This window comes from Coprococcus sp. RTP21281st1_F1_RTP21281_210402, assembly GCF_040915325.1.
GTDB lineage: Bacteria > Bacillota > Clostridia > Lachnospirales > Lachnospiraceae > Coprococcus > Coprococcus aceti.
This window is the reverse complement of sequence record NZ_JBCPDQ010000002.1, coordinates 148,960-206,630: the sequence shown is the minus strand read 5'-3', so window position 1 is coordinate 206,630 and position 57,671 is coordinate 148,960. Positions and strand designations below refer to the sequence as shown.

At 42.9% G+C, this 57,671-nt stretch carries 50 protein-coding genes (1 of these 50 running past the window's edge); 44 read left to right on the top strand and 6 right to left on the bottom strand.

Annotated elements, in window-relative coordinates:
* The 10 genes from AB5150_RS02920 to AB5150_RS02875 form a co-directional block, all read left to right on the top strand.
* On the top strand, positions 1-386 hold the 3' end of the coding sequence (locus AB5150_RS02920) for an ABC transporter substrate-binding protein (RefSeq protein ID WP_368291169.1). The gene continues 1,054 nt to the left of window position 1, outside the view; the window shows 386 of its 1,440 coding nt (coding positions 1,055-1,440); its start codon lies off the left edge, out of view; it ends in the stop codon at positions 384-386.
* A 145-nt stretch (positions 387-531) separates the two neighbouring features.
* Complete coding sequence (locus tag AB5150_RS02915; protein ID WP_368291168.1) at positions 532-2,676, top strand: ATP-binding protein; 2,145 nt, start codon at positions 532-534, stop codon at positions 2,674-2,676.
* 790 nt (positions 2,677-3,466) lie between these two features.
* A complete protein-coding gene (locus AB5150_RS02910) occupies positions 3,467-3,652 on the top strand; it encodes a hypothetical protein (protein WP_199414464.1) in 186 nt (61 codons plus the stop codon).
* Positions 3,653-4,043: 391 nt separating this feature from the next.
* Positions 4,044-5,090 carry a virulence RhuM family protein gene (locus tag AB5150_RS02905; protein ID WP_055224462.1) on the top strand — a complete coding sequence of 349 codons (1,047 nt, stop codon included), beginning with the start codon at positions 4,044-4,046 and terminating at the stop codon, positions 5,088-5,090.
* 219 nt (positions 5,091-5,309) lie between these two features.
* The gene (locus AB5150_RS02900) at positions 5,310-6,218 is read left to right on the top strand and encodes a hypothetical protein (protein WP_368291167.1); all 909 of its coding nucleotides are present in this window, start codon (positions 5,310-5,312) and stop codon (positions 6,216-6,218) included.
* Between the two features lie 212 nt (positions 6,219-6,430).
* Entirely contained in the window at positions 6,431-6,925 is a 495-nt protein-coding gene (locus tag AB5150_RS02895; protein WP_021984481.1) for a hypothetical protein, read from the top strand.
* 528 nt (positions 6,926-7,453) lie between these two features.
* Positions 7,454-8,263 carry a hypothetical protein gene (locus tag AB5150_RS02890; RefSeq protein ID WP_368291166.1) on the top strand — a complete coding sequence of 270 codons (810 nt, stop codon included), beginning with the start codon at positions 7,454-7,456 and terminating at the stop codon, positions 8,261-8,263.
* 368 nt (positions 8,264-8,631) lie between these two features.
* On the top strand, positions 8,632-8,982 hold the full coding sequence (locus tag AB5150_RS02885; protein WP_055145229.1) for an arsenate reductase family protein: 351 nt from the start codon (positions 8,632-8,634) through the stop codon (positions 8,980-8,982).
* A 24-nt stretch (positions 8,983-9,006) separates the two neighbouring features.
* On the top strand, positions 9,007-11,484 hold the full coding sequence (locus AB5150_RS02880; RefSeq protein WP_368291165.1) for a glycoside hydrolase family 2 protein: 2,478 nt from the start codon (positions 9,007-9,009) through the stop codon (positions 11,482-11,484).
* 79 nt (positions 11,485-11,563) lie between these two features.
* On the top strand, positions 11,564-12,031 hold the full coding sequence (locus tag AB5150_RS02875; protein WP_055145235.1) for an HAD domain-containing protein: 468 nt from the start codon (positions 11,564-11,566) through the stop codon (positions 12,029-12,031).
* Here the strand turns inward: AB5150_RS02875 and AB5150_RS02870 are convergent.
* Positions 12,021-13,166 (bottom strand): hypothetical protein, encoded by a 1,146-nt coding sequence (locus AB5150_RS02870; RefSeq protein ID WP_349818967.1) that lies wholly within the window; start codon positions 13,164-13,166, stop codon positions 12,021-12,023. The two genes, AB5150_RS02875 and AB5150_RS02870, sit on opposite strands and share 11 nt — an antisense overlap.
* A gap of 30 nt (positions 13,167-13,196) precedes the next feature.
* Positions 13,197-14,225: an iron-containing alcohol dehydrogenase family protein gene (locus AB5150_RS02865; protein WP_334296676.1), complete on the bottom strand. Its 1,029-nt coding sequence runs from the start codon at positions 14,223-14,225 to the stop codon at positions 13,197-13,199.
* Between the two features lie 76 nt (positions 14,226-14,301).
* Between AB5150_RS02865 and AB5150_RS02860 the strand changes: the two genes are divergently transcribed.
* The 11 genes from AB5150_RS02860 to AB5150_RS02810 all read left to right on the top strand — a co-directional run bounded on the left by AB5150_RS02860 (position 14,302) and on the right by AB5150_RS02810 (position 26,955).
* Positions 14,302-15,180, top strand: coding sequence for a helix-turn-helix transcriptional regulator (locus AB5150_RS02860; protein ID WP_349818966.1), 879 nt, complete (start codon positions 14,302-14,304; stop codon positions 15,178-15,180).
* A gap of 77 nt (positions 15,181-15,257) precedes the next feature.
* Positions 15,258-17,294 carry a RecQ family ATP-dependent DNA helicase gene (locus tag AB5150_RS02855; protein WP_349818965.1) on the top strand — a complete coding sequence of 679 codons (2,037 nt, stop codon included), beginning with the start codon at positions 15,258-15,260 and terminating at the stop codon, positions 17,292-17,294.
* Between the two features lie 98 nt (positions 17,295-17,392).
* Positions 17,393-17,827: a hypothetical protein gene (locus AB5150_RS02850; RefSeq protein WP_133300880.1), complete on the top strand. Its 435-nt coding sequence runs from the start codon at positions 17,393-17,395 to the stop codon at positions 17,825-17,827.
* A 26-nt stretch (positions 17,828-17,853) separates the two neighbouring features.
* Positions 17,854-18,333 carry an N-acetyltransferase gene (locus tag AB5150_RS02845; protein ID WP_004851846.1) on the top strand — a complete coding sequence of 160 codons (480 nt, stop codon included), beginning with the start codon at positions 17,854-17,856 and terminating at the stop codon, positions 18,331-18,333.
* 129 nt (positions 18,334-18,462) lie between these two features.
* Positions 18,463-19,032 carry an AAA family ATPase gene (locus AB5150_RS02840; RefSeq protein WP_022216825.1) on the top strand — a complete coding sequence of 190 codons (570 nt, stop codon included), beginning with the start codon at positions 18,463-18,465 and terminating at the stop codon, positions 19,030-19,032.
* 73 nt (positions 19,033-19,105) lie between these two features.
* Positions 19,106-20,872 (top strand): DNA mismatch repair protein, encoded by a 1,767-nt coding sequence (locus AB5150_RS02835; RefSeq protein WP_368291164.1) that lies wholly within the window; start codon positions 19,106-19,108, stop codon positions 20,870-20,872.
* Between the two features lie 103 nt (positions 20,873-20,975).
* Positions 20,976-21,695: a response regulator transcription factor gene (locus AB5150_RS02830; RefSeq protein ID WP_368291163.1), complete on the top strand. Its 720-nt coding sequence runs from the start codon at positions 20,976-20,978 to the stop codon at positions 21,693-21,695.
* Positions 21,696-21,762: 67 nt separating this feature from the next.
* The gene (locus AB5150_RS02825; RefSeq protein WP_368291162.1) at positions 21,763-22,980 is read left to right on the top strand and encodes a sensor histidine kinase; all 1,218 of its coding nucleotides are present in this window, start codon (positions 21,763-21,765) and stop codon (positions 22,978-22,980) included.
* Between the two features lie 107 nt (positions 22,981-23,087).
* The gene (locus AB5150_RS02820; protein WP_015534679.1) at positions 23,088-23,849 is read left to right on the top strand and encodes an ABC transporter ATP-binding protein; all 762 of its coding nucleotides are present in this window, start codon (positions 23,088-23,090) and stop codon (positions 23,847-23,849) included.
* 11 nt (positions 23,850-23,860) lie between these two features.
* Positions 23,861-26,317, top strand: coding sequence for an FtsX-like permease family protein (locus AB5150_RS02815; RefSeq protein ID WP_368291161.1), 2,457 nt, complete (start codon positions 23,861-23,863; stop codon positions 26,315-26,317).
* A gap of 59 nt (positions 26,318-26,376) precedes the next feature.
* A complete protein-coding gene (locus AB5150_RS02810; RefSeq protein ID WP_368291160.1) occupies positions 26,377-26,955 on the top strand; it encodes a DUF1294 domain-containing protein in 579 nt (192 codons plus the stop codon).
* On the opposite strand, the gene AB5150_RS02805 is transcribed toward AB5150_RS02810, so the two are convergent.
* A complete protein-coding gene (locus tag AB5150_RS02805; RefSeq protein WP_368291159.1) occupies positions 26,942-27,460 on the bottom strand; it encodes a DUF6512 family protein in 519 nt (172 codons plus the stop codon). The two genes, AB5150_RS02810 and AB5150_RS02805, sit on opposite strands and share 14 nt — an antisense overlap.
* A gap of 171 nt (positions 27,461-27,631) precedes the next feature.
* Between AB5150_RS02805 and AB5150_RS02800 the strand changes: the two genes are divergently transcribed.
* Together AB5150_RS02800 and AB5150_RS02795 are read left to right on the top strand one after the other, a co-directional pair.
* On the top strand, positions 27,632-28,804 hold the full coding sequence (locus AB5150_RS02800; RefSeq protein WP_368291158.1) for an exonuclease SbcCD subunit D: 1,173 nt from the start codon (positions 27,632-27,634) through the stop codon (positions 28,802-28,804).
* Between the two features lie 87 nt (positions 28,805-28,891).
* Entirely contained in the window at positions 28,892-31,663 is a 2,772-nt protein-coding gene (locus AB5150_RS02795; protein WP_368291157.1) for an AAA family ATPase, read from the top strand.
* Positions 31,664-31,668: 5 nt separating this feature from the next.
* Here AB5150_RS02795 and AB5150_RS02790 read toward each other — a convergent pair whose 3' ends face one another.
* Complete coding sequence (locus AB5150_RS02790; RefSeq protein WP_368291156.1) at positions 31,669-32,214, bottom strand: type III toxin-antitoxin system ToxN/AbiQ family toxin; 546 nt, start codon at positions 32,212-32,214, stop codon at positions 31,669-31,671.
* A 445-nt stretch (positions 32,215-32,659) separates the two neighbouring features.
* Between AB5150_RS02790 and AB5150_RS02785 the strand changes: the two genes are divergently transcribed.
* The 11 genes from AB5150_RS02785 (at position 32,660) to AB5150_RS02735 (ending at position 42,099) form a co-directional block, all read left to right on the top strand.
* The gene (locus tag AB5150_RS02785; protein ID WP_368291155.1) at positions 32,660-33,217 is read left to right on the top strand and encodes an NUDIX domain-containing protein; all 558 of its coding nucleotides are present in this window, start codon (positions 32,660-32,662) and stop codon (positions 33,215-33,217) included.
* A gap of 121 nt (positions 33,218-33,338) precedes the next feature.
* Complete coding sequence (locus AB5150_RS02780; protein WP_368291154.1) at positions 33,339-33,938, top strand: TetR family transcriptional regulator; 600 nt, start codon at positions 33,339-33,341, stop codon at positions 33,936-33,938.
* Positions 33,939-34,055: 117 nt separating this feature from the next.
* Positions 34,056-34,877, top strand: coding sequence for a class I SAM-dependent methyltransferase (locus AB5150_RS02775; RefSeq protein ID WP_368291153.1), 822 nt, complete (start codon positions 34,056-34,058; stop codon positions 34,875-34,877).
* Positions 34,878-34,961: 84 nt separating this feature from the next.
* A complete protein-coding gene (locus AB5150_RS02770) occupies positions 34,962-35,387 on the top strand; it encodes a Fur family transcriptional regulator (RefSeq protein WP_015534691.1) in 426 nt (141 codons plus the stop codon).
* Between the two features lie 95 nt (positions 35,388-35,482).
* Positions 35,483-35,776 (top strand): hypothetical protein, encoded by a 294-nt coding sequence (locus tag AB5150_RS02765; protein ID WP_368291152.1) that lies wholly within the window; start codon positions 35,483-35,485, stop codon positions 35,774-35,776.
* 174 nt (positions 35,777-35,950) lie between these two features.
* Positions 35,951-36,967, top strand: a complete 1,017-nt coding sequence (locus AB5150_RS02760; protein ID WP_368291151.1) for a metal ABC transporter substrate-binding protein — start codon at positions 35,951-35,953, stop codon at positions 36,965-36,967.
* Between the two features lie 43 nt (positions 36,968-37,010).
* A complete protein-coding gene (locus tag AB5150_RS02755; RefSeq protein ID WP_055145288.1) occupies positions 37,011-37,736 on the top strand; it encodes a metal ABC transporter ATP-binding protein in 726 nt (241 codons plus the stop codon).
* Positions 37,702-38,565, top strand: a complete 864-nt coding sequence (locus tag AB5150_RS02750; protein ID WP_368291150.1) for a metal ABC transporter permease — start codon at positions 37,702-37,704, stop codon at positions 38,563-38,565. Before AB5150_RS02755 ends, AB5150_RS02750 begins: the two co-directional genes overlap by 35 nt.
* Positions 38,566-38,575: 10 nt before the next feature.
* Positions 38,576-39,298: a hypothetical protein gene (locus AB5150_RS02745; protein ID WP_368291149.1), complete on the top strand. Its 723-nt coding sequence runs from the start codon at positions 38,576-38,578 to the stop codon at positions 39,296-39,298.
* 368 nt (positions 39,299-39,666) lie between these two features.
* On the top strand, positions 39,667-40,278 hold the full coding sequence (locus tag AB5150_RS02740) for an NUDIX hydrolase (protein WP_055280265.1): 612 nt from the start codon (positions 39,667-39,669) through the stop codon (positions 40,276-40,278).
* Positions 40,279-40,362: 84 nt separating this feature from the next.
* Entirely contained in the window at positions 40,363-42,099 is a 1,737-nt protein-coding gene (locus tag AB5150_RS02735; protein ID WP_015534696.1) for a phospho-sugar mutase, read from the top strand.
* A gap of 71 nt (positions 42,100-42,170) precedes the next feature.
* On the opposite strand, the gene AB5150_RS02730 is transcribed toward AB5150_RS02735, so the two are convergent.
* Complete coding sequence (locus AB5150_RS02730) at positions 42,171-42,671, bottom strand: sensor histidine kinase (RefSeq protein ID WP_243440889.1); 501 nt, start codon at positions 42,669-42,671, stop codon at positions 42,171-42,173.
* Between the two features lie 240 nt (positions 42,672-42,911).
* Between AB5150_RS02730 and AB5150_RS02725 the strand changes: the two genes are divergently transcribed.
* The 5 genes from AB5150_RS02725 to AB5150_RS02705 all read left to right on the top strand — a co-directional run bounded on the left by AB5150_RS02725 (position 42,912) and on the right by AB5150_RS02705 (position 50,900).
* Positions 42,912-44,636, top strand: a complete 1,725-nt coding sequence (locus AB5150_RS02725; protein ID WP_368291148.1) for a phospho-sugar mutase — start codon at positions 42,912-42,914, stop codon at positions 44,634-44,636.
* Between the two features lie 110 nt (positions 44,637-44,746).
* On the top strand, positions 44,747-46,510 hold the full coding sequence (locus tag AB5150_RS02720; RefSeq protein ID WP_055272313.1) for a phospho-sugar mutase: 1,764 nt from the start codon (positions 44,747-44,749) through the stop codon (positions 46,508-46,510).
* 263 nt (positions 46,511-46,773) lie between these two features.
* Entirely contained in the window at positions 46,774-47,577 is an 804-nt protein-coding gene (locus AB5150_RS02715) for a hypothetical protein (RefSeq protein WP_055224499.1), read from the top strand.
* 35 nt (positions 47,578-47,612) lie between these two features.
* Complete coding sequence (locus tag AB5150_RS02710) at positions 47,613-49,814, top strand: alpha-galactosidase (RefSeq protein WP_173795904.1); 2,202 nt, start codon at positions 47,613-47,615, stop codon at positions 49,812-49,814.
* A 60-nt stretch (positions 49,815-49,874) separates the two neighbouring features.
* Positions 49,875-50,900 carry a LacI family DNA-binding transcriptional regulator gene (locus AB5150_RS02705; protein ID WP_022216158.1) on the top strand — a complete coding sequence of 342 codons (1,026 nt, stop codon included), beginning with the start codon at positions 49,875-49,877 and terminating at the stop codon, positions 50,898-50,900.
* Positions 50,901-50,912: 12 nt separating this feature from the next.
* Here AB5150_RS02705 and AB5150_RS02700 read toward each other — a convergent pair whose 3' ends face one another.
* Entirely contained in the window at positions 50,913-51,833 is a 921-nt protein-coding gene (locus AB5150_RS02700) for a helix-turn-helix domain-containing protein (protein ID WP_368291147.1), read from the bottom strand.
* Positions 51,834-52,123: 290 nt separating this feature from the next.
* Here AB5150_RS02700 and AB5150_RS02695 point away from each other — a divergent pair, with 290 nt between their 5' ends.
* The 5 genes from AB5150_RS02695 to AB5150_RS02675 all read left to right on the top strand — a co-directional run.
* The gene (locus AB5150_RS02695; RefSeq protein WP_022216160.1) at positions 52,124-53,569 is read left to right on the top strand and encodes an ABC transporter substrate-binding protein; all 1,446 of its coding nucleotides are present in this window, start codon (positions 52,124-52,126) and stop codon (positions 53,567-53,569) included.
* A 148-nt stretch (positions 53,570-53,717) separates the two neighbouring features.
* The gene (locus tag AB5150_RS02690; RefSeq protein ID WP_055145382.1) at positions 53,718-54,749 is read left to right on the top strand and encodes a carbohydrate ABC transporter permease; all 1,032 of its coding nucleotides are present in this window, start codon (positions 53,718-53,720) and stop codon (positions 54,747-54,749) included.
* A 1-nt stretch (position 54,750) separates the two neighbouring features.
* A complete protein-coding gene (locus AB5150_RS02685) occupies positions 54,751-55,635 on the top strand; it encodes a carbohydrate ABC transporter permease (RefSeq protein ID WP_022216162.1) in 885 nt (294 codons plus the stop codon).
* A gap of 24 nt (positions 55,636-55,659) precedes the next feature.
* Entirely contained in the window at positions 55,660-56,835 is a 1,176-nt protein-coding gene (locus tag AB5150_RS02680; RefSeq protein WP_055145385.1) for an AGE family epimerase/isomerase, read from the top strand.
* Between the two features lie 41 nt (positions 56,836-56,876).
* Positions 56,877-57,671: glycosidase (locus tag AB5150_RS02675; protein ID WP_368291146.1), on the top strand; the 795-nt coding region annotated here is incomplete at its 3' end.

Below are 57,671 nucleotides of genomic sequence, written 5' to 3'. Positions count from 1 at the left end.
CATCAATGATGCAGAATGTATCAGGCTTGGAAGAAGAAATTAAAGATACTTCTATTTATATCCGATATTCTGCTCAAAAATCATTCGATGCCAGTCTTGAAGCTGTTCACGGAATATTATCAGGAAAAATGGATGAAATGCAGGCTTATAATGCTTTTCGTAGTGCAATGAATAGTAAAGATTCAAAAGAAAAAAGTACAGTGAATTTTGAAAACGAGTATTCCATTCTTCTTACGGATACGACAAAATCTATTTTGAAAAAAATTAATCCAAAATGTGCTGTTGAGCAAATAGGGGATACAACATTATCTAGTGCATGGATTGCGGCCATGTCAAATGGGCAGCAACCGTCAGCACCAGAAGACTATATAGAGGTTGAAAAATAAAGTGCAAATAGAACAAGAGATAATTAAGAGAAAAAAAATAATAATGCCATTGTTTGTCATAATTTTCATTCTTTCAAGTTTTGTTTTTGTAAAGTTTCTGTTGAATAGGATGAATACATATATTGAGGTAAATGGAGAAATCAGTATGGAAGCTGTTGTCGAACAGATTCAACAGACCTATGATATGCAAGTGAGTGGATACTATAGACAGTTACATTTTGTTGAGGGCTATCTGTGTAAAGAGAAGAAAATATCCCTTGAAACAGAAAATAACCGAATCTTTTTTAATGCATGGGAAAAAGAATCTGAGAGTACACTTTTATTTCTACAGGAAAATGGAAAAGCTATAACCTCAGATGGAACAAAACTGAAAGTTGATATGCCTAGTAAGCTTTTGCTGGATTTGAGAAATGGATCTAATATTGGGAAATTGGTCGCTTTGGAATTTGAACAAGTGAAAAAAGACGGTTATTTGGTAGCAATTCCATGTCAAGAATATATGATTAATGGGGAAACTTATACAGCGATTGGAACAGTGTATGATCATTCGAAATTAGACTCCATGTTAAATCTTGGAGGATATGATGGAAGTGCATATCTCTTCATGTTGGATGATGATGGAAATATTACTTATACGAACCAGAAGGATGACATTTTTTTTCGAAATTATTCATTACTGAAACATTTGAAAAGTGATCATGCTATAACAGAAAAAGAGTTTGATTCTCTGAATAAAAAGATTGCGGGGGGAAAAAAGGGAGTAGAACTTTTGGGGAAAGATGAGCCTTATTATTTGGGATATTGTCCGATAGAAAGCAACAATACGATGTTGATTTGTATTGTAAAAAAAGCGACAGTAGATAATGTGTTGAAAGAATACCAGAAAACGATTGGGCTTACTACAATGCTCATGACAGGATTTATACTCTTGCTTTTTGCTGGATTATTCTACAGTATTTCCAGATTCAGTATTGCAAATCAAAAAGTTAAATTTGAAAAAAGAAACAATGAGCTTCAGGCAATGGCTATAAGCGAAATGGAAGAAGCTAATAAAAATCTGAAAAAGGCTAAGAACATTGCTATTGAGGCTCTACAAACCGCTGAAAATGCAAATAAGGCAAAAACAGATTTTTTGTCCAATATGTCGCATGATATTCGCACACCTATGAACGCAATCATTGGTATTATATCATTAATCAGACATAATGCCGGCGACAAAGAAAAAGTTATAGAGTATGCAGATAAAATAGCTATTTCTTCTCAGCATCTATTAGGAATTATTAATGATGTTTTGGATATGAGCAAGATTGAAGCAGGAAAAACAGTTTTCAAATATTCTGATTTTTCTATTCTGGATTCTATAGAAGAACTCAATACAATATTTCATTCACAGGCAAACGAAAAAAATCAGAGTTTTATAATCACAAAAGAAAACCTTAAACATGAGTGGGTAAATGGCGACAAGGTTCATCTGATGCAGATTTTCAGTAATCTGTTGTCTAATGCAATAAAGTACACACAGGAAGGTGGAATAATCCAGTTTATAGCAGAAGAAAGTGAGACAAACTCTTCTACATATGGAAAATATCATTTTATAGTCAGTGACAATGGTATGGGAATGTCTGCTGATTTTAAAGAAACTATCTTTGACGCGTTTACTCGTGCAGAAAGTTCCGTAACAAACAAAATACAGGGAACTGGTTTGGGAATGGCAATCACTAAAAATCTGGTTGAATCGATGGGGGGAACGATTGAGGTTGAAAGCGAACCAAATCGCGGAAGTAGTTTTGAAGTAATCTTAAATCTAAAAATTGTGGAGAGCAGAGTAGTTTCTTCGACAGAACAGATAGAAATGAATGAGACGGATAGTGATATTCTGGATGGAATGCGCATCCTTTGTGCAGAGGATAATGAGTTGAATGCAGAAATCCTAATGGAATTATTAAAGCTTGAAGGTGCAGAGTGTACTATTTGTGAAAATGGCAAAAGGATTTTGGAAGCATTTGAACAGTCCGTGCCCGGTGAGTATGATATGATCTTGATGGATGTACAAATGCCTGTTATGAATGGTTATGAGGCAACGGAGGCAATCCGTAGAAGTTCACATGAACAGGCAAAGACGATCCCGATTATTGCCATGACTGCCAATGCATTTTCAGAGGATGTGCAGCACTCTCTCGCTGCTGGAATGAATGCTCATATTTCAAAACCAGTTGATATGAAGTTGCTGAAGAAAACCATAAGAAATATAAAACTTGGGATGGAGGAAGCCCAATTTATTGATCAATAATCACTAAAGAGAAATAAGAAGGACAAGAAACAAAAAATACTCATTGTAGATGATTCAAAATTTAACACTTTTGGCTATCAATACTCTGTGCAGATAAAAGCGAAGGTGGAAAATGGTAGCCAGATGTATAGTCTGAAACTGCATACATTGTGGTCTCCTATGAAGAAAGACGGATATATAGGAATCATTGGATATTTTGATGCTGTAAATTAAATATGTAGATTATTAATCATAGAGTGTATGGATTCAATCAATTCCATATATGCATTTTATAGGTGAAAGAGATTATTATACAAACATACTTGAACGTTTTAAAAATTGTTTTCGATAAGTCGGATTGTAAATTTTTGTGTTAATAAATTATGTGGAAAAGATACTCCGAGAATGACGTTTGGTAAATTGGTTTAACATGGTGGGATAAAGTAAAATATAATAATACATCTTTTGTTTACGTTTGAATGTATTGACAACACCCTATAGTGGATATAAAAAGGCATGTAGTCTTATTTAGCATTATAAGGATAATGAAAAGTGTCAACACTGTTGACATAATTATGATGGATGAACTATCTTAGAATTGTTTCCGCATGTACTATAATTAAGATGTCTTTAAAGATGAAGTCACAAGGGGGTAGGTGCATCTAGTACCGTGTTAATGTGCGCCTGATACTTTGAACTTGCAGAAAATACTTGGTCACTCCCAAATTGACACTACCATGCAGTACGCAATGGTGAATCAGGGTAATGTAAAAATGTCACATCAAAAGTATATGATTCAGAAAGGAATTTTATGACTGATTTTGATAAACAAATGGAAATGGTGTTATATCATTCAGATGAAGGTGATGTATCAGTTGATGCATATATAGCGGATGAAAGCATTTGGGTATCTCAGAAAGGTATGTCTGAGATATTTGGGGTGGATAAGTCCGGAATAAGCAGACATTTGAAAAAATATTTGAAACAGGTAAATTAGATGAAAAAGTGGTTGTTGCAAAAATTGCAACAACCACGAGGCATGGAGCAATAGAAGGAAAGCGGACGTTGGATTATAGTTGATGAGAATAAGAAGAAAGATTACTAATGAGACCAAGTGGACAGAAAAACCGAAGTCCTAAACTACCTGAAACAATACCCCAAGATGGCGAAATGGATGAATATATGCATTTGCTGTGGCACAATGGGCTATAACCCTGATATGCCAGAAAAGATTATTTCGAGAGATGGCAATGGAGAATATAACACTGTATTTTCAAGAAACATAAAGAAGTATTTTTCTCCACTGAGAGTAAATGACATGGGGATGTGCGCCATTTGTCAGAAATATTGGAGAAATAAATAAGTATTTGCAAAAGGAGACCTCTTATTTGAAAAAGAAAAAGGATGAAATAACCATCCGTTCCAGTGCAGCAGAATATTTAACCTATGTTGCCTCTATCGGTGGTCAGCAGGACAGTATTGAGATGCGCTATGAGGATGAGAATATATGGCTGACACAGAAGATGATGGCCACATTGTATGATGTGGATGTTCGTACAATCAATGAGCATATTAAGAAGATTTATTCCGACTCAGAGCTTGAGGAAGATTCAACTATCCGGAATTTCCGGATAGTTCAAACGGAAGGTTCCCGTCAGGTGACTCGTGATACAAAGCATTATAATCTTCAAATGATTATTGCGGTCGGATTCAAGGTTAATAATGAGCGAGCGGTGCAGTTCCGCAAGTGGGCCAATGGTATCGTGAAAGACTACACTATTAAAGGCTGGGTCATGGATGACGAACGTCTGAAAAATGGTGGCTCTGTGCTTACAGTAGAATACTTTGACCGCCTGCTTGAGCAGATTCGTGAGATCCGTCTCTCTGAGCGGAGATTTTATCAGAAAATAACGGACATCTATGCTACAGCTCTTGATTATGACCGAACAGCAAAAACAACAAAGCAGTTCTTTGCAAAGGTTCAAAACAAGATGCATTATGCAGTTCACGGACATACAGCAGCAGAGTTGATTTATGAGCGGGCTGATGCAGATAAGCCACACATGGGATTAACTACTTGGGCAGCAGCGCCGGAAGGCAAGATTGTAAAAAGTGATGTGAGTGTTGCGAAGAATTATCTTTCAGAGAAGGAAATGCGTTCATTAGAGCGTATTGTATCTGCTTATCTGGATTTGGCAGAGGATCGGGCGGAACGTCATATTCCAATGACGATGGAGGATTGGGCAAAGCGTTTGGATTTATTCTTGATGGCCGACGACAGAGATGTTCTTCAGGATGCAGGCAAAATCACTGCTGAGATTGCCAAGGCAAAAGCTGAAACTGAATTTGAAAAATATCGTGTTATTCAGGATAGGCTGTTCATGTCTGATTTTGATAAGTACATGTTGGAATTGGAAGAGAATGCGAAGAAGTAGCATGAAACCAGTGATGATGTGGATGGGTTCGGATGAGTAACTTCCAGACACAAATCGGTAATTCATAGAGTGCTGTCTTTTCATGTGAAGACCGTCTGCTTGCTAAGCAAGAAACCTTGAGTTTATGCGGTATTTAGGTGGTTCTGACGGATAATGTGTACGCGAATAGTTGTACCTATTGTTGTGAAATGAGTTCGTAGTTGGAGAAAATAGAATTATATGAGAAAAAATGACAAATTTCCATTCGCTATGACAAAGAAATCATTGGTTGTGTATATTGTTTTTACAGTTCTTATGGGACTATTTCTGTTTTTTGTCATAGGAGATATGGCTGGAAAATGTGCGGCATGCATTGTTTGTCCGATGCTCATTGCATATTTGCTCTATGCGTATTGCAAGGAAAGTAAAGCAGATACGAAAGCTCGTGAGATGAAAGCACAATATATGAATGGCAGTTATTTTGAAAGCCCTGAGTGGCATGAGAAATATGTAGCCTATCTCAATGAGCACCCTTTTGAGAAACCTAAATATCAAAGCATGAAACTGGATTTATTAAAAAGATTTCAAAGACGGGAATATCTTGTTAATATGATATTGCCATTGTTCCTGATGTTTTGTACCTTGTGTCTTATTCCTTTAGGGCGTTATTATATGGCCATCATAGGATTTTGCCTATTCGGATTCTTTTTTTGGCTAGAGTTTTCACTGTATATAGGAATGCCGGTACGGAAGTGGTTGAAGGGCGATATTGATTATGAGGAGCTTGAAGCGTCATATTTAAAAAGTAAGATGCTTTTCTATAAAACAAATGCATTAGCATTTGGAACTACACATTTACATGGATTTACAGAGAAAAAAATATATGCAATAGATTATCGGTTGGTGGAAGGAATATCAAGAAAAATAGTACGTCTTAAGAAGTATGAGGATGGAATTTATAATACGGAGGAGTATCAGCATTTTGCAGTTATTCATGTCAGACTGCCAAGAAGCGGAAACATTTACGATGTTGAGATCGAACTAAATGAGTTTCAGGTTCAAATGGCAATTGATAAGTTATCCACTTGCAAAATTGGTGAAGATTTGATAGGAAATCTTTCTGTAAACGAGCATAAAGAAAATGAATAAAAAAAGAAACGAGTGAGCCGCTTGAGTAAAAACTGTACGGTTGTAAAACTCATTTTCTAGATACATTTTATAACAGAATTAGATGATTTGTCAATCCGAGTATTTGAAAACTTGTCCGCCGGAATATCGGATGTTCCGCGCAAATGCACAGATGGAAGAGAAATCCGCAGACTACCAACAAAAGAAGATTTGGAATAATTAGGAACAAAGTTATGACGAAATATTATTTGACAAAAATTATTTATAATGGATTAACTTATTTTTTTATATGGTATAGCAACGATGAAGATGGTTTCTTGCTTTTTAATCAACGGCTGTTAGTTTTTTCTAGTGTCGAAGAAGCAAATATATTTGCGGATAAGGAACATATTATTTTTGAAAAAGGAATAACAGTCTTTTATCTATCTAAAATTACCGAGTTAATAGATAATGTAGAAATATCGCAAAATTGTCAAAGTTTAATAGATACATGGCATTTATTTAGTGATTTATCAAAATCACTAAATGAAGAATTTGTAGGAGATTATAATGATGAAGAAATTGTTGATATTTATAATAAGTTATTCTATGGAAGTAATTTGAAACTTCTAAAAAATGAAGAATATCATCCTAGTTTTAATGTTGATGAAAAAAATAAATGTTTGGAGATTTTTCAAAGTGGGTTATCAATACTAAACAAATATCTTAATTATGATTTTCGTAAATAAAGATATTATTTTGTTAAATAAAGAATATTGTGGTGACGTAGCTTTTGTCATGAAGAAGAGTCCCTCTGAAAATGAGAGATACGTTACAACCTGTACCTGTGGCACACCGAGACGCAAGCGGATGTATCAAGTGGAGAAAATCGCGCTTGTGGATTTATTTCCGTGGACGGAACACACAGAAATGGTCTGCTTACTGTCGCGTAAAGTCCTAGTTTAAGTGGACTAGAGGGCTTTTTTGAAGATTATGTAACTGTGTTTTTGGCAGGAAAAAATGTTTATAGAATAAAGAAATTAAAGAAGGGGCAAAAATTTGTAGATGCAGCGATTGTCTGTTGGAATAGTATCGGTGATATTTGGTTGTCTGCGAACAGATGGACTCTTTGTTGGAAATGAGTTTGTAGTTGGAGGAAATAGAATTATATGGGGAGAAATGACAAATTTCCGTTTGCCATGACCAAGAAATCATTGGTTGTGTATATTGCTTCTATAGTGCTTATAGGACCGCTCCTGTTTTTTGTCAGAGGAGATATGGCTGGAAAATATGCGGCATGTATTGCTTGTCCGATGATCATTGTATATTTAATCTATGCCTATTGCAAGGAAAGCAAAGCAGATATGAAAGCCCAGGAGACGAAAGTGCAATATATGGATGGCAGCTATTTTGAAAGCTCTGAGTGGCATGAGAAATATGTGATCTATCTCAATGAGCACCATTTTGAGAAACCTAAATATCAAAGCATGGAAATGGATTTATTAAAAAGATTTCAAAGACGGGAATATCTTGTCAAAATGATATTGCCATTGTTTCTAATGTTTTGTACCTTGTGCCTTATTCCTTTAGGGCGTTATTATATGGCTATTATAGGACTTTGCCTGTTCGGATTCCTGTTTTGGCTGGAGTTTTCACTGTATATAGGAATGCCGGTACGGAAGTGGTTGAAGGGTGATATTGATTATGAAGAGCTTGAAGCGTCATATTTAAAAAGTCAGATGCTTTTCTATAAAACAAATGCATTAGCATTTGAAACTACACATTTACACGGGTTCACAGAGAAAAAAATATATGCAATAGATTATCGGTTGGTCGAGGGAATATCAAGAAAAATAGTACGCCTTAAGAAGTACGAGGAGGGAATTTATAATACGGAGGAGTATCAGCATTTTGCAGTTATTCATGTCAGACTGCCAAGAAGCGGAAATATTTACGATGTTGAGATCGAATTAAATGAGTTTCAGGTTCAAATGGCAATCGATAAGTTATCCACTTACAAGATTGGTGAGGACTTGACAGGAAATATTTCTGTAAATGAGCACAAAGAAAATGAGGCTGTAATATAGCCAATGCAGTATTTAGCATTGCCTAAAAAGGATAAAGAAGATAAGGAGACTCCCTGGACAGAAAAACCGAAGCCCTAAACTACCTGAAACAATACCCCAAGATGGCAAAATGGATGAATACCTGCATTTGCTGTGGCTCAATGGGTTATAACCCGGATATGCCGGACAAGATTACTTCGAGAGATGGCAATGGAGAATATAACACTGTATTTTCAATAAACATAAAGAAGTATTTTTCTCCACTGAGAGTAAATGACATGGGAATGTGCGCCATTTGTCAGAAATATTGGAGAGAAAATCATTAAGCAACTTGATATGATGAAATTGAGGCTTGTAGCAATAAGCCAAATAGAAAAGGAGAAAAGACGATGGAATTTATATGTTACCCAAAGTGTTCAACCTGCCAGAAGGCAAAGAAATGGCTTGACGAGAATAGGATAGAATACACGGAGCGTCACATTGTGGATGATAATCCTACATATGAGGAGCTTAAGAAATGGTATGAGAAGAGTGGACTTCCGCTCAAGAGATTCTTCAATACGAGCGGCATGCTGTATAAGGAGATGAAACTGAAGGACAAGCTTCCGGACATGAGCGAGGATGAGCAGTTGCAGCTTCTTGCGACAAATGGCATGTTGGTGAAGAGACCGCTTGTCGTTGCTGAAGGTTTCGTGCTGACTGGATTTAAAGAGAAAGAGTGGACAGAGATGATGCTGTAGTAGGAACGTCCCCGTGGAGAAAAAATGAAAAAAATTGATGTAAACAACAGTTGGGAAATGCATCGCGTAGGTGATGACGATTGGATCACGGCGACAGTGCCGGGATCGGTGTATGGGGATCTGCTGCAGGCGGGCAAGATGGAAGATCCATTCTGGAAGGACAATGAGATAGAATCACTGAAGCTGATGGATTACGATTATGAGTACCGCACCAGCTTTTCGTGTGATGATGAGCTGCTGGAATCGGATGAAGTTATCCTTCGATTTGAAGGGCTGGACACCATTGCGGATATCACGCTCAATGGTGTGAAGCTTGGACACGCCGACAATATGCACAGGACATGGGAGTATTCGGTAAAGGATATCCTGAAGCAGTCGGATAATATATTAAGTGTATATTTTTATTCGCCGACAAAGTTCATCGCAGATGCATTTGCGAAGGCTCCAACACGGGGAATCGAGGATGCCATGAATGGATTTGTACATATCAGAAAGGCTCACTGCATGTTTGGCTGGGACTGGGGCGCTCACCTTCCTGATGCAGGAATATGGAGACCGGTCAGCCTGCTTGGAATTGATACTGCACGGATAGATTATGTTGAAATCCTGCAGCATCATGGTCAGGACACAGTGGAACTTGATATAAAGCCGGAGATAGAATTTGCCCGGAAGCATATCGGTTCTGGATCAGAGACGGGACAGCTGGGTGTGAGGGTGCGAGTAATTGATCCGGCTGGAAACGAAATTATAAACAAGATACTGAATGAAGATAACACGAAGAATATACATATAGACAACCCACAGCTCTGGTGGCCGCGTGGGTATGGTGAGCAGAACCTTTACAATGTTTCCGTTGACCTTGTGAAAGATGATGGTACGGTGGTTGACAACTGGACGAGAAAGATCGGCCTGCGGACAATAACCATGGACCGTACAAAGGACAAATGGGGAGAGAGGTTTGCCACCTGCGTAAACGGTGTAAATATATTTGCCATGGGTGCGGATTACATTCCGGAGGACCATCTTCTTGGACGTGTGACACCTGAGACCACAAGAGCTCTGCTTGAGAAGGCGGTATTTGCGAATTTCAATTCTATACGTGTGTGGGGCGGTGGATATTATCCTGACGACTGGTTCTATGATATGTGCGATGAGATGGGACTTGTGGTGTGGCAGGATTTCATGTTTGCGTGTGCTGTCTACGATCTCACACCAGAATTTGAGGCAAATATCACCGCGGAATTTATTGACAACTTAAAGAGGATCCGCCATCATGCGTCACTTGGGCTTATGTGTGGCAATAATGAGATGGAGCAGTTTGTTAAGGAGAGAAAATGGGTGAGCAAGGACAGCGAGGTGCGGGACTATATTATTATGTACGAGCGAATTCTCCCTAAGATCATGAAGCAGTATGCTCCACAGGTATTCTACTGGCCAGCGAGCCCGTCCTCAGGTGGTTCATTTGATGATCCGAGAGACGAGAACCGTGGTGATGTGCATTATTGGGCTGTGTGGCATGGTGATAAGCCATTTTCTGAGTACAGAAAGTTTTACTTCAGATATATTTCCGAATTCGGTTTCCAGTCATTTCCTTCAAAGAAGACTGTTGAGACATTTACGGATGATGAGCGTGATATGAATATCTTTTCATACATTATGGAGCGGCATCAGAGAAATGGCTCGGCAAATGGAAAGATAATGAATTATATGCAACAGACATATAGATATCCATCTGATTTCGAGACGGTTATCTACGCATCGCAACTTCTGCAGGCGGATGCTATCAGGTATGGCGTCGAGCATTTTCGAAGAAACAGAAATGATGACAGGTGCATGGGAGCAGTGTACTGGCAGTTCAACGACTGCTGGCCGGTTGCATCCTGGTCCAGTGTGGATTACTGCCAGCGCTTAAAGGCGCTGCACTACTATGCAAGACGTTTCTTTGCTCCGATCATGATCTCCTGTGAAGAGGAGGGCATGCTTGGAAGCGGACAGGAGCTGGTGAGACTCCCATTTGAATTCCCGAAGTCCATACGCCTCTGTGTGGCAAATGAAACCATGAACACAGAGAAAATACTTGTGTCCTGGCAGTTGAGGGATGCGTCAGCTCGTGTTCTTGAATCCCACGAGGAGGAGATCACTGCGCCAGCGCTGACGAGCGTGTGGCTTGACAAGGTTGAACTTCCTGGTATCGACATTTACCATCAGTATGTGAGCTATCAGGCAAGCATGAAAGGACAGGTAATATCAGAGGGGACTGTCATATTCTCATATCCGAAGTATTTCTGCTACGAGGAGCCTCATTTGCAGGCGACAGTGGATGGCGACTATATCACAGTCAGTGCGGATGCTTATGCGAAGAGTGTGGAGATCCTGAACCAGAATGAGGATCTGATCCTGTCGGATAATTATTTTGACCTGAATGCAGATTCAAAGACTGTAAAGGTTATAAGTGGAAGTGTGGATAAGCTGAGGCTTAGAAGTGTATATGATATAAGTTGATCTTGATAAGAGAGAGTTATAAATGGTAAATGCCAGCGCATTATATATGTGCTGGCATTCACAAGAAAGGAGAAGCCATATGAGTTTTGCATTGTTTCTGGACATAGATGGTGTATTGAATACCCGGACGACAGTTGTGGGGGCGCCCAGTGGGAGAACAGGGATCGATGAGTCCAGAGTGAGGCTGCTGAAAAAGGCGTTAAAACAGTTTGGCGATGCAGCAATCGTTCTGACTTCTGATTGGAAGCTTATGAGAGAAGACGGGGATGACTTCTCATATCTTGTATCTATGCTGGGAAAATTTGGACTAAGCCTGTCTGGAAAGACAACCGATGTCTGGGTTGGCAGAGGAGAGGGCATTCAGAGCTATCTGGCGGAACATCCCGAGATAGATGAATACGTGATACTGGATGACAATACATTTGATTTCGCAAATTATCCTAAGCTTTGGGAACGGCTGTTGCTTACCAATGGCATAGAAAATACCGAATATGCTTCAAAGACACCGGCGATTGAGGCAATGCTTTTTCTGGAGGCTATTTCTTAGTCCTTTCCCATATCATCCTGACTACATAAGGAATCAGAATAACAGGAATTGCCAGATAGGCTAGGAAACTGTAAGCCTTCTGGATGAGTGTCAGCAGGCCGAACTGCGCAATTCCAAAGTCGGCAAGGCAGCAGATCAGCGCAGCTATGATCTCTTTGCGGGTTATTCGGGCTGAGCCTGCAGCAGGACTGATGGCAGGTTTAGCAGGTTTTTTATTGCAAATTCTTGCGACCATTGCGGCTACCATATTCACCGCAGTGGACACGGCACCTAGTATTATAAGAACGGAGATGAGCGGTGTCAGGAATCGACTGCCCACGCCGCTTTGAACCATGAACAGAGTAGGCACACTCTGTTTTGCCATGTCAGGATTTGATGCCACAGTCATTATTCCAAGAACGACAACGGTCATCATGATTATATTTATCACGCATCCTATTCCCATGCTTTTTACCGCGTCCTTCGGTTTGTCAAATGATCTGGCATGCTGCACGAATACAGCTACATTTGCAAGCTGGAAAGTCCCGTACAGGAATGCGGAGTAAAGTGCCTTGCCAAGAGGAAATGCGTCGGAGTTCATGGTCGATGCGGTCTGGCTGATCTCATGTGAGCTCGCGATGATATTCGGAATGTACACGATGAGCAGTCCGACGATGATGCATATGGATAAAACGGATGCAACTCTGCGCACCAGGTCAGTTCCGAATATGGCAACTATGAATATAAATACGCCTATGACGAGTGTACAGACAAGATATGGCAGACCTGTCAGAGTGCTCAAGGTCGCGCCGCCTGTAGCAAATGCCACTGCAGGTGCGACACACATGACACAGATGTACAGCACTTCGAAGAGATTTGAGAATACAGGGGCAAATCTGCCATAGAGGGCATTGTTGTATGAACGGTAGTCATAGACTTCGTGTTTTCTTGCAAAATACAGGCAGTATGCGAAGAATACCGCATTGTAGATCATGGCGATGGCTGGCGTGATGAGACACCAGACTCCATAGCGTACATAGTAGCTGTATATCTGGGCGCCTGATGCGAAGCCGCCGCCAAAGTGGGTGGTGAACCACACAAAGGCAACTCCTAATATTATGGAATATTTACTTTTCGACTGCGTTGATTTCTCCATTATGTGATTCTCCTGTCATTGAATATCAGCTTATTCTTTGTTCCTCATATCAAGTTCGTTCATAGCCTTGACCAGCATATCTCTTGTCACCTTGTATGGATAATGTGCCACATCGGACATATCCGGTATGCGATTCATGGTTTCTTCCCACTCTTCTTCCGTGATCTCTATGTCATTCAGGCATACCGGGAGATGTATGGCTTTGTTGAGCTCGTATACTTTCTCGAATTCATCCATTTGTCCATCAACAATAAGTGCGATCAGGACGCCAAATCCTACAACTTCACCGTGAAGATGATTTTTCTCTATGACAGGGTAATTGGTCAGCGCATAGAATATGGCGTGGGCCAGACCGCTGTTGTAGTCCGGGGTGCAGTCCTTTGTGAGGAAGATAGAGGCAATGCCGGTGGTCACCACTATGGAGAGGATGACCTGTTCAACGTCATACGTGCACAGCCCTTTCTGATGATCGGCAAATGCTTTGGGCCCGTAGGACAGCAGTGGATCCCGGCACATACGGCTTACGGCAACTCCAATCGATGTGAAATGTTCCAGGCGTTCATCCCTGGAGGATATGGTCGATTCGTAGTATTTCGCATAGGTGTCACCTATGCCGGCCCACATATAGCAGCTTGGCGCCTTGGCGATTATCTCGGTGTCTATGAACGCATGCATGGCCGGTCTTATAAAGAAGTGCGGCTTCAAAAATGTGCCATCCGGATTGTACATGATGGATACCGATGTACAGGCAGAGCAGTTGGATGCGATGGTTGGAAATGTAAATACGGGTTTGTCGTCAGTTATGCACAGGCATTTGACTGTGTCCAGTGCCTTGCCGCCACCGACTCCAAATACCATGTCGGCCTGCTGATAGACAGGGAGTGCGCGAAGACGCTCCACATTGTCGTAGGTACAGTCTGCTCCGAACAGTTCCTTTCCAATTATAGTAAGTTTCGTCTTGGCGACAGCCGCAGCTATCTTTTGGTAGGCGGCAGCTAGAGCTTTTTCCCCGCCGATTACCAGCACGGTGCGACCGTAAGATTCACATACAGGTCCGATCTTGCTGTAGATATTGCAGCAAGGGTGAATATATGATACAATGTCCGAAAAGTCGGAAGAAGCAGGGGGACATATTTTGAAGGTATATGAGAAGATATTTGCAAGGCTTGACGAACTGAGTATGAGCCAGTCAGAGCTTTCGAGGCGAACGGGGATTTCAACCAGCACGATAAATGACTGGAAAAAGAAGAAGATCAATCCACAGGCGGACAAGCTGGTTGTTATCTGTAAGGCACTTGACATGTCATTGGCAGAGCTTCTTGGAGAAGACGGGGCTGAGAACAGCAGCGTCGATTATAGTGCTGATGAGAAATATCTCATTGAGTGTTATCGCAGATCGGATAATTATGTGAGAAAGCATATGCTCAGATATATGGAGCTTATTGACAAGACAGAGAGAAAAGCGACCGGGACACCACAGAGAAATGTTGCCGTTATACAGGATGTGGATGGGAATAATATTGTGTTTATCAATGATATTATTTTTATGGGTAAGCAATCAATAAAGTGGAACGATGTGGAAGCATATTTAAAAAGATTTGTTGGAGAATTTTATTGGATTTCAGATACGGAAGATGAGATTTATATAGGGGCTGATTTGCCTGATGAGTATGCACATTCAGAATATACCAGAGTATTGAAAGGGGCAAATGCTAAGGCAAAAGCGAACGCTGCCCAGGGAATACCAGAGCTTATTGAAATTGCAACAGAAAAACGGCATACAAAAAATTCAAAGAAAAAGCATGAAAAGGATGCAAAATATGGCTGGTATAGGTATGAATCCCGCTTTGCTTTGCCTGTGTACAGTGAGCGTAGAGAAGTAATAAGATATAATGTTTATCATGTGGCAATGATTATAAGGCATAGTGAGGATGGAAAAAAATATTTATACGATATTATGAATATAAAAAAAGAAACGGGCAACCTTTTCCAGTCAGATGACCTTACTCAGTAGAAAACCCATTTCTTAATGGAATAAGAATAAAACATGCTACAGGAAAAGTCAACAGTTATATTGAGGAAGGATATAGATTGAATTTACAGGAGACATTAAAACACTATTTTGGATATGACAGTCTGAGATCAGGACAGCAGGAGCTTATAGATGGAATACTTGCAGGAAGGGATGTGCTTGGAATTATGCCAACCGGAGCAGGTAAGTCGCTTTGTTATCAATTGCCGGCTTTGATGATGGAATCCGCCGGGAGGGGAGTGACGATAGTTATCTCACCGCTAATATCACTTATGGTAGATCAGGTTAAGGCACTGAACCAGGCGGGAGTTCACGCTGCGTATATCAATAGTACATTGACAGAAGGACAGATCAGAAAAGCTTTGGAATATGCCGGACAGGGCAGATATACACTCATGTATGTTACCCCGGAGAGACTTGGCACTGCGCAGTTTCTGGATTTTGCCGGCAAGGCAAGTCTTGCAATGGTGACAGTTGATGAGGCTCATTGCATATCCCAGTGGGGACAGGATTTCAGACCAAGCTATCTGGAAATAGCGGATTTTATAGATAAGCTGCCAGTGCGCCCTGTTGTGAGTGCGTTTACCGCTACAGCAACAGATATAGTAAGGCGGGATATCGTCCAGAATCTTAGACTTGAATCTCCTGTCACGATTGTCACAGGATTTGACAGACCGAATCTGTTCTTCAAGGTTGTGAACAGGAAAGGCGGACGTGATACGGACAACAGTGTATTGAACTATGTCAAGAGACATGAGGGAGAGAGCGGGATCATATATTGTGCTACCAAGAAGAATGTGGAGAAGGTACACGAATTGTTGGTGGCACATGGAATATCTGCAGGTCGGTATCATGCCGGATTATCGATGGAGGAGCGCAAGAGGAGTCAGGAGGATTTTACATATGACAGGCTCAGTGTGATGGTGGCGACAAATGCATTTGGCATGGGTATTGATAAGTCAAATGTGAGGTATGTGCTTCATTATAATATGCCGCAGAGCCTTGAGTATTACTATCAGGAGGCTGGAAGAGCCGGACGTGATGGTGAGGAAGCGGAGTGCGTACTGTTCTTCTCAAAGCAGGATATCATGATAAACAAGCGTTTGCTGGAACATAAGGTCAGTTCTGCAAATGCAGGCATAGACGATGATGAACTGCGGGCAAATGACCAGCGGAAGCTGAATCAAATGATACGTTATTGTGAAACGGATCAGTGCCTGAGACAGTATATACTGAGGTATTTTGGAGATGAAAGCCCTTGCACATGTGACAAATGCAGTAATTGTGTTGTGACGGAGGAAGAGACTGAGCAGTCATACATAACAGACAAACGTGCTGTGAAAAAGATGGCGGTGATGGCTGATCTGACAGATGAGGGAATGGAACTGTTTGAACTTCTCCGGGCTGGACGCCTGGAGCTCGCAAGGAAGCAGAATGTGCCGCCATTTATCATTTGTTCGGATAAGACTCTCAAGGATATGTGCATTAAGTTGCCGAGAAACAGTGAGGATATGAAGAACGTATATGGTATGGGAGTGCAGAAGACGGAGAGTTATGGAGAGACATTTGCAGAGATTATAGACGAATTCTGCCTTGCACATACGGAATATGTGGAGAGCATGAAAGCGGAAGCTTTGGATTCTGACAATTCTGGTGACTTAGGGACACAAGGTGTGGAATCGGAAAAGCAGCGCAGAAAAGAGAAAACAGTCAGGAAGAAAGAGTTCTATATTGATCCGAACATGCTTGATGATGTGGAGATCGTCGATGAATGTATTGTTTCTGAGCTGGCGAATCGTATAAATGAACTGAATCAGAAACAGGGAATCACAGGCATGAAAAAGCTGACAGCGGCATTTATCAATGGTCTGCTACAGCAAAATGGCTACATTGAAGAACTGGACATGGATGATGGCAGCAAGACGAAGCGGGTTACCTCAAAAGGGGCGGAGATTGGAATTCGTGAGGAAGAGCGGAAAGCGAAGTTTGGCAGAAGATACTATGCAATCACACATAGCAGGGAGAGCCAGAAGGTGATAATAACTCTGCTTAAGGAGTATTTTTTCACAGGATACGGTGAGGGAATAGTGGAGTGAGAAAAATATTATTCATCTTAAAGGGACCGAAATCGATACGTTTAAAAAGAAAGTGATAGATTACTTTATGATTAACAATAGATTGACAATAATGAGGTATGAAGATAATGGTATTTGAAACTATATACAGTTTGTATGAAAAAGAAGTAGTAAACGAGATTAAGAAATTAAAAACGGATGAAGAAATAAAATTTATTGAAAGAAAAGGAATTATACGAGATATTGTGTTGAAAAGGTTGGCAAAAGCATTAAGTGTGGCTGTATACAGAAATGGAAAGATAGAGGATGTACATGCGGGGGAATGCGAAGGGGAAGACTATTTTAGAGGTATACCGGATAGTTGTATGAAAGCAATTAATATTGATGTTTGTAATAAAATATATACGATGTTAAAACTATTGCTTAGTACAGATGAGGATGATTTTAAGATAGCTAATGCAGTTCTAAGATTCTCAGAGATGTGTGCGTCAGATTGGAATGAACCAGAACTGGATGATAGTATATACAATAAAGAACTGCTTGATTTGTTGTAATCATTTTTAGAAAGAGGATCAGACATATGAAGATAATAAATGCAACACCAAAAGACAAAGAAGAACTGCTCTCACTCTATCACGCCATGATAGGCGGACCATGTGAGTGGAGCGAGAATTATCCTGACGAGAATACCATAGCATTTGACCTGAAGAATGAGGATCTGTTTGTTATGAAGAATGACAAAGAAGAGATTGTGGCCACAATATCCATAGATCACGACGATGCTGTTGAGGCACTTACGTGCTGGAGAGCAGATCTGGCTCCATCGGGAGAACTTTCAAGGCTGTGCGTCAGGAAGGATATGCAGGGACAGGGAATTGCGAAGACTATGATGAACTATGCCTGTGATGTCCTGAAAAGCAGAGGCATGAAGGGCGTTCATATACTTGTCAGAGAAGGACATGTGGTGGCGCTTTCGACATACGCCAAGATTGGTTTTGAAACGGTTGGAGAGTGTGATCTTTTTGATAAGCATTTCGTATGTATGGAACGGGGATTCTAAAGAGGTAGATATTGCAAGTTATAGGATGCAGCTGCAGCTATATTGTAATATAATGGGGGTGTATTGTTTGATGAGTTATAGAGATGAGACATTTCTATTATATAAGAATGACGAGTGGAGGTGCACAGAATGATAATTACAATAGGCAGAGAGTGTGGATGTGACGGCGATGAGGTGGCAGCAAGACTTGCCTCAAAATATGGTATAGCCTGTTACACAAAGAAAGAGATAATAAGGCTGGCAAAGGAGAAGGGTGTGTATGACAAATATCCGTTTTTCTTTGGAGAGAAGGCTATAGATTCTATGATGCAGTCGGTGTCAGATGACTTTGTCGTGAAGAGAAGAAAGACCCCGGAGGAGGTACTTGAGAGATTGCTTGACGGACAGGATGGCGTTGTAGTGGGAAGAGCCTCGGACTTTGCATTCAAGAACAGGAACGATGCAGTGAGAATATTCCTGTGCGGAGATAAAGACAGCAGAATAAAGAGGATAATGGACAAGCATGGCATATCAGAATCAAAGGCAAAGAGTATTGTGGAGGAGACTGATGCCAAGCGAAGAAGCTATCATGACTATTACTCAGGAGAGAACTGGGGATATTCAGGACATTATGACCTGTGCCTTGATGAGGCGAAGCTCGGCGTGGACGGTGTCGTGGAGATGGTTTCAGCGTATATGAAGGTGATAGGCAGAAATTAGAATTGAGCTTGGCGGAAGATATATGGTATGAGCTGGATTGACAGGCTTTAGGCATTACTTGAAAGGTGTAGATATGGGGAAAAATACAACAGGAAAATACAGTCTTCTGGTACCGGATGGTGAGTATTCATTTAGGGTACTGAGCCCTGTGGTCATGCATGACCTTGGGCTTGATATGATATGCAGACAACTGTCGGCAAATGAGTCTGAACAGAATTATATAATGGGAGTTATGTCACGGATATATGCAGATCCATCTGTTACAAAGTACAGAGGTGGTGTGTTTGACGACATAATTGGAAATAAAAAACTCAGAGACGACATGATGGAGATTCTTGGGAAGATAAGCTTTCTCAAGGATTACGGCAGCTTTAAACGCGATTATGATGAGAATTCAGGTATATGGGATCTTATGCACAGACTTGATGAGATAGGCGATTACATAGAATGCGTAGATTCGTTATATTCCTGCCTGAAGGATAAAAACTTGCATTCCGAGGGATTTACAGGTCTTAAGGAGTATGTTCAGAATATATATGAGGACAACGGTTTCAGTGAGCTGAAGAAGGACATATCAGAGCTGAAAAAGGTGAGTGGTGAGGTTCGAAGTATAACTATAGGAGTTAATCTGAACAGCAGATATGAGGCTGATGGCGTTGGCTTGATATCTGTAAATAGTAAACAATTTACGAGGGGCGGTGTGCTGAGCAATTTCTACGGTCATTTGATGTCCAGAGATAAGATAAGTGACAACCTCGACGCTAAGAGTGACTTCAGATTTCAGCCGTTAGATGCGGTAAATGAAGCATTATCCAAATTTCAGCAGGAACTTCAGGGAAGAGTGGTAACTGGAGGTGCAAATAACTTGGCGGCAGGAATGGTTGGTATTCCTGATTCTGACAAATCCAAAGATATTACGCGGTATACAGACAGGGTAGTCACCAAGCTCATAACAAGAATTGTCAAGAGGATGAGGGAGACGTTAAATAAGTATGTGTCGATTACCATAACTGATATGACGGATCTCATACCTGAGCTCACTTACTATATAAGATGGGCTGAGTACATAGAAAAACTGCAGAAACGCGGCGCAGCATTTTCCAAGGCAAAGGTTGTGAACTCTGCATATCAGCCGAACGCAGATATTTCCGAGGAGGACGATTCAAAGAGCAGATATTATATGAAGGCTCGTGGCATATACAATATCAAGCTTGCGGCATTTGACACGGAGGAGTCGGAGCACATAGTGACCAATGATCTGGACTTTGACAGCGAGCACAGAGTGTATATTCTGACAGGAGCAAATAGGGGTGGAAAGACGACCATAACCCAGACGATAGGTCAGCTTTTTGTACTGGCTCAGGGTGGTATATATATCCCAGGTGATGAATTTGAATTTGCTCCAGTGGACTGCGTATTTACACATTTCCCTGCTGACGAAGACAAGACCCTGGATCTTGGAAGACTTGGTGAGGAGTGCAAGAGATTCAGGGAGATATTTGACGGTGCGAATGATCGCAGTCTCATACTTCTCAATGAGACGTTTTCAACTACGTCATTTGAGGAGGGCTATTATATAGCCAGAGATTCCGTGAGAGCGATTCTGACAAAGGGAACGAGAACGATATACAACACCCATATGCATAAGCTGGGCTTTGATGTGGATGAGATGAATGAAGGGTGTACAGAGGGCAAGGTATATTCGCTGATCGTACACAACGAGGGCTCACAAAGATCATACAAGATAGAGATAGCGCCACCTGCTGGTAAATCATATGCCAGTGACATAGCGGAGAAATATGGTGTTACATATGACATGCTGGTGAATAAAGAAAAATAGTTGGCTGTATGCACTGCTTGCGGATGATATTACAGACGATATGTGGGCAGTTTAGAGTCATATAATATGAATTGTCTACAGTGAAGATATTGGAGGGTATAGGATGACAGAAAAGCATACAGACAAGAGAACAGTACTTATAGTGGATGATGACGCTGATCTGTCTATGCTGATACAGGATATGCTGGAGGACAACGGCTATGCTTTTCTGTACGCAGCCAGCATAGACGATGCATATGAAGTGCTGACAGATAACAAATGTGATCTCATACTTCTGGATATCAATCTTCCCGATGGTACAGGTTTCTCATTCTGTAAAGAACTCAGGCATACTTCGCAGGTGCCAATCATATTTGCAAGTGCAAGGACGAGTGAGAATGACAAGGTGAATGGCCTTGATATGGGTGGAGATGACTATATCGCAAAGCCGTATTCACTGAAAGAGCTTATGTCTCGTATCCGTTCGATACTCAGGAGAACTTATGGTGTTGATGACAATAAGTCTGAGATGTTGACCCTGAACACAGACGGGAACGAGATAGAGATCAACAGGCACGCACGGACTGTGAGCAGAAACAAAAGTAATGTGGATATGAAGCCGAAGGAATTTGACCTGCTTGTATACATGGCGGAGAACAGAGGCATGGTATTGACCAAGGAACAGATCATGAGTGCCGTGTGGGGGGTGTACAGCGATGTGGAGCCATCCACGGTTGCGGTGCATGTAAGGTGGCTCAGGGAAAAGCTTGAGACGGATCCTTCACATCCGCAGCTTATCCGTACGGTATGGGGAACGGGATATGTGCTGGGAGATAGTGAATAGACAAAGACAGTGAGAATAATATGAGCTTGTAAGGTGGATGTCCACTTGGCAGCTATAGGGAGTTTATATGAAGCGACATTCAGTAAGAAGCAATATAATAAAAATGCTGATCGTGTTCATGTGCGCTATAACCATAGTTTTTGGTTGGCTGTTCTACAGGGAGAAGCAGGACGAGACACGGCGGATAAAAGATGATGAATATGGGCAGTATATAGTGGAACTGAATGAAGTGAAACAACTGTATGATTCGGGATCCACAGATGCTGACGAAAAGCTTGACGCTGTAATGAATGAACTCAGGGAACAAAAGATAGATACCGGCAAGTCAGGACTTAGGAATATAGTGATCATGTATATCGTTGTCTTGTGTGTTGTGATTGTATTATTCCTGTACATATACGTGTGTGTTCTCAGGCCATTTGACGAGCTGGAGGATTATGCATCACATCTGGCAGCAGGGGATATGGACACCGAACTTAAGTACAGACGGGTAAATATGTTCGGAAGCTTCACGTGGGCATTTGACCATATGAGAACGGAGATAGTGCATGCAAGGCGTAGAGAGCAGGAAGCGATAGAGAACAACAAGACAGTTATAGCCACGCTGTCACATGATATAAAGACTCCGATCGCATCCATAAGAGGATATGCGGAGGCATTGGTCATGAATATGGATGCCACCCAGGAGCGCAGGGAGAGGTATGCGTCGGTCATCATGAAGAAATGTGATGAGGTTACGTCCATAACGAATGACATGTTTATTCATTCCTTGCATGATCTGGACAGACTGGTGGTAAAGAGTGATGAGGTTGAGATAAAACCTCTGATGGAACAGATCCTGTCAGATATAGGACTTGGTATGAATATCGTGGTGAATGGAGATATAACCGAGGCAGTGCTTGAGCATTCAGATTCGGGAAGAGTGGTTCAGGTGATAGAAAATATACTGTCAAATGCCTCTAAGTATGCCAGAGACACAGAGATAAGTATTGTTACGGAATGTATATCGCCCGAAAAACTTCCAAGGAATGTCCATGTGAGCGGCGCTGATATGGTATACAGGCTGTCCATAAAGGATCATGGAACAGGAATCCCGGATAAGGACATGCCGTTCATATATGAGAAGTTTTATCGAGGGGAAAACTCCGGTGATGAACCTGGAGCGGGCCTTGGACTATTTATTGTCCATTATCTCATGGACAGAATGGGCGGAGATGTGGAACTTGTAAATCATGCTGATGGCCTGGAGGCAGTGTTATATTTTGCAGCAAGAAAGGTTTGTTAAGGACTTGTTAATAAATAGGGTGATATGGTTGTAGCACGGTGGCGAGGTGAAGATCTGTAGAGGATGTCTGAATGCCCCCGTGCTACAACTATAAAAAGGAGAGAAAAATGGCAGATATAATTCTTCAGGCAAGAGACCTTTGCAAAAGCTTTTCCAGTGAGGGCGTGCAGAATCATGTGCTCAACAACATGGATCTGGATATCTATAAGGGAGATTTTACAGTCATCATGGGAGCGTCAGGCTCGGGAAAATCCACACTGCTTTACAGTCTGTCCGGGATGGACAGACCGACTTCGGGAAAGGTCATATATGATGGCGAGGATATAACAGAATACAATGAGAAGCGCATGGCAGAACTCAGAGTGTATGAGTTTGGATTTGTGTTTCAGCAGATACATCTTGTTAGTAACCTCAGCATTAGAGAGAACATACTTGTGCCGGGTTATATGAATAAGGATACGAGAACAAAAGAGACTGAAAACAGGGCTGATGAACTCATAAAAAAGATGAATATAGAAAGTGCTGCTGACCGACTTCCTGCACAGGTGTCCGGCGGAGAGGCACAGAGGGGCGCTATTGCCAGAGCGGTCATCAACAGTCCGGGTATCCTTTTCGCGGATGAGCCGACAGGCGCATTAAACCGCAGAAATACCCAGGATGTGCTGGACCTTCTCACCGAGCTCAACGTGGAGGGACAGAGCATACTCATGGTTACCCACGATGTGAGGGCTGCTATCAGGGCGAACAGGATCATCTACATAGAGGATGGAAGGATCATAGGTGAGCTGAAGCTGTCACAATATATTGAAGAAGATCGCAAGAGCCGTGAGAGCCAGATAGATGCATGGCTTGGTTCCATGCAGTGGTAGGAGGTGCCGGGATGAGATATATCATGATGGTGCTTCGAGGAAATATGAGAAGAAACAAGGGCGTGCATATAAGTGTGTTCGTGCTTATGCTTATCATTTCTCTGGCATTCTGTTCAGTGCTTTCTTACTACACGAATTCCATAAGGCATGATTCGGAAGCTATGGAAGAGGTTGGTTATGGAGGTATGCTTGCCGCACTTTATGGGGAGAACAGGCTGGATGCCTATGGAACAAGTGCAGACAAGATAATAAAGAATATTGGCAAATGTGATGCGGTGCAGGAAGTGAAAGCAGCAGATGTTGTATATCTGCTGCTTAAGGACTGCAATGGAAAAGGCGGAAACAGCAGCTTCGTTTTGAATGATACAGACAGCGTGCTCACATATGATCAGTATGATGTGGATAACAAAATGACAGATCGCCGGCTTGAAAAAGGTGAGGTAAGTGTGCCGTTCAGTTTCATAGGTATGTATGACTGCAAGATTGGTGATACAGTCGAGCTGGGCAATGATAACGGTTCTTATACCTTCAAAGTTGCGTCATTTTTCGAGGATCCATATATGGGATCTTCGGTCATGGGAATAAAGACGATATTGATCTCAGATGAGGATTTTGCGGATCTCAAGGCAAAGGCTGCGGAAGATCATAGAAGCGGACTGGAAGATGACGAGAGATCCTTTGAATTGTCAAAGCTTATCATAATAGATAAAAAGCCGGGCCTGGACCTCACGGAGATGGAGTTTGAGAGAGAACTGAATAATGTGAGTGATTTCGCGTCATATTGCTGGATAACTTTATCAAAGGAGCAGGCGGGAAGTTACATGCTTCTTATGACAAAGGTATTCTCCGCGGTGCTGCTTATATTTGTTGTGCTGCTTCTGGTGGCGGCTATGATAGTTCTAGGACACAACATCGGCAGCAGCATAGAGATGGATTTTGTTAACATAGGAATACTCAAAGCGGTCGGAATGACAAATGCATCGGTGAAGCTGGCGTTGCTTGCCGGGTATATGTGCACTGTGGCGGCTGGACTGTTTGCTGGAATACCACTGGCCATTCCGATACTAAAAATTATAAATAGTGCCACAAGATCTTCTTCAGGACTTGAAGTTCCGTTTGATATTAATGTAGGACTTGTGCTGTGTGTCATATTGGCGATACTGCTTCTGGTAGCAGCATTTATCATGTTGAAGACAAGGAGAATATCCGAGGCCACACCTATAAAGGCGATAAGAGGTGGACGGGACAGTGTGCATTTCTCAAGCGTTCTGAAGCTTCCGGTCTCAGGCAAGAAACTTGGTGTGAGTCTTGCATACAGACAGTTTATATCTGAGAAGAAACAGTATGCCGCAGCCATCATAGTGACTGCTATACTTGCCATGTTCATGATACTTATGAACGATATGATGCGCTGGTTTAATTCACAGAATATGCTGGTGGATATGTTTTCAGTCACGAAGTATGACCTGACTGCTTCGTTTGTCGATGAGGATACGCAGAAGGATATAGAGAATGTTATATCAGAACACACAGCGTATAGAAAATATCAAATGTCCAGCGAGTACCTTCTGTTCGATGATGTGCAGATGTATTGTTATATAGTGGAGGACCCTGATATGATCAACACGATAAGAAAGGGAAGAACCTGCACATATGACAATGAAGTGCTGATAACCCAGTATGTGGCTGATGGATTTCACATGAACGTAGGTGACACAGTCACAGTCAAGCGCGGCGGCGTGGCAAGGAAGATGGTGATCTCCGGCATATACGATTCGGCAAATGATATGGGCAAGAACTTTGCAATTAGTAAGGCTGCATATAGTAAGTTTGCCAGCGAAGAGACCGTAAGTGAGTCTGGTGTCAGTGGAGCTGCCAAAAGCAGTTCAGATGAAGAGGAATGGAGCGGCAAAGGAATATGTTATGATCTTGACAATACTGATGAATGTGATGCGATAATCCAGGAGATAGATAAGAGATATGGCGATAATCAGGGCATCACGTATTCAATACATTCAGCAAAGGATGATTTTGAAGAAGTGGCGGGTACAGTCAACATTGCAATACAGGGACTCACATTGCTCACATATATGTTGGGGGCTGTATTCGTGATAGTCACGGTCATAATCGTGTGTGGCAAGGTTCTCATGCGTGAGCAGAAGGATATCGGAATATACAAGGCACTTGGATTTACGTCCTTCAGACTCAGATGCCAGCTTGCGGTCCGCTTTATCGTGACGGCAGTTGTGGGTTCGCTGCTTGGTATAGTTCTGGCACTTATCGTCAGCAAGCCATTCTTCAAGGCAGGATTTGAATCATTTGGAATATACAGTTTTAATTTAAGTACAAGCGTGATATCACTGGTTATACCATTGGTATTTATGAGCGTGTTATTCTCTGTGGTAGCATTTATCAGAGCGGGGAACATCAGAAAGGTTCAGCCGCAGGTGCTCATCGCAGATCAGTAGAAGTATATAGGAGAGTGGAACTATGTATACAATGTCAGTAGACAAGGTGGGTATATATAATGGATAAGTTGATCATATATCTGATATGTATAAATATACTAGGAGCTGTTCTTGATGGAGTGACGGCTGCGAGACGCAGGAGAACAAGCCATAAGGCACTCAGTGTTCTGCTGGGGGTCATAGCCATTGCCGGTGGTGCCCCTGGCATGATAATAGCATTTGCGTTGTGTGACAGGACTGCATCCAAGACGAATATGATGCTGAGAGTGTTCACAGTGTGCGTGTGTGTGATAGAACTTGCAGTGTTCATGACTTGGAAGCTCAGACCTGTGGGCAAATTGAACTTTGCATTCTGGGATGTGTTTGTGGAATACAGGTGGACGTTGTGGTTCGTTGCGGCAGTGAGTGTTGTAACATTTGTCATGTTCGGAATTGACAAATACAGAGCGGTCAAGGGAGGATACAGGATCCCCATAGCGGTCCTTCTCGGTATGGCATTTGCCGGGGGAAGTATTGGTGCTCTGCTTGGAATGGTGGTGTTCAGGCATAAGATAAGGAAGAATTATTTCTCGGTTGGAGTACCACTTATACTTGTAATGCAGGTGGTGCTTTTGATGTGTGTGGTTAATCTGCTGTAGGATCCGCAAATATCCCCAGTTCAGGCGGGTAGTTGGTAAATGCAAAGAATGCAACCGCGAGAATAGCCAGGATGGTCATGGCAACGTAGTCGTTTGTGCACATTTGCCTGGATTCTAATCTGTTTTCGGTGCGCAATGCATATACAACCCCGGCGAAATAAAGTGCGATATTCAGAAACTCATAATTCCTGCCCAGTACACCATTTAGAGTGTAGAAACAGACCACAATGAATGCCATACCTGACAGGATACCGACAGTCCTTGCTGGAAGATAATGTTCCGGCAGGGGCTTATCTTTTATATGCGCCCAGAGAAATTCGATTAGCGTAAGCAGGAGCATAGGGAAAAATATGAGTTTTAGATGCTCCCAAGTCGACTCGTTCACTGCCGAGAATAGTCCGACAGCGGGATTGTCATTTGACCACTCGTATGTGAAATGCAGCAGCACTCCGAGGATCGATATGAAGAAAAAACGAAAAAAATTGAGTTTGTTAGTAGTTGCCATAGAGCGTTCTCCGATGAAAACTAGTGCTATATTACATAGTATATGACGAATATGGTATTTCATGTAGCGGAGAAACCGAAATCACCGAAATTAAGATAAACATAATTGGGATATATTGTCGGTGATGTTATAATTATTTCAACGAATGTTTTGTTTAAAGGGGAAGTGTATATGCGTTTGATCCATTTATCTGATCTTCACATAGGAAAGCGTGTAAATGAATTTTCTATGTTGGAGGATCAGGAGTATATATTAAAAGAAATACTGGGCATCATCGATGATGAGCAGCCGGATGGAGTCATCATAGCCGGGGATGTATATGATAAGTCTGTGCCGAGCGAGGAGGCGGTGAAACTGCTGGACAGCTTCCTGACTTCGCTTGCAAAGAGAAAGCTGCAAGTATATATCATCAGCGGCAACCATGATTCGGCGGCCAAGCTGGCATTTGCATCAAGTCTGATTGATCTCAGTGGAATCCATATATCGCCGGTATATGATTCGGCACAGATAGCCATGATGGGAGATGGGCTGGTCAGACCATATAAGCTGGAGGATGGAAAAGGACAGATGGCGAACATATACATGCTGCCATTTGTGAAGCCGGCAATGGTCAGAGCGGTATTCCCTGATGAGGCGGATTATATAAAGGATTACACGGATGCCTGCCGTGTGGCGGTGGAGCACATGGATGTTGATGAGAAGGTTACAAATATCCTTGTGGCCCACCAGTTCGTGACCGGGGCTGTGCGCTCGGAGTCGGAGGAGAATGTGGGCGGTCTGGACAATGTGGATGTGTCGGTATTTGACTCATTTGACTATGTGGCGCTGGGGCATATACATGGACCGCAGAAGGTGGGCAGGGAGACTGTCAGATACTGTGGAACACCGCTTAAGTATTCTCTTTCGGAGGCTAACCACACCAAATCGGTGACAGTTGTTGACATCCCTGAGAACAAGAAAATAGAGATAAGGACTGTTCCGCTTGTTCCGATGCATGAGCTGCGCGAGGTAAAGGGAACATTTGACGAGCTGATGGACAGGCGAAACTATGAGGGGACGGCTGTGGATGATTATCTGTATGTGGTTCTCACGGACGAGGATGACGTGCCGGATGCTTTGGGAAAACTCAGAACGGTCTATCCAAATGTGATGAAGCTTGGATACGACAACACCAGAACCCGTGTGACACAGACGATAGACGATGGCGCTGTGCTTGAAGGGAAAAAGCCTATAGATCTGTTTGGAGAGTTGTATGAGAAGCAGAACAACAAGGAAATGAGCGATGAACAGAGGAGTTTTGTTCAGGATATTATAGACGTTATATGGAAGGAGGAGCGCTTATGAGCGAAGCGAATAACTCAAATGCGCTCCGACGACCTGCCCCGCTCGCGGAGGCGAGAGGGGCGATACATTGTGAAAGGAGGCCTGGTGATGAGACCCATAAATCTTACGATGTCGGCATTTGGACCATATGCGGGAGTCCAGATGCTTGACATGGCCCAGCTTGGGGCTGAGGGCTTGTATCTTGTGACTGGGGATACAGGTGCGGGAAAGACCACGATATTCGATGCCATCTGTTATGCGCTGTATGATGAGCCGAGCGGGGCGAGCCGTGATGCGAGGATGATGAGATCAACGTATGCCGATGTGGACACAGATACCTACGTTGAGCTGACATTTGATCATATGGGGAAGACTTACAGAGTTAAAAGAAATCCTTCCTATGAGAGACGTAAGAAAAAAGGTGAGGGAACTACCCTGCAGGATGCGGCTGCAGAATTGTATCTGCCGGATGACTCGGTCATTGCCAACAGAACGAAGGTAAATTCATATCTTCAGGAATTGTTGGGTGTGGACAGAGAGCAGTTTTCGCAGATATCTATGCTTGCCCAGGGTGAGTTCAAGGAACTGTTGGTGGCGGAGTCCGGGGACAGACAGAAGATATTCAGCAAGCTTTTTCACACATCAAGGTATTTTGTTCTGCAGAAACGTCTTCAGGATGAGACGAGAAAGCTTCAGAGTGAACGGGACGATATGAAGAAGAGTATAGAGCAGTATATATCCGGGATAGTCTTCGGAGAGGATGATCCTCTGGGGCTCAGTGTCCAGAAGGCAAAGGACGGCCAGATGCCAATTGATGAGGTGATCACACTCATCGGAAAGCTTATTGTAACGGAGAAGGCAAGAACGGATTCATATGAGAAGCAGATCAGTACACTTGAGACCCGGGTTGGGGAACTTGACACGCTGATAGGCAAGGCACAGCAGACAGAGAAAGCCAGAGTGCAGCTTGAAAAGGCACATTTGGAGCTTGCAAATGTACAGAATGACAGAATTGCTGCTGAGGCAGAGCTAAACAGGACAAAGGAAGCGTTCCCAGAGACAGAAGAGCTCCAAAGGCAGGCAGCAGTTATAAATAACGAGCTTCCAAACTATGAAAAACTGGACGAGAAGCGAAAAAATATTGCAGACGAGGAACAGCTCCTGCAAAGGCAAAATGAACAGGCAGAGAAGGGCAGAATGCTTGTGACAGACAAACAGAAGAGCATAGAAAAGCTGAGACTGGAACAGACACAGCTTGCGGATGCGGGGGAGAAAATAGTTGCAATCACGGCATCGAGGGAGAAGATGGCTGACGCTGTTGACTATCTGAATGGCATAAGCAGACTGCTCATGGAATACAGCAGAAGAAAGCAGGCGGTGGACAAAGCACAGAAGCAGTATCTGTTTGATAATGAGATGTATACCAGAAAGCAGGATATGTATGAGCATATGAGCACGCTCTACAGGAATGCCCAGGCGGGAATCCTTGCAAAGGATCTGAAGGAGGGACAGGCGTGCCCTGTGTGTGGTGCGACGGAGCACAAACTCCTTGCATCGCTGCCAAAGGAGGCTCCGACAGATGCGCAGTTAGAGGACGCGAAGAAGGATGCGGACAGAGCACGCGACAGGGCAAATGCTAGCGCTACGGATGCAAAGGTAAAGCTTGCCAGTGTCACTGAGATCAGAAACAGCATCATTGAGCAGGCCAGGAAGAAATTTGACACCCCGGAGGATATAGACGGTCTGCCGGAAAAGGTTGAGAAGAATATAGAATATTACGATGAGAAGATTGCCGATACTGACAGACAGATCGAGGCTGAACGCAAAAGGGTCAGCAGAAGGGATGAGATTGCTGCAAAACTTCCTCAGGAGGAAGAAGCATTTGCCGGGATGCAGGTGAAGCTGGCGGAGCTTGAGAGAAATATATCGGCGCTCACGGCAAAGGTTGTCTCAGACAGAGAACAGGCGACAGAACTGGCCGCGGGGCTCAGATTCAGAAATCGGAGTGAGGCGGAAACGAAGATGAATGAGATTCTTGGCAGAGCAAAGAAACTGCAGGATTCATTTGACGCCGCTGAGAAGAGATATAATGCTGTGATCCAGGATATTAAGACACTGGAGGGGCAGATAAAGGCTCTGACAGACACGCTGGAATCAGCAGAGAAGCTCGAACTTGCTAAGCTTGAGGAAGATAAAACCGCAGTGAGAGATGAGCTGGGAAGGATCAGACTTCTCATGCAGGATGGGAACAGCCGCATCCGTGCAAATGAAACGGCGATGGCGAATATCGGCAGAAAGTCCAATGAGCTTTTGGCAAAAGAAAAGGAATACGTCAGTGTGAAGTCGCTCTATGACACTGCCTCAGGGAATGTATCCGGCAAGAATAAGATAAACCTAGAGGCATACATACAGATGTCGTATTTTGACAGGATAATTCAGCGTGCAAATCTGAGATTCCTGAAGATGTCAGACGGTCAGTATGAACTGGGGCGTGTGACGGACAGCAGTGACAGGCGAAGCCAGATCGGCCTTGATCTCTGTGTTGTGGATCATTACAACGGCAGCAGACGAGACGTTAAGTCTCTTTCTGGGGGCGAGTCATTCATGGCATCACTCTCCCTTGCACTTGGACTCTCCGATGAGGTGCAGGCTTCGGCTGGCGGAATTCAGATAGATACGATGTTTGTGGATGAGGGCTTTGGCTCACTGGACACAGAAAAGACTCTGCCACAGGCATACAAAGCGTTGGTCAGCGTGACCGAGGGACGCAAGCTGGTGGGAATAATATCGCACGTGACTGAACTCAAGGAGAAGATTGACAAGCAGATCGTGGTGGAAAAGGACAGAACCGGCAGGGCGAAGGCCCGGCTGGTGGTGTAGGAATTTTAGTCATCCGAGTATTGGGCTAAAATGTGCTCAAGTTTATTAAAGTCTACACATCTTTTGGTAAGGTTACGATTTTTGTCGGAAAAATCAGTTATGAGAGAGTAGACTTTATTGGCTTTGTTGATTATAGTATCGGAATGATCCCGACACCAGGATAATTGTTTCTGAATAAGAATCTTTCGTTTTGTTTTATCTGGGGTATCGTGAGGGTTTAATTTCAGATTGACTTTAGATATAACTGAGTTGTTAACTGGAATCATATTGTTTAGATTGAGAATTCCTATGATTTTAGAAGAATACTCAGGATGCCTGCTGTTGTGGTCAAATATTTTGATGAAATCAATCTGGCTTTTCATATTTTCAAATTTCTTTTTTGGTGAGGTAAGGGGGATGCAATATTTCTGACCACCTATAAGAATGATTATTCCAAGAAATGGTCGATTCTCCTTACCTACCTGAGGGGAGACTGACATTACGTTGTCATCTGCACGAGACAGATTTCTTATGTATTTTAAATCAATATAGTAAAAATTTAGGATATCCATTATCGCCTTTCTGAGAATATAAAAGAGCTGTGCTAAAATGCACAGCTCTTAAAAACCTTTTTGCATGGTAGGGCTCCCATAAAATTGTTCCATTTTGTATGGTAGAACATCCATATTAAAATTGTTCATTTGTTTTATATGGTAGAACACCCATCTCTTAAAGTTCCCATTTCGCATGGTAAGGTTACCATAATCATATCATACAAGAATTCTAACATTCAATAATGTTAGTGTCAATTAGAGCTGACTTATTCAGTAACTTATTGTGGTCTGAGGATATCCTAAAAAGTGGTCAATATCAAGTGCAATTACTGATATTTTATAAAACGTTTATAAAAGTATACAAAGTGTAGAATAGTAGAAAAATGTTAGCTGTTTGCTTTACAAATCGGAGTTGATAAACAATAATGGTTCATGTATGAATGAATAAGGACGGTACACTATAATGGAACTTTTTGATATATGCGACGAACAGGGCAACCCTACCGGAGACACAGTGGAGAGGAGCGAGGCACATGCAAAAGGCATATGTCACAGGACTGCCCATATCTGGATAGCGAAGCAAGAGAATGGAAGGTATAAGGTCCTTCTGCAGAAGAGGTCGATGGATAAGGATTCTTTTCCCGGAAGGTATGACACTTCCTCTGCCGGACATATACAGGCGGGCGATGAACCGATGGAGTCGGCACTCAGGGAACTCGGAGAGGAGCTTGGCATCAAAGCTGAGGCCGCAGATCTTGATTTCGCGGGAACATTCAGGATCCGGTATGAGAAGGAATTTCATGGCAGAATGTTCAGGGACAACGAGGTGGCATTTGTGTTCGTGTATCAGAAACAGGTGGACATAGCAGATCTGACAATACAGAAGGAAGAGCTTGACGGTGTGTGCTGGTTTGATCTTGAGGACACTTATGAGGCATGTAAGAATCATGACCAGAAGTTCTGCGTGCCGATTGGAGGGCTTGAGACGGTAAGGAAATACCTGAACGAAAGAATACGTTAAAGTTACTGAAAGAATGTTGTGTGTAGTGGATAGTAGGAAAAATGCCAGGGCGTAAAGAAAAGCATTACATATAAAAAATAGGTTGCCAGACTAGTTAGTTTGTGCTAACATAACATATGTTATGGAAAACGACAAGCGCAGTGAAACGATAGAAAAACTGAAAAAAGCAGGTAAAGGGGAATTCCTTAAAAATGGCTACCAGAGGGCAAGTCTTAGAATGATATGCAAGAGTGCGGGAGTTACCACCGGAGCCTTCTACTTTTCATTTGAGAGTAAGGAGGCATTGTTCAAGGCGATACTTGAACCGCTTGTGAACCAATATGAAGCCATGCTTGGAGAACTTATGAAGGGGGAGATTGAGAACCCCGCCACGGGCGTAGATGCAGATAAGATCATGATGCAATTCCTTCTGGCACACAGGGAAGAGGTAATGATCATCATGTATGGCGCTGATGGCAGCTGCTATGAGAATTATCACCTAAAGGTTGAAGAGTTCATGAGACATTCATTTGCGGCATATTACAGGTCGCAGCTTGGATGCGAGCCGGATGAGACTTTGGTTCGCGTGCTGGCGAAGATGCGGCTTGAAGGGGCCATGGCGATACTGAACGAGGATGTAGATGTGGAGAAGAAAATGTATCTGACAGAAAAGATTGGCATTCATGCCACAGGCGGTACAGAAAAGTTGATAGAGAGTTTAAAGAAAGAGGTTCATCGATGATGAACCTCTTATTTTTATGAACATAACAAAACATGACAAATGTTATATTTTATGTAAACGCCGCGCGCAGCGCCTCTCATGCGTTTGCACAATTAAAAAGCAGGAGGAAATGAGAAAATGGTTAGCACACAGAACAGCACAGCAGACAGGTCAAAGGTGGACATAACCGGAGTTCCAGAGACGATGCTCCAGACACTCTATGCCAGGGCGAAAGAATCAAGAAAGCCGGATCATGCCATATATGACGGCAAGGCTATAGAGATAGTGGACAGTCTGGATTATGACTTTTCACTGGCGGACAAGGATCTGGCGATGGGAAGCGGAGTTATAGCGAGAACCATAGTGCTTGATAAGCTTGTATCAGAATTCCTGAAGAAGCACAAGGGTGCTGTGGTTGTGAATATCGCCTGTGGTCTTGACACCCGTTGCTATAGAAATGAGGGTAAATATAAAGGCTGGTACAACATTGATCTCCCGGAGACCATGACTGTAAGGGCAAAGTTCCTGCAGGAGGACGAACCGGTGTACCAGATAGCGGAATCCGCCATGGACGGCAAATGGGCTGACATGGTAGAGTATGCAGGTGAACCTGTGCTGGTCATCATAGAGGGGCTTACGATGTATCTCACAGAAGCTGATGTGAAGAAAATATTCGACATAATAGACAGGAAATTTACTCATGCTACGGTGTTCGTAGAGACTATGGCTCCGTTCATGGCAAAGCATATCAAGGAGAAATCCATCCATGGAAGCCATGCCAGGTTCTCCTGGGGCGTGTCAAATGGAAAGAAGCTGGCGGAGATCATACCGAAATACAGATATATAGAACAGCACAGTCTTGTAGAAGGAATGGCTGAGTTCATACCGGTATATAAAGTCATTGGCAAAATACCATTTGTCAGCAATATATCAAACAAGATAGTAGTGATGGAAAAGTGATGAAAAAGTGTTGACATAAAGTTAAAAGCCCTTTATGATACAGTAAAATGCAAATGACTTGCAAATTTAAAAAAGAGGAATATTATGGCGAGGGAGTATAAAACGAGAATAAGTCAGGCTATAGAGGCATTTGCTGCAGAGAGGCAGGACAGAGGGTTTTGCGCGGCTGATGTAAGTGTGTATTTGGATGAGAATGGCATAGATGCGAATACAACAACTGTATATCGCAACCTTGACCGCATGGTTACCCAGGACAAATTGATAAAGTATCAGAGTGCTGATGGTGGTTCAAGTATGTATAGAATGGAAAAGGCTGATCATAGTTGTCACGAACACCTTCATATGCAGTGTGTTAAGTGCGGAAGAGTCATACATATTGACCGCGATACCATGAATCACATAGCTAAAGGAGTTCAGGAGAGGTATGGATTTATGATCGACTGTGACAGATCGTCGATATGTGGTATTTGCAAAGATTGTCAGAGGCGTTGTGGAGTCGCTGTAGTCTAAACTAAACGTGATTGTTACAGATGGGATTGCATCGTTACGGTCACAACGAAAACTATATATCCCCAAATTCCTACAATGAAAAGGAGGTGTGCAGAATGAGTAAAAAGAGAATAATGTCATGGATTCTTATAGTGTTCTTTGTATCGGGAGTACTTTTCTCTTACGGCTATATTGCGCGCAATGTGGAGCATGACTGTACGGGGCAGGAATGTCCTATATGTATGCATTTGCAACAGGCTGCACAGTTCCTTTCAAATATAAAGACAATGTCAACTACGCCAGTGTTCCTGGCGTTCTTAAGTGTGTTCACACTTGGAGTTGTATTGGTGTATACCCACGAGTATTGTACCTATACGCTCGTTTCCCTGAAGGTGGAATTGCTGAATTGATTTAAAGTACGGATATTGACTGAGAATTGCGTCTGGAAATACATCTAAAGATAAGGGCGAATACTTATTATTGGTGTTTTTTGATCTAGAGGCAGTTTATTAAATTTACCCAATTATAGGCATCAAAATATGCCTGTCAATTTTATTAATCAATTCGGAGGTTTATTGATCATTATGAAAAATAGAATATTTGGCCTTGTTATGGCATCGGTACTTACTGTTTCAGCATTTTGTGGCTGCGGAGCATCAATGACGGCAGCAGATTCTGATCAGAAAGGGGGCAGTGTGCCTGAAAATACGGCAAATGCTGCGGCGTACAGCATTGTATGTACGACTTTTCCTCAGTATGACTGGATCCGCAATATTATAGGCGGTGATTCCGACAAGTTTCAGCTTACTATGCTGCTCGATCAGGGGATGGATCTTCACAGTTATCAGCCAACTGCAGAGGATATAGCAAAGATAGCTGACGCAGATATGTTTGTGTATGTTGGCGGTGAGTCTGATGGCTGGGTGGATAGTGCCCTGAAAGAAGCGACTAATAAGGATATGAAGGTTGTAAATATGCTTGACGCTTTGGGAACTGCAGTCAAAGAGGAAGAGGTAGTTCCAGGCATGCAGACAGAGGAAGAAGAGGGAGGAGAGGAAGGCCCGGAGTATGATGAACATGTATGGCTTTCACTCAAGAACGCAGTGGCGTTGACGAATGTGTTGGCGGATAATATCCAGGCGCTTGATCCAGATAATAAATCTGATTACATGGAGAATGCAGGCAAGTACGTTGATGAACTCAATGATCTTGATGGAAGGTACGAACTAACAGTTTCTAAGGGAAAACGTCAGGCAATTCTGTTTGGTGACAGATTCCCTTTCCGATATATGGCGGATGATTATGGCCTTACTTACTATGCTGCATTTGTGGGATGCAGTGCTGAGTCGGAGGCAAGTTTTGAGACAATAACATTTCTTGCGCAGAAGGTGGATGAGTTAAAGCTTCCGGTTATTCTGACGATAGAGGGTGCAGATCACAGTATAGCAGAGTCGATAAAGAAGACAACAGATTCGAAAAATCAGGAGATCCTGACGATGAATTCCATGCAGTCTGTGACTGCAAAGACTGTAGCTGATGGTGAGACGTATCTGAACGTGATGGAAGATAACTTGAACGTACTTTCTCAGGCATTGAATTAATTGCTGAACAATAAAACAAATTTAGATTTATAGGAGAAAACAAATGTCATATATAACGTGCAAAGACCTGGCAGTGGGATATGATGGACGTGCAGTTGCGTCAGGCCTTAATTTCAGTATAGACAAGGGAGACTATCTCTGTATAGTTGGAGAGAACGGAGCGGGAAAGAGTACCTTGGTAAAAACTCTGCTTGGCCTGTTGAAACCGGTTTCAGGAGAGATAAAGTTTGGCGATGATCTGACATCGCGTGATATAGGCTATCTGCCGCAGCAGACACCTGTGCAGAAGGATTTCCCTGCGACTGTATGGGAGGTGGCTTTGTCGGGAACGCTGCCTAAGTGCGGAGCACGTCCTTTTTATGGCAGAAAGGAAAAGCAGCTTGCACAATCTCAACTTGAACGACTTGGAATATGGGATATACGCAGGAAATGTTACAGGCATTTGTCGGGAGGACAGCAGCAGCGCGTCCTTCTGGCGAGAGCCCTGTGTGCAACTGAGAATCTTCTTCTGCTTGACGAACCGGTAACTGGCCTTGATCCTGTTGCAACGGCACAGTTCTATCAGATGATACAGCAGTTAAATGAAAATGGTGTGGCAGTGATCATGATATCACATGATCTGAGGGCAATAGATTGCGCCGGACATGTGCTTCATATGAATCATGGGGGCTCGTTCTGGGGCAGCAGAGAGGAATATAAGAACAGCAGATTTTGGAACATCATTTCGGTAGAATATGAGAAAGGTGGTGGACAGAGTGCAGCTTGTTGATAAGTTAATTTACTATATGCAGTATCCATTTGTTAAGTATGCTCTTGTGGTTGGTATTCTTATAGCATTGTGTTCGTCACTTTTCGGTGCAACATTGGTTCTGAAAAGATTTTCATTTATTGGTGATGGTCTTTCTCATGTGGCATTTGGTGCAATGGCTATAGGCTCAGTCCTGAAACTGACAAATAACACGGTCATAGTCATGCCGGTGACTGTGGCTGCTGCAATTCTCATACTTATGTCAGGGCAAAATGCAAAGCTTAAGGGAGATGCCGCGATAGCTATGATGTCTGTCGGTGCTTTAGCCGTAGGTTATCTGATAATGAATGTATTTTCCACGTCGGCAAATGTATCTGGCGACGTGTGCTCAACGTTGTTTGGTTCAACCTCAATACTTACATTGACAATGGGAGAAGTGTGGCTGTGTATAGTTATGTCAATATGTGTAATAGCGTTTTTTTGTTTATTCTACAACAGGATATTTGCAGTCACATTTGACGAGAGTTTTACCAGGGCAATCGGGAAAAATGCAGGGGCATATAATCTGGCGCTGGCGGTGATAATCGCTGTGATAATAGTGCTTGCAATGAATCTGGTGGGCTCCCTGCTCATCACGGCGCTTCTGGTATTCCCTGCACTTTCAGCAATGCGAGTTATGTATAGCTTCAGGTCGGTGGTATTATATTCGGCTGTATTGTCAGTTGTGGGAACTTTGGCTGGAATGTTGGTATCCATATTATTTTCAACACCGGTGGGTTCTACGATAGTTGCGTGTGATATGGTTATATTTGCTTTTAACAGTATAGCAGGGAAAGTGATGAGGAGATAAGAATATGTATATGAATAGAAATAGAAGAATGCATGGATGCAGACACAGATTTAAGCGATTGATTATGTCAATATTGGTGCTTAGTATGCTGCTGACTGTCACAGGCTGTGGTGGAGCATCTCAGACTGCGGGCAGTCGTTTGAACACACAGAATGCAGTGGATAAGGTGCTTAATCAGAAAACAGGCGATGGTGATGTGGAAAGTAAGTCGTCAGTGGGAGCCACAACAGAGACGACGATCACAACAGAGATGCAAACCACGACAGAGACAGAATCCGCATCTGTAACTGAGGCGACATCAGAACCAACATATGGGCAGGTTGTGAATGGAGACAGCTCAGTTATAGCGCAATACAAGTCTGAGGGTGTGGATGTGGATCTCACACTTATGGGAAGCGATCTTGTATATGCGACGGTATATCAGATGATGTCAAAACCTGAGGAATATGAGGGCAAGACGATAAGGATAGAAGGAAAGTATTATGCATCCTATTATCCAATAACCGACAAATATTATAATTATTGTCTCATAGCTGACGCTCTGGCATGCTGCAGTCAGGGACTTGAATTTGAACTTGGTGGAGGTGCAGTATATCCAGGCGATTACCCGGCGGACCAGAGTGAGGTGATCGTTACGGGAGTATTTGAAACCTACACAGAGGAGGCTGGACAGACATTTTATTACTGCAGGTTGAGAGATGCAGAATATCAACTGGTATCGACAGAGAATTAGGAGGCACATAGTTGCATCAAAACCAGGAATCACATAGAAAAATATGGCAAAATGACGCAAATATACTAAAAAGCATTAAAAATAGCTAAAAAATGATAAAATTACTTAAAAAAGAATTTGATATATTGTAAAAACTATGCTAATTTTGAATAAAGGTAAATATTCAGCCGTGCAGGATAAGAACAGCGGATTCGACATGCTTGCATGTAAGAATCAGGTGTTCTTATCCTGTGGTGACTCGAATAGAGTCACCGCCCCATACAATGAGCAAAATAGCTGCGCAGCAGCGAAAGAACACGGGAACCGTGCGGTTTTGCGAATGTATGGTCGGCTGAATACATTAAAATACACAGAAGGGATGTGATGAAGTGAAAGAGAAATACAAAGGCGTACAAAAACTCACAGACAATCCGTTCCTCAACCTCTATCATATAGATGCGGTTGACACGGCTGGAAAAGACTTCAATTATTACTTTGCTTCAAGGAATAAAGAGAACGACATCAAGATAAAGACCCACGATATAAAACCGGAAGGAATAGTTATATATGGAGTTAAGCTGGAAGATGAGCCGAAGCTGGTGCTCATAAGGCAGTACAGATACCCACTCGATGCATATATATATGAACTTCCTGCAGGACTGGTGGACGGAGATGAGACTCCGGCGCAGGCAGCAGTCAGGGAGATGAAGGAAGAGACAGGGCTTACCCTTGATGTATATGAGGGCGGAGAAGAACTCTACAGAAGGCCATTCTATATGGGCCCGGGATTTACGGATGAGATGAGCAGTGCTGTATTTGGAACGGTTACAGGAACACCAAATCTCGACAGCAAGGAGAGCACAGAGGACATACAGGTCATACTCGCAGACCGAGGTGAGGTCAGAAGAATCCTGTCAGAGGAACAGGTGTCGCTCAGAGGAGCATACCTCATGACACATTTTCTGGCTGAGGGAGATCCACTAGAATTCCTGAGAAAATAGGAAGCGCTGAGCAGTGATTGCTCAAACAGCAGAACGTTCATAAAAGGGCATACTAAATGAGAAAAAAGAAGGAGAAGTAGAAAGATGAGTTACAGAGACACATATGATTTTTGGATGACAGATGATTATTTCGATGAGGACACCAAGAAGGAGCTTGCAGCCATAGCTGATGATGAGGCTGAGATCGAGGACAGATTCTATCGTGATCTTGTATTTGGAACTGGTGGACTCAGAGGTGTGATAGGCGCGGGAACCAACAGAATGAACTTCTACACCGTCCGCAAGGCTACACAGGGTCTTGCAAACTTCATTGTGAAGCAGAATGCGCAGGACAAGGGCGTGGCAATAGCATACGATTCAAGAAAGTATTCTCCAGAGTTTGCAGCAGAAGCAGCTCTCTGCCTGTGTGCAAATGGAATCAAGTCATTTCTCTTTGAGTCACTCAGACCTACACCTGAGCTTTCATATGCAGTCAGAAAGCTTGGATGTACAGCAGGTATAGTTATAACAGCCAGCCACAATCCACCAGAGTACAACGGTTACAAGGTATACTGGGAGGATGGCGCGCAGATCACAGCTCCAAAGGACAGAGAGATCATCGCAGAGGTTAAGGCTGTAACAGATTTCCATACAGTAAAGACCATGGATAAGCAGGAGGCACTTGACAAGGGCCTTCTCACTATCATAGGTGCCGAGATAGATGACGCGTATATGGAGGAACTCAAGAAGCAGATCATTCATCCTGAGATCATCAAGGAGCAGTCAGAGAACATCAAGATCGTATACACACCGTTCCACGGAACCGGTCTTGTACCTGTAAAGAGAGTTCTGTCCGAGCTTGGTTTCAAAAACGTATACATTGTTCCTGAGCAGGAGCTTCCAGACCCTGAGTTCACAACGCTTGAGTATCCAAACCCAGAGGATCCAAAGGCATTTGAGCTTGCCCTCAAGCTGGCAAAGGAGAAGAATGCGGACATAGTTCTCGCTACAGATCCTGATGCAGACCGTCTTGGAATATACGCACTCGATACAAAGACAGGCAAGTATATGCCATTTACAGGAAATATGTCAGGACTTATAATCGCTGAATACCAGTTCAGAGAGAGAACAAAATGCGGTCTCATGCCAAAGAATCCGGCCATGGTCAAGACTATTGTAACCACAAATATGGCTGATCCACTGGCTGCAGATTACAATGTCAACCTCATCGAGGTTCTAACAGGCTTCAAGTTCATCGGTGAGCAGATCAAGTTCTTCGAGCAGAATAATTCATACAATTTCGTAATGGGTATGGAGGAGAGCTACGGATGTCTCGTTGGAACATACGCAAGAGACAAGGATGCTCCGGTTGCAGTTATGTGTCTCTGCGAGGCTGCAGCATACTGCAAGAGCCAGGGAATCACTCTGTGGGATCACATGCTTGATCTCTATGAGAAGTACGGATATTACAAGGAAGGCCTCTACACAATAACGCTCAAGGGTGTTACAGGAGCAGAGAAGATCCGCAAGATCATGTCCTCACTCAGAGCTGAGTCACTTACTCAGATCGATACACTCAAGGTTCTCAAGGTTCGTGATTACGAGAAGAACACGATAACAGATCTTGCCACCGGAGAGGTCACAGAGTCAGGACTTCCACAGTCCAACGTTCTCTACTACGACCTTGAGGATGGCGCATGGGCATGTGTACGTCCATCAGGAACAGAGCCAAAGATCAAGCTGTACTACGGAATCAAGGGAACAAGCCTTGATGATGCAGATGCAAAGCTTGAAGCTCTCCAGACAGCACTTGTTGAGAAGCTCAACAAGCTGGCAGAGTAGCATAAGTATAATATATAGCAAATACAAAAAAGCGCCGTCTGGTCTGGTGACCGGACGGCGCTTTGCTGTCATTATACGATGACGTCGAACTGTATGTAGTCTCCCTGGTCGGTATTTACCGTGTCGAGATATATTTTACCATTGTACTTGTCGGTCAGTTTTTTCAGGTTGTAGAGACCGTAACCATGGCCATGTCTGTCTCCGGTTTTGGTGGTATATCCCGGTGAGAACATATTCTGGCGGAATTCGTTGGTTTTGACGGAACCATTGTTTCTTGTTCTTATTTCTATCTGGTTCTGCCTGCTGTCCAGGTACAGATATGCAGTGCCAAATGGGGCGGTCGATTCAAGCGCATTATCGATCAGTATACCGATGATCCTGATCAGTTCATACTCCGGCATTCGGCTCTTCAGATCCCTGGATGCCACCTGGACTACGAGCTCCTTCTGATCCTTCTGTGCCTCCGTGATCTTGCTGTACACAAATCCGGCTACAACGCTCAGGTTGATCTTGAGCAGATCACAAATGGCCTCTGTAAAGGAATAAAAAAGGTCGGTTATATTACAAGTCAATTGCAGAAAATATAATTCTTTTAGTTAATACCGCCATAATAAAACGGCTGCAATATACATCTGCGCAACAAAGTGATATAAATTGCAAGATTAAATATTGAATTTAAAAACTGCTTAATATATTATACAAATAACAATAAATTAGCTAAAAATAGCCTAATAAAATGAACGGAAGATGAATTGTGGATAGATAAAAAGGAAAAATCTGTGTGGCCTGTGAGGTCAGGAAAGGGGTAGAAGATGGACGCAAAGCAGAGATACGAGATGTGGCTTGGCAGCGATCAGGTAGATGATGTTACGAAGCAGGAGCTCGTAAACATAAAGGATAATGAAGCGGAGATTGAAGATAGATTTTACACAAACCTTGAGTTTGGAACAGGTGGACTTCGAGGCGTGATGGGAGCGGGAACGAACCGCATGAACATTTACACGGTTCGCATGGCAACACAGGGAATTGCTAACTACCTGGCGAAGATCGGAATATCAAAGCCATCGGCAGCGATAGCATTTGACAACAGGAATAATGCTTCTCTGTATGCTTTTGAGACTGCACTCTGCCTGTGCGCAAATGGCGTGAAGGTGTATCTGTTTGATGCGCTCCGCCCGACACCGGAGCTTTCATTTGCAGTGAGACATCTGCACTGCAATATCGGCGTGAATATAACGGCAAGCCACAATCCAAAGGAATACAACGGATATAAGGTTTACTGGGATGATGGAGCTCAGATAGTATCTCCGCAGGATAAGGAAATCATTGCAGAGGTCAACAAGATAGAAGATTTCTCCGTGGTTAAGACTATGGACAAGGGCGCTGCAATAGATGCAGGACTGTTGAATGTGATCGGTCAGGAGATTGACGACGCATATATAGGAGAGCTTCACAAGCTTGTCATGAATCCGGAGGAGATTCAGAAGGCAGGAGATCTGAAGATCGTATATTCTCCGCTTCACGGAACAGGCCTTAAGCCTGTTACAAGAGTTCTAAGCGAGCTGGGTTTCAAGGATGTACATGTCGTTGAGGAACAGGCCGTTCAGGATGGTAATTTCCCAACTGTGAAATCTCCAAATCCTGAGGGCGCAGAGGCGTATGCCCTGAGTCTTGAGCTGGCGAAGAAGGTCGGCGGCGAGCTGATTCTTGTCACAGACCCTGATGCTGACAGACTCGGAATGTATGGATATGACAGCAAGAATAATGAGTATAAAGAATTTACAGGAAATATGTTCGGTGCGATCCTATGTGATTACGTGCTGATGCAGAGAGCCCAGAGTGGCAGACTCCCAGATAATCCGGCGATAGTCACAACGGTTGTAATCACCAATATGGTCAAGGAGATATGTAAGAAGTACAACACCTTCTGTGACTGCAACAACCTGATCGGATTTAAGAATATAGCATCGAGAATGAGGGCTTATGAGCAGACAGGTGAACACAATTATGTGTTCGGGCTTGAAGATACATTTGGATGTCTGCCTGGTACATATGCAAGGGATAAGGACTCGGTTGGAACGCTGATGCTTCTCTGTGAGGCTGCGGCATACTACAAGAACCGTGGCATGACTCTGTGGGACAGAATGGTTGAATTGTGGCAGGAATATGGTTACTACAAAGAGAAGGTTCAGACCATGAAGTTTGACGGACGTGAGGGTGCTGCAAAGATACAGTCAATGATACAGACGCTGAGAGATAATCCGGTGCAGAAGGTCGGAACTTACAGCGTGGAGAAAATCTACGACTACAAGCTTGGAACAGAGACAGACGCAGCGACAGGCAAGTCCGAGGCGGCGGTGCTTCCAAAGTCCAACATGATATATTATCAGCTTGCGGATGGCGCATGGTTCCTTGTGAGACCTTCAGGTACAGAGCCGAAGATCAAGTTCTATCTCGGGGTAAAGGGAAACTCACAGGAGGATGCGGCAGAGCAGCTTGACGAGCTTGCAGCAAATGTGAAGGCGATGTTCTCGTAAAACGGGATGATTGGTAAGAAACGAAATGGCTGGCAAATAAATGTCAGCAGAAAATAGGTTCGAAGATCGCGGTCGCGACTAAAAATAATTACAAGATGGAGGTAAAAAAGATGGGTTACATGGACGAATACAAGTTCTGGCTTGAGTCAGACTGCTTTGATGAGAAGACCAAGGAAGAGCTTAGAAGTATCGCAGATGATGACAAAGAGATCCAGGACAGATTCTACAAGAATCTGAAATTTGGAACCGGCGGAATGCGCGGAATCATGGGTGCTGGAACCAACAGAATGAATATATATACAGTTACAAAGGCTACACAGGGCCTTGCAGAATACATACTTGAGGTTGGCCCTGAGGCTGCTAAGAGAGGTGTAGTAATTGCACATGACTGCCGAAATATGTCAGCAGAGTTCACAGAGGCATCAGCTCTGTGTCTCAATGCAAATGGCATAAAGACTTATGTGTTTGATGCACTCCGCCCTACACCTGAACTGTCATTTGCAGTGAGAGAGCTTGGATGTATAGCCGGAATCGTGGTAACAGCAAGCCACAATCCACCTGAGTACAACGGCTATAAGGTGTACTGGGAGGACGGCAGCCAGATCGTATCCCCTCAGGATCAGGATATCCTGAAGCATGTGGCGGATGTAGAGAGATACGAGGATGTCAAGACCATGGACAAGGACAAGGCGGTTGCAGACGGTCTGTTCTGTATGGTTCCTGCAAGTGTTGATGAGAACTACTATCAGGCGCTCATAAAGCAGACCATCCACGGCGATATCATTCCGAAGGTTGCAGACGATATCAAGATAGTATACACACCACTTCATGGAACAGGAAATGTACCTGTAAGGGAAGTGCTCAAGAGACTTGGCTTCAAGCACGTATATGTTGTAGAGGAGCAGACTGTTCCTGACGGGGACTTCAGTACAGTCAAGTCACCAAATCCGGAGGAACCATCAGCATTTGCCATGGGAATAGAACTGGCAAAGAAGGTTGATGCGGACGTTATCATGGCCACAGATCCTGATGCAGACAGACTTGGAATATACGTCAAGGACAGCACGGGAATCTGGAAGGACACGGAATTTGCAGATGATCCGGCATATCCATATGTCCGCTTCAATGCCAATATGACAGGTGCCCTGATAGCAGAGTATGTATGTCGTGAGCAGAAGGCAGTCGGTAAGCTGCCGGCAAACGGAGCTATCTGTAACACGGTTGTCAGCACCAATCTTACAAAGGCTATAGCAGAGAATTACAACCTGAAATATATAGAGACACTCACCGGATTTAAGTACATAGGTGAGCAGATACTTCTCTTTGAGAAGAACAACACATACAAGTTCATCTTCGGAATGGAGGAGAGCTTTGGATGTTTGGTAGGAGACTACACTCGTGACAAGGACGCTTGCGCAGCCGTTGTCATTTTATGTGAAATAGCAGCATTTTATAAGCTGCAGGGAGAAACCATCTGTAATGCCATGGAAGAGGTTTACCGCAAATATGGCTATTACTTTGAAGGTGCGTTTGGGATAACTCTAAAGGGTGTAGATGGTGCAGCACAGATTAAGGAGATGATGGAGAACTTCAGAAACCATCCACTTACGACCTTTGCAGGTATCAAAGTTACCGGCATGAGGGACTATGTGAGCGGAATCCGCAAGCCGCTTGATGGCGAGGAGGAGCACATGGGTCTACCAAAGTCAAATGTGCTGTACTATGAGCTGGAAAATAATGCCTGGTTCGCGGTTAGGCCTTCTGGAAATGAACCAAAGATCAAATTCTACTTTGGCGTGAATGAAAACAGCCTAAAAAATGCCATGTCAAAGATAGACGAGATGAAAGCATGTGTGCAGGAACTTGTTAAATAAACAATCACAAAATATGGCAGAATTTACTGCCGAAAAATAAAAACATTCCTTCCATATACTACAAAATTTAACATACGAATGCACTTTCCAGCCAATGCGCTGAACAAGAGGGATCTCGGCTTTGAGGCTGAGGTCCCTTTTGTAAAAGTAAAATATAGTTAAAAATGCTAAAAATCTGTTTAAAAATTAACTAAAAAATGCTATGATATATAAAGTAACGGCAGTGTGTGGCAAACGCGTATAGGAGTAGTATAGGAGATTATATGCCAGAAAAAGAAATAGAAAAAGAAATAAAAAAAGAGAGAGAAATAGAAAAGAAAAATATAAAAAGTATCGCTGGACATATCATCGATGAGAAAACCGATGAAAAAGAGAAACGAGAGCCGGAGAGTGTCTTGGATGTGGATGAGCATATGTCTGAGAAACAGAAACTCAGCCTTATGAACAAACAGCAGAAAAAGGAATACATACTGGAGTATTATGCTCCGAAGGCTCTATTTGCACTTGTTGTTGTGGGCATAGTTGTATTCCTTGTCGTAAAACATTTTACGGCGGAATCTGCGGCACTCAACATCCTTGCGGTCAACACTACACAACAGGAATCCGCGGCGAACGACAAGGCGTATTATGAGGAATTCCTAAGTGAAAATGGTCTTGATGCGGAGAAGGAATATGTCAGTATAAGTACAGGGATCGGCGTGTCAACTGATCCGAATGATGCCATGAGTCAGGATAGTCTACAGCTTATACAGAACAAATTCATGGCGAATGCGGTGGACGTGTTCTTTGCCGACACAGACCTTGTCATGAGTTTTGGAGAGTTCGGATATATGCAGGATCTTGATAAGGTGCTGACTGATGAACTGAAAGAAAAGTATAAAGATTCGTTTGTGTATGCAACGGTTATTGAAACGGGAGAGAAGATACCTGTCGGAATAAAGATCGGTGATAATTCCTGGGTGAAGGATACCGGCTGGTATGAAATGGATGCTGCAGTGGGATTTGGCGAGAATGCCAAGAATATGGATCTTGCACTTGAATTTCTTGAATACATAAGCAGAGAGTGATACCCATAAATAAAACGAGGAGACTATAGATACATATGAGCATAAGATATGATGAGGCAAACAGAATATTTGAACTTGATACGAGAAACACGAGTTATCGTATCGGAATCGCCGATGAAGAGGGGTTTGTCGGACATATATATTATGGACAGAAGATTCGTCCGCAGAAATGTGATCAGTTTTTGAGAACGTGTGAGGCTCCTTTTGTTCCGTCCAAGAATAACAGGGAGAGATGTTCATTTATGGATACATTTCCGACAGAGTATTCCGGAAATGGAATAGGAGACTACAGGGAGAGTTGTATTGCAGTAAAGACCGCAAATGGCAGCAGAACCGTTGATCTGAAATTTGTGGATTACGATATTGTAAATGGAAAACCGGGGATTAGTGGCCTTCCGGCATCATTTGCGGGAGAAGAGGAGGTTCAGACTCTCGTTGTCCATATGATGGATGGGGGATGTGGCATTGATGTTGACCTGATATATTCTGTGTTTGAGGATGAGGATGTTATAACCAGAAGTGTGAGCGTGAAAAATGCAGGTGATAAGGATATCAGGCTCACAAAGGTATATTCTGCATGTATAGACATGGATGACGAGGATTTTGAGATGCTTACTCTTCATGGCTCATGGGCCAGGGAGAGACAGATCGATAGACGCCCGATAGCTTATGGCAAGCAGAGTGTAAGCTCTCTCCGCGGTGAGTCATCCCACCAGGACCATCCGTTTATGGCATGGATGACAAAGGGGACAGATCAGACTACGGGTGATGTATATGGAATGCATTTTGTGTACTCGGGTAACTTCATCGCACAGATAGAGAAATCACAGTTTGATTCCGTACGCGCAGTCATGGGCATACATTCAGAGGGATTTGAGTGGTGGCTCACGCCTGGAGAGACGTTTACAGCGCCTGAGGTTGTGCTTACATACAGCCATGATGGACTTGGACAGATGACTAGAAATCTTCATGATTTTTACAGATGCCACATGATAAGGAGCAGATATCTTCACCAGAAGAGACCTGTCCTCATCAACAACTGGGAGGCTACATATTTTGACTTTGATACCGATAAGCTCCTTGCGATAGCAAAGAGTGCGGCAGAACATGGAATAGAGATGCTGGTCATGGATGACGGCTGGTTTGGACATAGAAATGATGATGCCACAAGTCTTGGAGACTGGTTTGTAAATGAAAACAAGATCAAGGGCGGTTTGAAACATCTTGTCGATGAGGTGAATAAGCTGGGACTGAAATTTGGAATATGGATGGAGCCTGAAATGATTTCCCCTGATTCTGAACTTTACAGAAAGCATCCCGACTGGGCGTTTGCGGTTCCGGAGAGAACGGCTACATTATCGCGAAATCAGTATGTGCTTGATCTCTCGAGAAAAGAAGTTAGAGACTACGTGTATGAATGTGTGCATAACGTGATCTCATCAGCAAATATTGAGTATGTTAAGTGGGATATGAACAGACAGCTCACGGATATCGGCAGCGTAGAATTCACCGGAGACAGGCAGGGAGAATTGGCTCACAGGTATGTGCTTGGAGTATATGAGCTGCAAGAGCGCCTTGTTAACGATTTCCCAGATCTTTTGCTTGAGAACTGCTCGGGCGGTGGTGCAAGATTTGACCCTGGCATGCTTTACTACAGTCCGCAGATATGGTGCTCCGATGACACGGATGCCATAGAGAGACTTTCTATACAGGAGGGAACGGAACTGATATATCCGCTTTCGACCATGGGCGCCCATGTGTCGGATTGCCCTAATCACACAGTTGGAAGGAGTACACCTTTTATGACCAGGGCACATGTGGCTCTGGCGGGAACATTTGGCTATGAACTCGATATCACAAAAATAAGTGAAGAAGAACGTGCGATGATCCCTGAGCAGGTGTCTATGTATCATAAATATAATGATCTTGTAAGGGAGGGTGATTATTATAGGGTTGCATCGTACAGGGAAAATGGACTGTATGATTGCTGGATGGTTGTTGCAAAGGATAAGAGTGAGGCGTTGGTGACTTACGTTCAGGTGCTTGGAAGACCTAACGTACACAGTAGAAAGATAAAACTTTTAGGGCTTGACGTGGCTGCAGATTACAGACTTGACGGAACGGAGAAAGTGTATGGGGGAGATCTCCTCATGAATGCCGGAATGCTCATTGAAACTATGCGTGGAGATTATATGAGCAGACTGTATCACTTTGTACTTGACAATAGTTTAACCTAAAAATAAAATAAAAATTAAGTTATTTAACCACGTGAAAAAATAAAGTGAGAAGGACTAGTTATGGCAAAATCAGTAAAATTGGGAGACATAGCTGCCATTGTTGGCGTGAGTACCGTGACGGTCTCAAAGGCACTTTCAGATCAGAAGGGTGTCAGCGAGGAACTCAGAGCACAGATCAAACAGTTGGCAGATGAGATGGGATACCAGTCACCATCTGAGATCAGAAAGAAGACGGCAAAGAAAAAGTATAATATTGGTGTTCTCATTCAAGAGATATACCTTGGAAAGTATCCGTCGTTCTATTGGCAGTTATATCAGGTACTTAACAAAAAGGCGGTGGCAAGAGGCTGCTTTACTATGCTGGAGTTTGTTTCCAGAGATAGTGTATTGAACGCTGAGATGCCTATGCTCTTGGAGGATGACAAGGTTGATGGAATAGTTGTTGTAGGTTCCATGGGTAAGGAATATCTGGAAAAGCTGGAGAAGACAGCCAAGGTTCCTGTAGAATATGTGGATTACTATGACAATTCGAGACCGATAGACACGGTTATAGCAAATAGTTTCTATGGAAGCTATATGCTGACTAATTATCTGTATGATATGGGACATAGAGATATTGCATATGTTGGCACGATAGGTTCAACGAACAGTATAACTGACAGATATTTGGGCTATATAAAGTCTTTGTTGGAGCATGATATTCCGCTCAGAGAAGACTGGGTTATTCCGGACAGAGATGTGAAGACGGGTCAGTTTGACGAGGAGAACTGTTTTAAACTTCCAAAGAATATGCCTACAGCGTTTGTGTGCAACTGTGATCTTGCGGCAGCTACGCTCATAAAGATACTCAATGCTGCGGGCTACAGAGTTCCTGAGGATGTGTCCGTTGTGGGGTTTGATAATTACATGTATCCTGGAAGCTGCGATATAGGCGTGACCACATACGAGATCAATATGCAGGAGATGGCAGAGAGAACCATGCATAAGATTATAAAAAAGATATCCAACGAAAAATATACTGATGGCATATTTGTCGTGGATGGACGAATCGTGGTAAAGGATAGCGTTGCCAGAATAGAACGATAATAAAACTACATATCAATTGTAATGCAAATCGGAAATAGACACCGGTGCAGCCTGCTTGAAAGACAGCGGAGTTGTACCGGTGTCTTTTTTGAACAGATTTATAAAATGGTTTGTGTTCTCGATTCCAATCTGGGATCCGACCTCGTGGACGGACAGATCTGTTGTGAGAAGGAGCCTTTTGGCAGCATCGATCCTGCGACTGTTGAGATAGCGCATAGGTGATTCACCGAAGTGAAATGAAAATTCTCTGCATATCCTGTATCTGCTGATCCTGTAAGTTGCCTCGAGGTCATCAAGCGACATCGGTTCGGCGTAGTTTGTATCCATCTGATTCTTTATCGATAAAAGATAAGAAGGCACACAATCCATCTTCTTGGATGAGTTTTCAATAAATACACATAATTCGGTCAGGATATCATTAAACCATTTGGAAATTCTGAAAATATCGGTGGCAGACAACTCCCCCTGGAGTCTGCTTATCAGTGAAAGATGACTCCAGAGTACAGAGGCTCCGGCAGAGTCCTTTTTATAATATATGGATTCGGGGAGAAACTCGTGATACAGGCGAAGTGGAGCTCCGAGGATGAATGCATCGTAGAAACGACACTTGCCGTTCGTGGCGTATGTTATTTCTGATCCTGCCTCAAAAAGCGCGGCTGTATTCTTGGAATATGATGATTTGCTGTTGCCCGATGTTACTGTAAGAGTTCCTTCATATATATAGAAGAAATGGTAACACGGAATGAAAGAGAAGGTATAACTGCATGAATAAGCAAAAGAAATATCGCCGTTGGCCAGAAGATGAATCAGGCCATCGTTAATCATTGATTCTTCATATGTAAAGAACGCACTGTGGAATCTTGCGTTCTCAATATCTTTCTGAATATTGTAACCTGACAGTACAGTGCAGGAAATTAATTCTTTAGCTAACATGTAAACCACCTCCTATCCATAATAATACAATTATTAAACAATCATCACAAGCTAAAAGCGATATAAATTAGTGACTAATTAGCTAAAAAAACAATAAAATGCTAATTAAAGATAAAAATATATAGATAAAATGTCTATACGATATTGAAAAAAAATAACGATAATGGTAAAATTAACGAAAAGTACAAAATACTGTGATTAAAAACAAAATTGAGTGATGACTAAAAAGTAAATTAATGTATACTTAATATAAAGTTAAAAACAAAGAAGGTTTTAAGGAGGACAAAACTATGAAATCAAAGCGTATTGCATGTATCGCAATGGCTGGTCTTATGGCAGCATCACTTGCAGGTTGTGGAGGCTCAGACAGCGATAACAAGGACACAACAGAGGCAACAAAGGCTGCCACAGAGGCAGCAGGAAGTGATTCAGCAGATGACACAACAGCTGATGCTGAGGGAATCAAGTCATATGCAGACATCCAGTTAGGAACAGACTTCACAGATCTTTCAGCGGAGATCAAGTTCTACAACAACAGAACTGATATGGACTCAGATGACTACGGCGGAAAGAACTGGAAGCAGTATCTTGAGGACTTCAACAAGGAGTATCCAAACATCAAGGTTGATGTCATCACAGATACAAACTATGCAGAAGATGCTCTTACACATCTTCAGTCAGGAAACTACGAGACAGTAATGTGTATCCCAGCAGTTGACATGGCAGACCTTTCAACATATTTCATGTCATATGGCGATTATGATACAATGAGCAGTCTTGTAAATTACTCAAACAGATGGCTGTATCAGGGTCAGGTATATGGTGTACCTCTTGCAGCTACAACACAGGGTATCGTATACAACAAGAAGGTATTTGCTGATGCAGGTGTGACAGACGTACCTAAGACACCAGAGGAGTTCATTGCGGCACTCAAGGCAATCAAGGATAAGAATCCGGATTGTATTCCACTTTACACAAACTATGCAGCAGGCTGGACAATGGGAGCCTGGGATGATTATATCGCGATCACAGCAACAGGCGATGCTACATACAAGAACCAGAAGTTAGCCCATACAAAGGATCCATTCAAGAACTATGGCGACGATACACATGCTTATGCAGTATATAAGATCCTTTACGATGCAGTATCACAGGGACTTACAGAGGATGATTACTCAACAACAGATTGGGAGTCATGTAAGGGAATGATCAACAACGGCGAGATCGGATGTATGGTACTTGGTTCATGGGCATACCCACAGATGGAAGCAGGCGGACCTAACGCAGACGATATAGGATACATTCCTTTCCCTATCTCAGTAAATGGTAAGCAGTACGCTTCATCAGGAGCAGATTACTGCTTCGGTATCAACGTAAACGCTTCAGATGATGAGAAACAGGCAGCTCTTGTATTTGTTAAGTGGATGACAGAGAAGTCAGGATATGCTTACAACGAGGATTCACTTGCAATTGTTCCTGGTTCAGAGTCAAAGATCTCATTCGACGGTGTTGACTTCGTTGCAGACGAGCCAGCTCTTGAGGGCGAGGAGGATTACCTCAATCAGCTCAATTCAGAGTCAGAGCTTAACGTAAGCAATGGTGGTAACGACAAGATCCAGGCCATCATCGAGCATGCTGCAAATGGCGACATGTCATTCGATGATATCATGGCTGAGTGGAATCAGAAGTGGTCAGATGCTCAGGAGTCATTAGGAATCGAAGTTACTGAGAAGTAATAAAGATTTCAATATAAATAAGTAAGAATAAGCTACAGACCGGGGCGGGGATTGCCCGCCCCGGTTTATTTTGAGAAAAATGTCATCAAACGAGTATTTGATGACAGGCTACCAGCAGTGTAGCTCATGATTATAAAAAGGCGGTGGAATGAGTATGGCTAACAAAAAACAATCCGGCTTTGGTAAATGGGCGTCAAGCAGGAAGGGGCAGCAGGTTATAATATGCGCAGCCTTCGCAATTATCCCATTGCTTTTGCTATTAGTATTTACATATATACCATTCGGAGAGATGGTTAAATTTAGTTTCTACAAGATGAAATATACGACGCCTGTAGAAAAGAGAGAATTCGTAGGATTAGCAAATTATATCGATGTATTCACAAGAAAAGACTGTTTCGGTGCATTAAAGCTCAGTTTGTATTACATCGTAGGAGCACTTGTACAGTTAGTGCTTGCACTTTTCCTTGCAACTCTTCTGAGTTTCAAAGTAAAAGGTGGTAACCTTTTCAAGGGATTTATTTTCTTCCCTTATCTTATCAGTGGTATCGCTGTAGGTTTCATTTTCAAATTCTTCTTCACAAGAGGATTCGTGTTTGACTCAATCCTTCAGTTGTGTGGATTTAGCTTAGACAACCTTCCATACTGGCTCAAAGACCAGAGTGTCAACAACTGGACACTGGTTTCAACCTCGGTCTGGAGATACCTTGGACAGATGATGGTTCTCTTCATTGGAGCTATCATGTCGGTAGATGCAGAACTTTATGAGGCGGCAGAGCTTGATGGTGCAAATAAATTCCAGCAGTTTAGATATATCATACTGCCAAGTATCAAGACAATCGTTACATTAAATGTAATTTTAGCAATAACAGGATCACTCAGTGCTTTCGAGCAGCCTTTCGTTATCACAACAGGTGCAAACGGAACAGGTACTTACTTCATCATCATGAACAAGATAGCACATACAAGCCAGAAGGTCGGTCTTGCTTCAGCAATGGCCGTTGTACTTCTCCTTATCATACTTATATGTGCTGCGCTTCAGAAGCTGTTCTTTGAGTACATCTTCAAGGATTCAAGCTCAGATGATGAGAGTTATAAGGCAAAGAAGCTTCGCAAGAAACAGGAGAGAGATACCAAGAAATACGTGAAGCAGATGGCTGCTTCTGCGAAGGGGGGCAAGTAACATGGCAAGAGGAAAGACAGATGTGCCAGGCATAGCACCAATAAAAGAAAAACGAACCGTTGGATATTATGTAAGAGGTTTCCTCAAGTACTTTGTACTCATATTCTTCTCACTGTGTGCGGTTGTACCTCTTATATCATGTGTTACAACAGCCTTCAAGACAACAGATGAGTATAAGGCTACTTCAGTAATGGAACTTCCTGAAAGCTTTTTGAACTTCAGCAATTTTGTAAAGGCATTCACGACTGCCAACATGGGACGTGCATTCCTCAACTCAGTAATAGTCATGGTATGCGTACTTATCGTGTCAGTTGTAATAGGAACACAGCTTGCATATGTGCTTAACAGATTCAAATTCCCGGGAAACGGCTTTATCAGAACACTTTTCCTTGTGGCATCATTGCTCCCTGCAGTTGCTATGCAGGTTACAGTCTACAACATCATGGGTGATCTGAGATTCATAGATCACTTATATGGTTACATCATCATGAGCTGTGGTACAGATGTTATCTCGATCTACATCTTTATACAGTTTATGGAGAACATATCAGTATCTCTTGACGAGTCAGCTATCGTGGATGGTGCATCATACTGGACCATCTACTGGAAGATCATACTTCCACTTCTCAAGCCGGCTATCGTTACTGCTTGTATACTGAAAGGCGTTGTAATCTATAACGAGTACTACGCTGCAAACCTTTACCTCATAAGCCCGGAGATCAAGACAATGGCTATCTCACTCTACAAGTTCGTAGGACCTATGGGAAGTCAGTACAACCTGATCTGTGCAGGTGTTATCATATCGATCATACCGGCACTTATAGTATTCATCTGCTGTCAGAAACAGATTTATAGTGGTATTACACAGGGTGCTGTAAAGGGTTAATAATTTATTAGAAGAAGAGAGTTCATGAATATGAGAAATGAAATTCAAAAAGAATTAATAGATGCTATCATCCCATTCTGGGAGGCCCTGAGGGATGATGAGTACGGCGGATTTTATGGGTATATGGATTATGACCTCAACCTTGATAAAAAGGCTGAGAAGGGTTGTATTCTTAACAGTAGAATTACCTGGTTCTTCGCAAGTGCGTATAAGGCACTCAAGGACCCGAAGCTTCTAGATGAGGCTGCTCATGGATATGAATTTCTGAAAGAATATTGTATAGACAGGGAATATGGCGGAATATATTGGTCCATGAATTACGATGGTTCACCCAAAGATACGACAAAACACACATACAATCAGGCATTTAGTATATATGCCTTATCCGCCTATTACGAAGCTTCCGGTGATTCGGAAGCTTTGGACCTGGCCCTGCAGCTTTTCCATACAATAGAAGAGAAATGTACTGACGAAGGTGGCTATCTCGAGGCATTTACAAGAGAGTTCAAGCCAGAGTCAAATGATAAGCTTTCTGAGAATGGTGTTCTCGCAGAGAGAACAATGAACACACTGCTCCATGCACTTGAGGCTTACACAGAACTTTATAAGGTATCCAAGGATTCCAAGGTAAAGGAGCGCCTGAAATGGCTGCTCGATGTATTTGCTGATAAGGTATACAATCCGGAGCTTAAGAGACAGGAAGTGTTCTTTGATAAGGATTATAACTCTCTGATCGATCTGTACTCATACGGACATGACATTGAGACATCATGGCTCCTGGATAGGGCGACCGAGGTGCTTGGAGAGGCAGAGTACACAGAGAAGATTACAAAGATAACAGATATCCTTGCAGAGCAGATATATGAGATTGCTTTCGATGGACATTCAGTTCTGACAGAATGTGAAAAGGGCGTGCCATACACGGTAAGAGTATGGTGGGTTCAGGCAGAATCAATAGTAGGATTCATAAATGCTTATCAAAAGTCGGGTGATAAGAAGTATTACGAGGCTGCTGAGAAGGTGTGGGAGTATATAAAGGAATACTTCATAGACAAGAGACCGGGATCAGAGTGGTTTTGGGATCTGAATGCGGATGGAACACCAAGAGTCGGACGTCCTATAGTTGAGCCATGGAAGTGCCCATACCACAACGGCAGAATGTGCCTTGAGATTATGAACAGACTCGCTGACGGCAAATAAATAGCATTCAATTGCTTTCAAATTATAAGGAGAATGCCTAAATGATGAATGAGAAATATTATGTAGAGCTTGACAAACTGAACAAGCTTCTTGAGAGAAAGAATAAGAAGACAGATTTCTATAATGGAATCTATGACAGATATGAGTACCCTGTACTCACAAGAGAGATGATACCTCTCACATGGAGATATGACTTAAACCCTGAGACAAATCCATACTTCATTGAGCGTCTCGGAGTTAACGCTGTCATGAATTCAGGTGCAATCTACCTGAACGGCAAGTATTATCTTGTCGCAAGAATAGAGGGAAATGACAGAAAGTCATTCTTCGGCGTAGCTGAGAGTGACAACGGTATCGATGGATTCCGTTTCTGGGATTATCCAATCCTTCTGGATGATGTATGTCCTGAGGAAACAAATGTATATGATATGAGACTGACACAGCACGAGGATGGATGGATCTACGGTGTGTTCTGTTCAGAGAGCAAGGATACAACTGTAAATGACCTCTCAGCAGCAGTTGCAGCAGCAGGTATCGTGAGAACAAAGGATTTAAAGCACTGGGAGCGCCTTGACAACCTCAAGACTCTTCGTTCCCCACAGCAGAGAAATGTTGTACTTCACCCTGAATTTGTGGATGGCAAGTACGCATTCTATACACGTCCAATGGATGATTTCATCGAGACAGGAAGCGGCAGCGGAATAGGATTCGGTCTCTGTGATGATATAGAGCATGCGGTTATAGACGAGGAGAAGATGACAAGTCTTCGTAAGTACCACACTATAACAGAGGCAAAGAACGGTGCAGGTGCACCTCCAATAAAGACAGACAAGGGC

What these genes read in the sequence shown, in the direction of transcription:
- AB5150_RS02750 (WP_368291150.1), top strand. Translation starts at nt 37,702, where the DNA reads ATGAGAAAGGTGGTGGACAGAGTGCAGCTTGTTGATAAGTTAATTTAC.
- AB5150_RS02895 (WP_021984481.1), top strand. Translation starts at nt 6,431, where the DNA reads ATGACGAAATATTATTTGACAAAAATTATTTATAATGGATTAACTTAT.
- AB5150_RS02820 (WP_015534679.1), top strand. Translation starts at nt 23,088, where the DNA reads ATGGCAGATATAATTCTTCAGGCAAGAGACCTTTGCAAAAGCTTTTCC.
- AB5150_RS02725 (WP_368291148.1), top strand. Translation starts at nt 42,912, where the DNA reads ATGGACGCAAAGCAGAGATACGAGATGTGGCTTGGCAGCGATCAGGTA.
- AB5150_RS02685 (WP_022216162.1), top strand. Translation starts at nt 54,751, where the DNA reads ATGGCAAGAGGAAAGACAGATGTGCCAGGCATAGCACCAATAAAAGAA.
- AB5150_RS02755 (WP_055145288.1), top strand. Translation starts at nt 37,011, where the DNA reads ATGTCATATATAACGTGCAAAGACCTGGCAGTGGGATATGATGGACGT.
- AB5150_RS02810 (WP_368291160.1), top strand. Translation starts at nt 26,377, where the DNA reads ATGGATAAGTTGATCATATATCTGATATGTATAAATATACTAGGAGCT.
- AB5150_RS02870 (WP_349818967.1), bottom strand. Translation starts at nt 13,166, where the DNA reads ATGGAGAAATCAACGCAGTCGAAAAGTAAATATTCCATAATATTAGGA.
- AB5150_RS02680 (WP_055145385.1), top strand. Translation starts at nt 55,660, where the DNA reads ATGAATATGAGAAATGAAATTCAAAAAGAATTAATAGATGCTATCATC.
- AB5150_RS02805 (WP_368291159.1), bottom strand. Translation starts at nt 27,460, where the DNA reads ATGGCAACTACTAACAAACTCAATTTTTTTCGTTTTTTCTTCATATCG.
- AB5150_RS02715 (WP_055224499.1), top strand. Translation starts at nt 46,774, where the DNA reads ATGCCAGAAAAAGAAATAGAAAAAGAAATAAAAAAAGAGAGAGAAATA.
- AB5150_RS02900 (WP_368291167.1), top strand. Translation starts at nt 5,310, where the DNA reads ATGAGAAAAAATGACAAATTTCCATTCGCTATGACAAAGAAATCATTG.
- AB5150_RS02690 (WP_055145382.1), top strand. Translation starts at nt 53,718, where the DNA reads ATGAGTATGGCTAACAAAAAACAATCCGGCTTTGGTAAATGGGCGTCA.
- AB5150_RS02915 (WP_368291168.1), top strand. Translation starts at nt 532, where the DNA reads ATGGAAGCTGTTGTCGAACAGATTCAACAGACCTATGATATGCAAGTG.
- AB5150_RS02780 (WP_368291154.1), top strand. Translation starts at nt 33,339, where the DNA reads ATGGAAAACGACAAGCGCAGTGAAACGATAGAAAAACTGAAAAAAGCA.
- AB5150_RS02890 (WP_368291166.1), top strand. Translation starts at nt 7,454, where the DNA reads ATGGCTGGAAAATATGCGGCATGTATTGCTTGTCCGATGATCATTGTA.
- AB5150_RS02840 (WP_022216825.1), top strand. Translation starts at nt 18,463, where the DNA reads ATGATAATTACAATAGGCAGAGAGTGTGGATGTGACGGCGATGAGGTG.
- AB5150_RS02880 (WP_368291165.1), top strand. Translation starts at nt 9,007, where the DNA reads ATGAAAAAAATTGATGTAAACAACAGTTGGGAAATGCATCGCGTAGGT.
- AB5150_RS02815 (WP_368291161.1), top strand. Translation starts at nt 23,861, where the DNA reads ATGAGATATATCATGATGGTGCTTCGAGGAAATATGAGAAGAAACAAG.
- AB5150_RS02795 (WP_368291157.1), top strand. Translation starts at nt 28,892, where the DNA reads ATGAGACCCATAAATCTTACGATGTCGGCATTTGGACCATATGCGGGA.
- AB5150_RS02835 (WP_368291164.1), top strand. Translation starts at nt 19,106, where the DNA reads ATGGGGAAAAATACAACAGGAAAATACAGTCTTCTGGTACCGGATGGT.
- AB5150_RS02760 (WP_368291151.1), top strand. Translation starts at nt 35,951, where the DNA reads ATGAAAAATAGAATATTTGGCCTTGTTATGGCATCGGTACTTACTGTT.
- AB5150_RS02765 (WP_368291152.1), top strand. Translation starts at nt 35,483, where the DNA reads ATGAGTAAAAAGAGAATAATGTCATGGATTCTTATAGTGTTCTTTGTA.
- AB5150_RS02770 (WP_015534691.1), top strand. Translation starts at nt 34,962, where the DNA reads ATGGCGAGGGAGTATAAAACGAGAATAAGTCAGGCTATAGAGGCATTT.
- AB5150_RS02705 (WP_022216158.1), top strand. Translation starts at nt 49,875, where the DNA reads ATGGCAAAATCAGTAAAATTGGGAGACATAGCTGCCATTGTTGGCGTG.
- AB5150_RS02735 (WP_015534696.1), top strand. Translation starts at nt 40,363, where the DNA reads ATGAGTTACAGAGACACATATGATTTTTGGATGACAGATGATTATTTC.
- AB5150_RS02790 (WP_368291156.1), bottom strand. Translation starts at nt 32,214, where the DNA reads ATGGATATCCTAAATTTTTACTATATTGATTTAAAATACATAAGAAAT.
- AB5150_RS02695 (WP_022216160.1), top strand. Translation starts at nt 52,124, where the DNA reads ATGAAATCAAAGCGTATTGCATGTATCGCAATGGCTGGTCTTATGGCA.
- AB5150_RS02785 (WP_368291155.1), top strand. Translation starts at nt 32,660, where the DNA reads ATGGAACTTTTTGATATATGCGACGAACAGGGCAACCCTACCGGAGAC.
- AB5150_RS02845 (WP_004851846.1), top strand. Translation starts at nt 17,854, where the DNA reads ATGAAGATAATAAATGCAACACCAAAAGACAAAGAAGAACTGCTCTCA.
- AB5150_RS02825 (WP_368291162.1), top strand. Translation starts at nt 21,763, where the DNA reads ATGAAGCGACATTCAGTAAGAAGCAATATAATAAAAATGCTGATCGTG.
- AB5150_RS02850 (WP_133300880.1), top strand. Translation starts at nt 17,393, where the DNA reads ATGAAGATAATGGTATTTGAAACTATATACAGTTTGTATGAAAAAGAA.
- AB5150_RS02775 (WP_368291153.1), top strand. Translation starts at nt 34,056, where the DNA reads ATGGTTAGCACACAGAACAGCACAGCAGACAGGTCAAAGGTGGACATA.
- AB5150_RS02745 (WP_368291149.1), top strand. Translation starts at nt 38,576, where the DNA reads ATGAATAGAAATAGAAGAATGCATGGATGCAGACACAGATTTAAGCGA.
- AB5150_RS02910 (WP_199414464.1), top strand. Translation starts at nt 3,467, where the DNA reads ATGACTGATTTTGATAAACAAATGGAAATGGTGTTATATCATTCAGAT.
- AB5150_RS02800 (WP_368291158.1), top strand. Translation starts at nt 27,632, where the DNA reads ATGCGTTTGATCCATTTATCTGATCTTCACATAGGAAAGCGTGTAAAT.
- AB5150_RS02710 (WP_173795904.1), top strand. Translation starts at nt 47,613, where the DNA reads ATGAGCATAAGATATGATGAGGCAAACAGAATATTTGAACTTGATACG.
- AB5150_RS02885 (WP_055145229.1), top strand. Translation starts at nt 8,632, where the DNA reads ATGGAATTTATATGTTACCCAAAGTGTTCAACCTGCCAGAAGGCAAAG.
- AB5150_RS02720 (WP_055272313.1), top strand. Translation starts at nt 44,747, where the DNA reads ATGGGTTACATGGACGAATACAAGTTCTGGCTTGAGTCAGACTGCTTT.
- AB5150_RS02875 (WP_055145235.1), top strand. Translation starts at nt 11,564, where the DNA reads ATGAGTTTTGCATTGTTTCTGGACATAGATGGTGTATTGAATACCCGG.
- AB5150_RS02830 (WP_368291163.1), top strand. Translation starts at nt 20,976, where the DNA reads ATGACAGAAAAGCATACAGACAAGAGAACAGTACTTATAGTGGATGAT.
- AB5150_RS02700 (WP_368291147.1), bottom strand. Translation starts at nt 51,833, where the DNA reads ATGTTAGCTAAAGAATTAATTTCCTGCACTGTACTGTCAGGTTACAAT.